The sequence below is a fragment of the Enterobacter sp. 50793107 genome, from assembly GCF_001463365.1.
Taxonomy (GTDB): domain Bacteria; phylum Pseudomonadota; class Gammaproteobacteria; order Enterobacterales; family Enterobacteriaceae; genus Enterobacter; species Enterobacter cloacae.
Window position 1 is genome coordinate 1 of the sequence record NZ_LNII01000014.1, and the last position, 57,130, is coordinate 57,130.

Consider the following 57,130-nt stretch of genomic DNA (forward strand, 5'->3'; position numbering starts at 1 on the left):
GCCCGCACTCCACGCTGAATTATCAGACACCGTCTGAATTTGCAGCGGGCTGGAGAAAGGGTCATTCTGAGAATGAAGATTCCGACGTTACTAACTGAGTGTTGTATCTAATCGTGGGGGCAGGTCATTCTGCGTATAGCTGCCACTTCTTAAGATTCGATGAATCAACACGGTATTCACGGCGGCGGCGTGGTTTATAGAAGACGTTATCCGAAGATGCTAAAACATCCTGCAATAGTTCAAACTCAGCCCCTACGGGCACCGTTGCAGGGTATTCTATTATTTCGGTGATCCATTCTCCTGGAATAGACTCTCGTGCGAGGTCTTGTAGAGAAGAGGTGTATTTACGTTTGCTGGCGCGTGTTGCTTGTTCTATCCGTTTAATTGGATTTCGTTCTTTTCGTCCCATTCATTCCTCGTAGAGGGGAAACTCCGTGTTTTCTCGTTAATGTCCATACTGCGTAAAATGCAAATAACCAATACATAGCGATGATCATAAAAGTTTCCCATTGATTGTTATTTAGTTTTCGCGTTGTTCATCAGTTGGTTGTAGTGATGAAAGAAACATTGTGGTTAACGTCAAAATCGTAGTGATTGCTGCGCCTGGTGATAGCGATCACTTTGGCATCGCGAAGAAGGGATAGCCAATATCTGATCCCGCTTTCCGAGTATCCCAGGGCAGATGCCAGAGTTTTGACGCTGGAACGGAATGTTCCATTCTCGCGGTGGAGGCTTGCAAGGTGGTTATAGATTCGTCTGCATACTTCGTTGCATCCGAGTTGAAACTTTGTATCTTCGTTCAGTAGATAAAGGTTGGTCATTGTTCCTCTTAGGTTTGTTGTTGTCGTGCGTATGAGTCACGCTTCATTTTCAAGTGTTGAATGGCGTATTCATTGGTTAATGTTCCCTGACTGTCGAACATCGCCAGATAGGGTAGATCAAACTCAGTGAATCCAGTAAACCGATCAGCATCGTTGTAACGTTGCAAATAAAACCAATCTCTGGTTTCATCTCGTGGCTTTCTGAACTCGAATGGGGAAACGATTTGCTGTTTGGTAGGTGCTTTCCTTGCCGCTGGTTTCTTGGTGGGCTTAGGTGTCGGCTTCACTTTTTCCGGCGCTGGCGCTTCCTCTTCCGGCGTATCGTCAAACTCGCACATCGGATCGGCTTCTGGAACAGACTGTTGCTTTTCTTCCTGCACCTCTGGCGCTACGTCTTCTTTAGCGTTGCCAAACACTGGATGTTTTAGACAATCCACCCAGACAGGCTTTTTTGCCGTCCCGGTGTTACGTTCGAGAAGAAATAATTCTGGAGTGAGATCGACAACTGACCATTCATAAGTTTTTCCAAATTTCTTTTTGGTTAGCAGTCCGGCGGCTTCCAGGCTGCCAATTGCACTTCTCACTGTACCAACGTCAGAAACACCGATTGCCGCAGCGATACTTTCGATGGTGTCGTAGTGCTTGCCCTTCGTAAAATATTTCTTATCTTTTGGCGGTTTGGTGAAGTGATAGAATCTCTTTCGCAAGATCATATATGCGAGTTTAGCGTTACCGATTAGCTTTACTGACTCGCCTGTTTTGAGATTTGTAATTCGGGTTGCTGATAATAATGCTTCTTCGATTGAGGCGTATTTGTATACTTTCCCGTCGATAAAGTTGTTCTTTGCCATTGTTGTATGCTCCTGTGTATGCTCAGTAAATTACGAATGCTCTTCATTTGGCTTTCTCCGCTTCTCATTCGTGGATTGTTGTTAATGCTGGAACGTGGTTATTACGCGCCAGCTTTCGAGTATTTGACCGCCAGAGTTTGGCATTCTTCAAGAAGAAGTGCGCTTACGCTCATTTTTCGGCGCTTCGCTTCTTTGTACAGAATCTGGAATGTGGCATCCGGGATCATTAACGATGTGGACGGCGGTAGTTTGGTTTTCTTCTCGATCATTCTGGTTTCCTCCTGGGTTAGCTGGCCACTGGTGTGAAGTTTGGCGTTGCTCGCCATTCGTCAAAGCGTCGGATCGCTTCCTCGAACATCTCCACTCTATCGGGCTGTTCACTCTTACGCGCCCGGACAAGTGAACTGTAGACAAGTGTTCGTGTTGTTCGGCCTGTAATCAAATCTGCGTAGATTTGGTCAACGTTGAAGTAACGCATGTTGTTTGCTCCTGTTTGGTTTTCTCCAGACGCAAAAAAGCCCCCGCACCAAAAACCTGGTGGAGGCTGCAATTCATGCGTATGGAATGTTGTTAGATGGGGATTAGATGATAATGATTATCACCATACTTTTAATAATACACTAAAAGCACACTTGTTGTCAAGTGTTATTTCAACAAGTTCGAAAAAGTCAAGTGCATTACGTGCTTTATACCAAAAAAACAATCCTATCAGTCAAGGTAAATTTGTGATATGATTCATTCCCAAGCAGATCACCTGTGATCACAAACAAAAAACTCCTGTAACGCTCTCTGCGACCTTCTGACGCTTTCAGGCTACCTTTGTATTCCCTACCCTGTTTAAATCGCTCTACGGGCTTCCTGTGAAGCCTGGCGGCATTTAGGCGCACCTCTGGCACTTACCGAAACCAATAGCACAACTACAGAGGGATAACGGTAGTTATCAGGATAGTAGGTGTTGGTATTGGATTGAGGCTGGATGAACCGTAGCACGGTGAAGCCTTAGCCGTGGGCTAACTTCGCATGGATGAAATGCGGAGCATGGAAGACAGGCAGAAGTTATGCCGAAAGACATTGCGCACACGGCGCATAGCTTCTGTGCCTCGTTTCACGAGGGCGAAGCCCTGGCACAATCACAGACAGATGCGCTGATCGCTGCGTCGTGAGCGGAACGGGGGTGTCCGGGAAGCCACCAAACGGCGTACCAGGACATTTCCCCTTGAGTGACGGCGATAGACGCCAGGCAAATGATCTTTGCGACAAGCGCAAAACACAGATCTTTTAGAAATCTCTTTCTTTTGAATCGATTTCTAAAATCTCTTTCTATTGGACGGGTTTTTCCCTGGTATCATTGCCGAATACTCGGGTTTTTCCCGTGTATCCGTTCTGAACAGTCGGGTTTTTCCCGTGTATGCTTCATCCCGCTAATTTCGATAGTCGGGTTTTTCCCGTATGTTCAAAAGTACTGTTTCGTTACTTTACCCAATGATAGATCGTCGCCCTGCTCACTACGAATCGCACATGCAACAATCCTAAGAACAGCCAGAGGAAAATATTAGGTTATCCCTATCAAAACCATACATTATTAACGTCAAAACCTATCTTAAATGACAGGTAAAGAATCGGTGTAGATGTAAGCCAAAGTAGATTGTTCACTTTCATTGTAAGAATGCCCCACTTAGCTAAACCGTTGTGTAGCGTGGGATACGCCGCTGTTTGTCATGAAAAACCACTTTGCACCCGTGCCGGATTCGTTGAACGAGTTTCTCATTTTATTGTTATAAAGTAACAATTCGCTTTTTTTCCATGCTGAAACCCGTCATTTGGTTAGCATTCTAATCGTTTCTTAATGCAATCAATTCAGATGAGAATCATTATCATCTATCGTGCAATTTCGCCCCGCTTCGATACACTTTAGTAAAGTGTATTTTGTAACTATTTGATTTTATTCAATCAGTACACTTTTCCATCACTTCGCCGTGCAAACAGGGGTAACTCCCCGTCATCGAAAATAAATTTCTTGACATAACCACCGTTTCATGAATCATTTATGAAATTACATTTATTGTTATTTTTCAATCAGTTACAGATATTCGGTGCTGACGGACAGCAGAATTGGGGCGGCCTTGATCACGCCGTTAAGCAACTCAAGCAACCGCGCATACCTTTTGATCATTTCGTGCTCTTCATAAACAAACGTATCGTGCAACATCTTGAAAATGATCAATTTATGATCAATGATGTTTTCAACGAAACGAACATGAGGAGGGTAAAGATGAAAGGCATTAGCCAGGCGCTAAAGAGTGCAGATGAAGTTAAGGCAGTGGCGGCAGAGCTACAGCGCAACACCACCACCAACCTGTTTTATTGCTTGTGGGTGTTTATGTATGAATCGGGCTTGCGTATCTCTGACGTCCTCAAACTTAAGTTTGAAGATGTAGAGGGGCAATCTCACCTCAAGGTGAAGCAGGAGAAAACGGGAAACGTAGTAAGGCCAAAGGTGACAGCCGCGATGCTGTCTGTGGTGGCGCAACGCAAGGCAGAGCAAGCGAAGATGCCTGTAGCTACAGATTACATTTTCAGTGCAGCCACATTACGTAGCAGAGGCAACGCCGTAACTCGTAACACGGTATTCACTGAATTTGGGAAGATGGGACGTAGAGCAGGATTCTCTAACGTGGGCTGCCATACACCACGTAAAAGCCGTGGCCGAATTTTATTCGAAAATGGGGTGGCTATAGAGACAATCGCCCATTTCCTGGGTCAGACAGATCCGCGCTCAACCATGTATTACATCGGGTATGGTCAGGATGTGCAGGACGATTTAACAGAGGAGTTTTCGTTAGAATGGTGATCAACATGGAACGCTTACTTGTGCTCTCACTGCTGACGCTGGCACTATTGCCAGCCCTGGCAACTGCTGGACAAATTACGATGACCAATCCACAGGAGGAACAGACAGAGAACGGAAAAACGCTATGCCCGTATGCAAAGACATTCAACACTGAGGATTCAGAAGAGTGAAAAAGGAAGAAGAGCCGATCACCAGCTTTCTATGGTGTGGGGCTACGGTGTGCGTTTATACGCAGGTAGTGAAGTTTGCAGGGACGACGATACAGCGTCACCTGTTACCAACCAATCTTAGAAAAGCTGTAAATGAAGAAGTGGCGAAGGCTGGCAACTTGCCGGAAGACAGCCCCCGCCGTATTCAACAATCCCAACGGAGAGTCAGAGATGCCGAATCAGCACATTATGGCGTTAGCGCTCGCGCTGTGCAACGTAAGCAACGGTAAAACCGTCCGAATTCCTGCCATGACAGGAAGCCAGCTTCATTTGCTTATGATGTGGCTACGGGCTTTACAGGAATGATACGAGGGGGCTGATGCCCCCTTTGTATTTATGGTATTAGGTGCGTTCGTTGCGTAAGGGCTTAAAGATTAGAAGTATCGCTTGCCACCCTACTGTTTGGAATGTAACGAACAACTGTTTGGGCCATGATCCCAGAAATGACCATCTTACTTAACTCAACCGTAGTGTCAGGAAGTTTCCAGGTTGCTTTATCTGAATCTGAAAACTCAGGTTTCCCATACTTCTGAGTTAACAATTGACTCAATGTGCCAAATTGACTCGCAGCGATACCTTCATTTTTTTTCTCATTACTGGCTACATTCGTTTGTACAAGACGATCTGCGCTATTAAAAAGGAATGTGACAGTATAAAGACCGCTACCGATCGATACATTATCAATCCGCACTTTCCCAAAATTATCCTTATACTTCTCTGGTGAGATCAAATGTGCGCCATTGCCCTGAGCCGCAACAACTTCTGACGGATTCATGTCCCATTTAGTATTTCCATAACCAATACCCTTAGCGAATGAGAGCAGAGGTAAAGTTAGAATCACGAAAGCCATTAGTAATTTTTTCATTCCATCCCCACGAATTGAGTTTATTAATTGTGAACCAGTTTACAATTATCCCATTGCTCAGTGCTTCTTGCGATGCGGTCACTAATTGCAAAGTTCATCAGCGACGAATCATAGGCATACACTTTGCTTTTATCATCTGCCATCATCAACTTACCGTTAGTTTTCAGCTTTGGTGAGAGCAGGTATGTACCGTTTAAACGGTTAGCTTTGAAGCTATCGACATACAACGTTACCTCTGCACTACCCAGCACACGTAAAGCACCTATTCTACCATTCTGTACTGCTGCAATAGCGTACTGACAGAGATAGGTTTTCGCAGTTGAAGCTGTGTTTTTTCCCTCAACCTTCGCTGATGGGGAATGTGAAGAGGAGTAAGGGGTTGAACTATGAAAAGAAGATGATGGGTAAGAGTAAGAATAATTTTTATACGCAGAAGAGGTGCTTGATCCAATCCTGCACGTTTTTCCAACCGCAATGCACGAATTACCGCATGGTATACCTTTCTTGCAGTTCTTCGCGTATGTAGAGAACGACAACCCAGCTAATAGAAATGTACCAATGGTTATCTTAACCAACGAAGACCAGCCCATAAACCACCCTTCTTTTAAGATTTTCCCTACATAGTACCATACTTAAATTAAGGGAATAGCAGCCAATAAGCCCGTTGGTGGTAAGACAACGCGCGGAGCCGTTAGGCGACAACATCAGGGTATGTCAGACAGTGAAGTTTATCAGGATGACCATGTACCCGAAGGAGCGAGGCCGAACCGCTGGCAGAGCCTGCATTTCGTGTGCAGGTACGAACACCACCATAAACCTGTTTATTCCCTGCAACGTCATCTCGACGTGTGGCATGTGGGAGCATCGGCAAAAAATGCGCTTCACTGTAAGGTTATGAGAAGTGCGATCCGTCGCTGCCTGGTGTAGGCTTTGCGTTCATTGTTGGACTATCGCGGTAAGAACTTGAAACCACCGCCGACGATTAGCTACACTCTCATTTCACCGAGTAACCATTCGTGACAAGTCTCAAAGTAGTGAACTATGGTAGAACGCCTAAGCATGTTAGTAAGCACTACTGCGTAACATGCTGAAAGAACCGGAGTTTTTCGAACGGTTCCACCTGGGGAGATTCTGGAGCGGGCGAAGGGAATCGAACCCTCGTATAGAGCTTGGGAAGCTCTCGTTCTACCATTGAACTACGCCCGCTTTGAGGTGCGTAAAGCATTATAGACCTTACGCCTCTTCATACAAGCCTCTTCGCAACTAAACGGCGATAAAATAATCACTTAGCACTTCGGCTTGCTGCCCTGTGCCGGAAGATAACGCTGCGGGTCGATGGCGGTGGCCTTATAACGGATCTGGAAGTGCAGCTTCACCGTATCCGTGCCCGTGCTGCCCATGGTGGCGATCTTCTGCCCCGCCTTCACGTTCTGGCCGTTATTAACCAGCATTGTGTCGTTATGCGCATAAGCCGTGATGTAGTCTTCACCATGCTTAATCATGATCAGATTACCGTAACCGCGCAGCTGGTTGCCCACGTACACGACCTTCCCTGCCCCGGAGGCATAAACCGGCGTACCGCGCGCGGCGGCAATATCGATGCCCTTATTGCCGCCTTCAGACAAGGAGTACGGCAGCACAACTTTACCGCTGGCCGGCCAAATCCAGCAGCGCTGTCCGACAGGCGGCCAGGAGGATTGCGGCACCGCATAGGATGGCGTCACTTTGGCGGTTTTGCCTTTCGACGACGATTTTTTGCCCGAGGATGAACCACCATTAACCTTCAGCTTCTGCCCCACTTCGATGGTATATGGCGGAGAGATATTATTCAGACGCGCCAGCTCCTTTACGCTGGTCCCCGTCGCGCGCGAAATCCGGTACAGTGTATCCCCGCGCTTCACGGTATAGACCGCACCGGAATAGCTGCCCATATCCGAAGATTTACTCCCTGAACAGCCTGCCAGTAATAGCGTCAGCATCAGGCAGAACACGGCAGTGATGGGGTTTCTCGTCAGGCTTCCTGCAAACAAAACAGATCCTCGGTCAGCGTGAATGGCGCCCTATAATACCAGCCCAAACAGATATGGGTCAGCCCTTTTCCGCTCTGTGGAACAAACCGTTCGTACCGGAATGCAGTATAATGACATCGCTGGTGGTGCTGAACCATCCGCATGGTTAGCACTGGAGCATCAATGAGTATTCAAGAACACGTTATTTTGGTAAATGACCAGGGAATGGTGATTGGCACTCAGGAAAAATACGCTGCACATACCTCCCATACCCCACTCCATCTGGCGTTCTCTTCCTGGCTCTTTAATGCCAAAGGGGAGTGTCTTATCACCCGTCGCGCATTAAGCAAAAAAGCCTGGCCGGGCGTCTGGACGAACTCAGTCTGCGGCCATCCGCAATCTGGTGAAGCGATTGATCAGGCTATTGTGCGCCGCTGCCGCTATGAAGTGGGAGCCGAAATTACCGGGATCACCCCTGTCGCCGCTGAGTTTCGCTACTGTGAAACCGATCCTTCCGGGATCGTCGAAAATGAGATTTGCCCGGTCTTTGCCGCCAGGATCACGAATGCGCTGACGATCAACAGTGATGAAGTGATGGCATACGAATGGGTTGATCTGGACGCGTTGTTCCAGGCTCTGGATGCCACACCGTGGGCCTTTAGCCCCTGGATGGTGATGGAAGCGACGGCGGCACGCGAAAAACTGCGGGCCTTCGCCGCCAAATAAAAAAGCCCCGGCGATTATCGCACGGGGCTTTTTACGATCTGCAGACGTTATTTAACCGGACGCATCGCCGGGAACAGGATCACGTCGCGGATGGTGTGGCTGTTGGTGAAGAGCATTACCATACGGTCGATACCAATACCCAGACCCGCCGTTGGTGGCAGGCCGTGCTCCAGCGCCGTCACGTAGTCTTCGTCGAAGAACATCGCTTCGTCGTCGCCTGCCGCTTTTGCGTCAACCTGATCCTGGAAGCGCTGCGCCTGATCTTCTGCATCGTTCAGCTCGCTAAAGCCGTTGCCGATTTCACGGCCACCGATGAAGAATTCAAAGCGGTCAGTGATCTCCGGGTTCTCGTCATTACGACGCGCCAGCGGGGACACTTCAGCCGGGTATTCAGTGATGAAGGTCGGCTGAATCAGGTGCGCTTCTGCCACTTCTTCGAAGATCTCGGTCACGATACGGCCCAGACCCCAGCTCTTCTCCACTTTAATACCGATGCTTTCAGCGATCGCTTTTGCAGAATCGAAGTTATCCAGATCCGCCATGTTGGTTTCCGGGCGGTATTTCTTGATGGCTTCGCGCATGGTCAGTTTTTCGAACGGCTTGCCGAAGTCGAACACTTCTTCACCGTAAGGTACCTGCGTTGTGCCCAGAATGTCCTGCGCCAGGGTGCGGAACAGGGATTCGGTCAGCTCGATCAGATCTTTGTAATCTGCATACGCCATATAGAGTTCCATCATGGTGAACTCTGGATTATGACGCACGGAGATGCCTTCGTTACGGAAGTTACGGTTGATTTCGAACACGCGATCGAACCCACCCACCACCAGACGCTTCAGGTACAGTTCCGGCGCGATACGCAGGTACATGTCCAGGTCCAGGGCGTTGTGATGGGTGATGAACGGACGTGCGGAAGCACCGCCTGGGATCACCTGCATCATTGGGGTTTCCACTTCCATAAAGTCGCGGTTAACCATGAACTGGCGGATACCGGCCATGATCTGGGAGCGAATTTTGAAAGTCTTGCGGGACTCATCGTTAGAGATGAGGTCCAGATAACGCTGGCGGTAGCGCGCTTCCTGATCCTGCAGGCCGTGGAATTTGTCCGGCAGCGGGCGCAGGGCTTTGGTCAACAGACGCAGTTCGGTGCAGTGGATAGACAGTTCACCGGTCTTGGTTTTGAACAGTTTACCTTTCGCGCCCAGGATATCGCCCAGGTCCCACTTCTTGAACTGCTCGTTGTAGATGCCTTCTGGCAGATCGTCACGGGAAACGTACAGCTGAATGCGGCCGCCCACATCCTGCAGGGTAACGAAAGAGGCTTTACCCATGATACGACGGGTCATCATACGGCCCGCAACGGCCACTTCGATGTTCAGCGCTTCCAGCTCTTCGTTTTCTTTAGCGTCGAAGTCAGCGTGCAGTTGGTCTGAGGTGTGGTCACGACGAAAATCGTTCGGGAACGGCACGCCCTGCTCGCGCAGCGCTGCCAGCTTCTCGCGGCGGGTTTTCAGTTCGTTGTTAAGATCGACTACCGCGTCAGCGCCCTGTGCTTGTTGTTCAGACATGTTGGTTCCTCATAACCCTGCTTTCAAACTTGCTTCGATAAATTGGTCCAGGCTGCCGTCCAGCACCGCCTGCGTGTTACGGGTTTCAACCCCGGTACGCAGGTCTTTGATGCGGGAGTCATCAAGGACGTAAGAACGGATCTGGCTGCCCCAGCCGATATCAGACTTGTTGTCTTCCATCGCCTGTTTCTCAGCATTTTTCTTCTGCATCTCCAGCTCATAAAGCTTCGCTTTCATCTGCTTCATGGCCTGGTCTTTGTTCTTATGCTGGGAACGGTCGTTCTGGCACTGTGTTACCAGCCCGGTTGGAATGTGGGTAATACGTACCGCCGATTCCGTACGGTTAACGTGCTGTCCGCCCGCGCCAGATGCGCGGTAAACGTCGATACGCAGATCTGCCGGGTTGATTTCGATATCGATATCTTCGTCAACTTCGGGGTAAACAAACGCGGAGCTGAATGAGGTATGACGACGACCACCGGAGTCGAACGGGCTCTTACGTACCAGGCGGTGAACGCCGGTTTCGGTACGCAGCCAGCCGTAGGCGTAGTCACCAATGATCTTGATGGTGACGGACTTAATGCCAGCCACTTCGCCTTCAGACTCTTCGATAATCTCGGTTTTAAAGCCACGCGCTTCAGCCCAGCGCAGATACATGCGCATCAGCATGCTGGCCCAGTCCTGCGCTTCAGTACCGCCAGAACCTGCCTGGATATCGAGATAGCAGTCAGCGCTATCGTATTCGCCGGAGAACATACGACGGAACTCAAGCTGCGCCAGCTTCTCTTCCAGCACGTCGAGCTCTGCCACGGCTTCGTTAAAGGTTTCTTCGTCGTCGGCTTCTACAGCCAGCTCCAGCAAACCGGAAACGTCTTCCAGCCCCTGAGCCATTTGATCCAGCGTATCTACGATAGCTTCGAGAGAGGAACGCTCTTTACCCAGCGCCTGCGCGCGTTCAGGCTCGTTCCAGACGTCCGGCTGTTCCAGCTCGGCGTTTACTTCTTCAAGACGCTCTTTCTTGGCATCGTAGTCAAAGATACCCCCTAAGAACGTCAGAGCGCTCCGTGAGGTCCTGAATACGGTTTTTTACCGGATTAATTTCAAACATGGTCTGTTTTCTTTTATGGACTTGTCAAAATGCGGTGATAAGAGCTGGATTGTACCGAATCCACGCCCTTTTTTATAGAGATTACTGCCGCTAAATTGGCCAGATATTGTCGATGATGATTTGAAGGGAGCGGTTACCGCGAAACTCGTTGATATCCAGTTTGTAGGCCAGTTCGACCTCGCGTACGCCATTGTCCGGCCAGACAGCGGTATCGACGTTAAAGGCAATACCATCCAACAGCGGGCCGCCGCCCACCGGTTCCACCATCACTTTCAAGTGACGTTCGCCCACGATGCGCTGTTGCAGCAGACGGAAGCGGCCATCGAACAGTGGCTCCGGGAACATCTGCCCCCACGGGCCTGCATCGCGTAGCATTTGCGCCACTTCCATGGTCATCTCCATCGGTGCGAGCTCACCGTCGGAAATCACTTCACCCTGCAGCAGAGCGGGGTCGATCCAGTCAGTCACCAGTTCGCCAAACAGACGCTGAAACTCGTCGAATTTCGCCTCTTCCAGCGACAAGCCTGCCGCCATCGCGTGACCACCGAATTTGAGCATCAGGCCCGGGTAGAGCGTATCCAGACGCTCCAGCGCATCGCGCATGTGCAGCCCCTGAATCGAACGACCGGAGCCCTTCAGCGTGCCATCGCCTGCGGGCGCAAATGCAATCACCGGACGGTGGAAACGTTCTTTAATGCGCGACGCCAGAATGCCCACCACCCCCTGATGCCATTCAGGGTGGTACATCGCCAGCCCGCCCGGCAATGTTTCACCGCTGCGTTCAAGCTTTTCACACAGGGTTAGTGCTTCAGCCTGCATTCCCTGTTCGATCTCTTTGCGGGTCTGGTTCAGCGCATCCAGTTCATTCGCCAGCACGCGCGCTTCACCAATGTTATCGCACAGCAGCAGCGCGACGCCGACGGACATATCGTCCAGCCTGCCAGCCGCATTCAGGCGCGGGCCGAGGGCAAAGCCCAAATCGCTGGCGGCGAGCTTGAGCGGATCGCGGTTCGCAATCTCCAGCAGCGCCTTAATACCCGGACGACACTTGCCCGCACGAATGCGGCTTAACCCTTGCCAGGTGAGGATACGGTTATTGGTATCGAGCGGTACCACGTCCGCCACGGTGCCGAGCGCAACAAGATCGAGATACTCGGCAAGATTGGGCACGGCGATCCCGCGGGACTCGAACCAGCCTTTATCCCGCAGCAGAGTACGCAGCGCCAGCATCAGATAAAACGCCACCCCCACGCCCGCCAGTGATTTCGATGGGAAATCGCAGTCGCGCAGGTTCGGGTTAATAATGGCCTCAGCGGCCGGCAGCGTTTCACCCGGCAGGTGGTGATCGGTAACCAGCACCGGGATCCCCAACTGATGCGCGTGATCGACACCCGCATGGGAGGAGATCCCGTTATCTACAGTCAGGATCATCTGCGCGCCGCGGGCATGTGCCTGATCGACCACTTCCGGGCTAAGGCCATAACCATCTTCAAAGCGGTTAGGCACCAGATAGGTGACGTTTTCGCAGCCCAGCGCGCGCAGGCTGAGCACGCTCAGCGCGGTGCTGGTGGCGCCGTCGGCATCGAAATCCCCCACCACCACAATGCGCGTGCCTTCACGAAGCGCGTTGTAGAGCATTTCAGTGGCTTTTTCGATGCCGTTCAGCTGCTGCCAGGGCAGCATCCCTTTGACGCTGCGCTCAAGATCGCCTGCACTCCGCACGCCGCGGCTGGCGTAGAGCCGCTTTAACAGCGGCGGAAGATCGGCTGGCAAATCAACCTGTTCAACCGCGTCGCGGCGGCGCAATTTTATTGGGGCTTTCACGCGGATTATTTACCACCAAACTGTTTCTGGTGCGCGTCGAGGAACTCTTTCATCTCTTTTGGCCCCTGATAGCCCGGGACAACGTAGCCGTTGCTTAAGACAATGGCTGGCGTACCGGTCACGCCAAACTGCACGCCCAGCGCGTAGTGGTTGGCAATATCAATATCACAGGAAGCCGGCTGCACACCCTTACCGTTCATCGCGTCATCAAACGCTTTGTTACGATCTTTTGCACACCAGATGGCCTTCATATCCTGCTCAGGCTGGCTCTGCACACCCGCGCGAGGGAAAGCCAGGTAACGCACGGTAATACCCAGTGCGTTGTAATCTTTCATCTCTTCATGCAGCTTGTGGCAGTAGCCACAGGTGATGTCGGTAAAGACGGTTATAACGTGTTTTTCCTGCGCCGCCTTATAAACGATCATCTCTTTTTCGAGCGCATTCAGGTTTTTCATCAGCAGCTGGTTGGTCACGTTCACCGGCTGCGCGCCGCTTACGTCGTACATCGGCCCCTGAATAATGTGTTTGCCATCTTCGGTCACGTACAGCACGCCGCTGTTGGTTAAAACGGTTTTCATCCCCGCCACCGGCGCAGGCTGAATATCGCTGCTGGTCACGCCGAGTTTCGTCAGCGACTGTTTGATAGCGGCGTCATCCGCGTGGGCAAAACCGGTAAAAGAGGCTGCCAGCAGGGTGAACAGCGCAAAAGACTTTTTCATATAAGATCCTGTAACAATTCGTCGGCACTCACGCGCGAGGGTGGTGCTGTTGGTGTAGCTGCCGCAGTCGTTCCGTCGCGACATGGGTGTAAATTTGCGTCGTGGAAAGATCGCTGTGTCCCAGCAGCATCTGCACCACGCGCAGATCGGCGCCGTGGTTCAGCAGATGTGTCGCAAAGGCATGCCGCAACACGTGCGGCGACAGCTTTTCACTGTCAATGCCCGCCAGTGTGGCGTAATGCTTGATGCGATGCCAGAACGTTTGCCGCGTCATCTGCTGCGCACGCTGGCTGGGGAACAAGACATCGATAGAAACGCCGTTCAGCAACCACGGACGACCGTGCTCCAGATACGTTTCCAGCCAGTACACCGCCTCTTCTCCCAGCGGGACCAGCCGTTCCTTGTTCCCTTTACCGATCACACGAACCACGCCCTGACGCAAGCTGATATCGCTCATCGTCAGGCCAACCAGTTCCGAAACGCGCAAGCCGGTAGCATACAATAGCTCAAGCATGGCTTTATCGCGTAACTCCAGCGGCAGGTCAACAGCCGGTGATTGTAATAATCTCTCAACTTGTGCTTCGCTGAGATCTTTCGGTAGCCGCTGCGGGAGTTTAGGCGATGCCAGGAGGGCGCTGGGATCGTCCGCGCGAATTTTCTCACGGTAGAGATGCTGGAACAGTCGACGCATTGCACTGAGCAGACGCGCGGAGCTGGTGGCTTTGTAGCCCCCCTCCATACGCTCGCCCAGCAGCGCCTGCAGGTCGTCGCTTTGTGCGCTCTCCAGCGACAGTCCCCGGTGTGCCAGCCACTCCACCAGCATGGTGAGGTCCCGCCGATAGGCGCTCAGCGTATTTTGGGCCAGGTTTTTCTCCAGCCACAGCGCGTCGAGAAACTGTTCGATGAGTGCGAGATCCTTTTCCACATCAGCCCCTTTGATTCTGCAATCCGGGCATTATGCCTGATTGCGAGCGGTTTCTGGTACACTACGCGCAAAGTCATAGCAAGAATTGAGATAGATACGCGATGAATATTGGTCTGTTTTATGGTTCCAGCACCTGCTACACCGAAATGGCGGCAGAGAAAATTCGCGACATCATTGGCCCGGAACTGGTGACGTTGCATAACCTGAAGGACGATGCGCTCACGCTGATGGAGCAGTACGACGTATTGATCCTCGGCATCCCGACCTGGGATTTCGGTGAGATACAGGAAGACTGGGAAGCCATCTGGGATCAGCTCGATACGCTCAACCTCGACGGCAAAATCATTGCCATGTACGGTATGGGCGACCAGTTCGGTTACGGGGAATGGTTCCTGGATGCTCTCGGCATGCTGCACGATAAGCTGGCACCGAAGGGCGTCACGTTTATCGGCTACTGGCCAACGGAAGGTTACGAATTCACCAGTAAAAAACCGATTATCGCAGACGGCCAGCTGTTTGTCGGGCTCGCGCTGGATGAAACCAACCAGTACGATCTGAGCGACGAGCGTCTGCAAACCTGGTGCGAACAGATTCTGGGCGAAATGGCCGAGAAGTTCAGTTAACGCGTATTATTCCTGCGTCGGTTGCTGCTGCAGTAGCATCCGGCGCAGTTCCCGCCACTCCGCAATATCCATACTGTCGGCGGCCAGCCACAGATGCTGGCACTTACCGCCGCCCACCTGGCGTAACCGTAGCATCATGCCGGAACTGAGCATCCAGGGCATACCGAGGATATCCCACTCTTTACCCTGCCAGCGCAGGCGGGAGTCCATCAGTAATTTGATCTCACCCTGGCGGGCATTGATCCGGCGCTGGCTGCGCACGCTGTCAAAAACGACGAACGACAGCAACAACAGCCACAGCGGCGTATAGCTAAGCGGCCACGGCATCAGTAAAACAAATGCCGCGACCAGGCCGTGGAGCAATAACGACATCCACTGCGAGCGCCACGAGACGCGAAGATCAGATTGCCACAGGACCACGTTCCCGATTCCGTGTTTGAATTAATTGCACCATCCGTTGCAACTCGGTGTCGGCGGGCTTGCCGTGGTTCATCAGCCAGTTGAATAAATCGGGATCGTCAGACTCAAGCAGGCGAACAAACAGACGCTTATCCTCATCGCTTAAGCTGTCATACTCATATTCGAAGAAAGGCATGATGGAGATATCAAGTTCACGCATGCCGCGTCGGCATGCCCAGTGAATACGGGCCTTGTTGTTAATATCCATGTTCTGTTTCCTGCATTACGTTTGGCACAGTCGGTACCCCGTTCAGTCTTCTTTATTTCTCTGCGGGGACACTCGCTAGTGTAACGTGTTTTTGACCGTTTCTTTACTGGAATATTGCGAAGCTGAAGTGGGCTTCCAGAATAACCCCTATAAAGACAGCGGATTACACTATTTTGCGTGGCGCTACGCATTGCTGCGTTATGGCACGAATGGCCTGCTGAAAGCGCTTGCAATGGCTGTAGTCTCTTTTACCATTAGGCATTATCAAAGCGTTAAGCAATTCAGGATACCGTTATGGCATTTACACCATTTTCTCCTCGCCAGCCCGCCGCCTCTGCGCGTCTGCCGCTGACGCTTATTTCTCTTGATGACTGGGCACTGGCCACACTCGTTGGTGCCGACGCCGAAAAATACCTTCAGGGCCAGGTCACGGCAGACGTGAGCCAGATGACCGAACATCAGCACCTGCTGGCTGCGCATTGCGATCCAAAAGGCAAAATGTGGAGCAACCTGCGTCTGTTCCGCCGTCAGGATGGCTTTGCCTTTATTGAGCGCCGCAGCCTGCGTGATGACCAGCTTAAAGAGCTAAAAAAATACGCGGTCTTTTCCAAAGTCACCATTGCGCCAGATGACGAGCACGTGCTGCTGGGCGTGGCCGGTTTCCAGGCGCGTGCCGCGCTGAAAAACCTGTTCAACGAACTGCCGGATGCAGAAAAACAGCTGGTTAGCGAAGGTGAGACCTCCATCCTGTGGTTTGAACACCCTGCAGAGCGTTTCCTGCTGGTGACCGACGCCGCGACCGCCGAGCGCGTTACTGAGGCCCTGCGCGGTGAAGCCCAGTTCAATAACAGCCAGCAGTGGCTGGCACTGAACATTGAAGCGGGTCTGCCGGTGATTGACGCGGCCAACAGCGCGCAGTTTATTCCGCAGGCGACCAACCTGCAGGCGCTGGGCGGCATCAGCTTTAAAAAAGGCTGTTACACCGGCCAGGAGATGGTCGCGCGGGCAAAATTCCGCGGCGCGAATAAGCGCGCGCTGTGGACACTGGCGGGTCACGCCAGCCGTGTACCGGAAGCGGGTGAAGATTTAGAACTGAAGATGGGTGAAAACTGGCGCCGTACCGGCACCGTGTTAGCCGCCGTTCAGCTGGATGATGGCCGTCTGCTGGTGCAGGCGGTGATGAACAACGACATGGAAGCCGACAGCGTGTTCCGCGTGCGTGATGATGCCAATACCTTGAGTATTGAGCCGCTGCCGTATTCACTGGAAGAGTGATGCTGTATCGCCCGGTGGCGCTGCGCTTACCGGGCCTACGGTTTTGGTGTTCTCCCTCTCCCTGTGGAAGAGGGTTAGGGTGAGGGCAACAGGCCGCAAGATGTAAAAACTACACCTGCCCCACATACAAATAAATTGCCAGGAAGTGACACACGCTGCCCCCAAGTACAAAGCCGTGCCAGATGGCATGGTTATAAGGGATGCGCTTGCAGACATAGAAAATGACGCCCAACGAGTAGACCACGCCGCCTACGGCAAGCAAGGTCACGCCCCCTACCGCCAGCTTAATCGCCAGCTGATAAACCACTATCAGCGACAGCCAGCCCATCGTCAGGTAGGTCACCAGCGACAGCACCTTAAACCGGTGCGCAATGGTCAGCTTAAAGAGGATCCCCAGCAGTGCCAGGCTCCAGATCACAATCATCAGGCCACGCGACAGCGGTGAGTTCAACCCCACCAGCAGGAATGGCGTGTAGGTGCCTGCAATAAGAAGATAGATAGCGCAGTGGTCAAATTTTTTGAGCCATATCTTTGCCCGCTGATGCGGAATGGCGTGATACAGCGTCGACGCCAGAAACAGCAGGATCATACTCCCGCCATACAGGCTGTAGCTGGTAATGGCCATGGCACTGGCGTTGGTGTCCACCGCCTGCACCAGTAATAACACTAAACCGACAATCCCAAACACCAGGCCAATGCCGTGGCTGATGCTGTTGGCTACTTCCTCAGCCAGTGAATATCCCTGTGCGATTAATGGTCTGCTCACCATACAAAACTCCGGGAAAACGAAAGATGATTATTCATCGCATGACTATGCTAACTGAGAATGATTCCAGTGAACACCTGTTAGCTAAAATAATTTCAATCCATAATTTATATATAAAAATCATATATATAAAAAACAGTTTCACCTTACATTTGTTCACATTAAAATTTAATCATTATGAATCAAAGGCATAAAAATGGATCCTGCCCTGTGGCTGCATGTTATGATGGGCCAATGAGGTCTGAATGAGAGTTATGCCACTGTGAGTATGTTCACCCACGCCGCCATTGCCAGTCTCAATAATCTGGAGATGATGGTCTACAACTATGTCATCAAAAATCGTGACAAAGTGATGTACATGACTATCCGCGAACTGGCGGACGCGGCGGGTGTCTCCACCACCACTATCCTGCGCTTTTGCCGCAAACTCAACTGCGAAGGCTACTCTGAATTCCGCGTACGCTTTAAGCTCTACCTGGAGCAGAACGAACCTCAGCAGATAAATTTTGGTGCCAGTGAAATTATCAGCTTCTTTAAAAGCGTTAATAATGAAGAGTTCGATACATTATTAGATGAAGCGGTGGAGATAATATTATCGTCCGAGCGAATTATCTTTGTCGGCGCAGGGACCTCAGGCTCGCTGGCAAAATATGGTGCACGCTTCTTTTCTAATATCGGTAAATTCAGCAACCATATCGACGATCCTTATTTCCCGGTGACCAATGATATGGCCAAAAATGCGCTGGCGATTGTACTGTCGGTATCCGGTGAAACGGAAGAGATCCTGCGCTTCGCCAGCCAGTTCAGCCTGCATCACTGCAAGGTACTTTCCATTACCAGCCATGAGCACTCGCGGCTGGCAAAACTGGCCGATTTTAATCTCTCCTGGCATGTTCCACAGACGCGTATTGCAGGCGTGTATGATATCACCACCCAAATCCCCGTTATTTATATTCTGGAGTCGCTCGGGCGTAAACTGGCGAAGAAATTAACAGAATAAAACATCCTGTTTTTTGCATGTAACAAATTACAATTCAGGCAAATTGTTATATCGTGACATTTAATGTCGCTTTGCTAGACTCGATTCCAATAAGTCATGAATTGAGAATAGCAACGATGAAAAAATTAACCTTACCAAAAGATTTTTTATGGGGCGGCGCGGTTGCTGCTCACCAGGTGGAAGGCGGCTGGAACAAAGGCGGCAAAGGGCCGAGCATCTGTGACGTGCTGACCGGTGGCGCGCATGGCGTTCCCCGTGAAATCACCCAGGAAGTGGTACCGGGTAAATACTACCCAAACCACGAGGCCATCGACTTCCACGGCCACTACAAAGAAGACATCAAGCTGTTTGCCGAGATGGGCTTCAAATGTTTCCGCACCTCTATCGCCTGGACGCGCATCTTCCCGAAAGGTGACGAAACGCAGCCCAATGAAGAAGGGCTGAAGTTTTACGACGATCTGTTCGATGAGTTGCTAAAGTACAACATCGAGCCGGTGATCACCCTCTCCCACTTCGAAATGCCGCTGCACCTGGTGCAGGAATATGGCGCCTGGACCAACCGTAAAGTGGTCGATTTCTTTGTCCGTTTCGCGGAAGTGGTCTTCGAGCGTTACAAAAACAAGGTCAAATACTGGATGACCTTCAACGAAATCAACAACCAGCGTAACTGGCGTGCCCCGCTGTTCGGTTACTGCTGCTCCGGTGTGGTCTATACCGAGCACGACAACCCGGAAGAGACCATGTACCAGGTGCTGCATCATCAGTTTGTGGCAAGCGCCCTGGCAGTGAAAGCTGCGCGTCGTATTAACCCGGAAATGAAGGTCGGTTGTATGCTGGCTATGGTGGCGCTCTATCCGTTCTCCTGTAAACCGGAGGACGTGATGTTTGCCCAGGAATCCATGCGTGAACGCTATGTCTTTACCGACGTTCAGCTGCGCGGTTATTATCCGTCTTATGTACTGAATGAGTGGGAGCGCCGTGGTTTTACCATTAACATGGAGCCGGGTGATGAGCAGATCCTGCGTGAAGGTACCTGCGACTACTTAGGTTTCAGCTATTACATGACTAACGCCGTCAAAGCAGAAGGCGGTACCGGCGATGCAATTTCAGGCTTTGAAGGCAGCGTGCCCAACCCGCATGTGAAAGCCTCTGACTGGGGCTGGCAGATTGACCCTGTGGGTCTGCGCTACTCTCTGTGTGAGCTATACGAGCGTTATCAGAAACCGCTGTTTATCGTCGAGAACGGTTTTGGCGCCTACGATAAAGTGGAAGAAGATGGCAGCATTAACGACGACTACCGCATCGACTATCTGCGCGCTCACGTGGAAGAGATGATCAAAGCCGTAACGCACGATGGCGTGGACCTGATGGGTTATACGCCGTGGGGCTGTATCGACTGCGTGTCGTTCACCACCGGCCAGTACAGCAAGCGCTATGGTTTTATCTACGTGAACAAGCACGACGACGGCACGGGCGACATGTCGCGCTCCCGTAAGAAAAGCTTCGAGTGGTATAAAGGTGTGATTGCCAGTAACGGTGAGACGCTTTAACTCTGTAACGCCGGGCGGCGCTACGCTTGCTCCCCTCTCCCTTTTGGGGAGAGGGTTAGGGTGAGGGGTTTACTTCCCGCCCGCTAACTCAATAAAACTGCCCGTCACGTACGACGCTTTCTCGCTCAGCAGCCAGACAATCGCCTGGGCTACCTCTTCAGGCTGGCCGCCGCGCTGCATCGGCAGCAACGACTTAACGCGATCCACACGTCCCGGCTCTCCACCGTCGGCATGGATGTCGGTATAGATAAGCCCAGGGCGCACGCAGTTAACGCGGATACCTTGCGCCGCCACTTCCAGCGCTAACCCGGTTGTCAGTGAATCCACCGCCCCTTTGGACGCCGCGTAATCCACATACTCACCCGGTGCGCCCAGTCGTGACGCCGCGGAGGAGACATTCACAATCGCCCCACCTTTGCCGCCATGTTTGTGCGACATACGCTTTACCGCTTCACGGCAGCAAAGGAAATATCCCGTGACGTTAGTTGCCAGCACGCGATTAATGCGTTCAGCCGAAAGATTTTCGATGGTGGATTGCTCAAACAGGATCCCGGCGTTATTCACCAGCGCGGTTAGCGGCTCAGCTTCTCGGTCAAGACTGTCGAACATCGCCAGTACCTGCGCTTCATCGCTAATATCTGCGCGCAGGGCAAAGGCTTTACCGCCCGCCCCGACGATCTGGTTGATAACGTCCGTCGCAGCCTTGATATTGTGGTGATAATTCACCGCCACGGTGTAGCCTTCGTTTGCCAGCTGCAGCGCGGTGGCTTTACCGATACCGCGGCTGGCGCCTGTTACAAGTGCAATACCCATTCTTTTCTCCCAATAAAAAAGCCGGGTATGGCGGCTTCGCCATACCCGGCCTACGTTACTACATCAACACGATTACTGGTATTCGCTCATTGGTACGCAGGAGCAGAACAAATTACGGTCACCGTAGACGTCATCAAGACGTTTCACGGTTGGCCAGTATTTGTTTGCCACACCGGCCGGGAAGACCGCCAGTTCACGGCTGTAACCGTGATTCCACTCCGCCACCATTTCATGCTGCGTGTGCGGCGCATTGACCAGCGGGTTGTCTTCCAGCGTCCATTCGCCGTCCTGCACGCGGTCGATCTCCATGCGGATGGCCAGCATCGCATCAATAAAGCGGTCCAGCTCGGCTTTGCTCTCGGACTCCGTTGGCTCCACCATCAGCGTACCCGCAACCGGGAACGACATGGTTGGCGCATGGAATCCATAGTCGATAAGACGTTTGGCAATATCCAGCTCGCTAATGCCGGTCTGCTCTTTCAGCGGACGAATATCCAGAATGCACTCGTGCGCCACGCGGCCATCACGACCGGTGTAGAGCACCGGGTAGGCCGACTTGAGGCGGGTCGCGATGTAGTTAGCGTTCAGGATCGCCACCTGGCTTGCCTTTTTCAGCCCTTCCGCGCCCATCATGCGGATGTACATCCAGCTGATTGGCAGGATAGAGGCGCTACCAAACGGTGCCGCTGACACCGCGCCCTGACGGGTCAGCATCCCTTCGATCTGCACCACGCTATGGCCTGGAACAAACGGTGCCAGGTGCGCTTTCACGCCGATTGGCCCCATACCCGGGCCGCCACCGCCGTGCGGAATGCAGAAGGTTTTATGCAGGTTCAGGTGCGAAACGTCCGCGCCGATGAAGCCCGGCGAGGTGATGCCCACCTGCGCATTCATGTTCGCACCGTCGAGATAGACCTGGCCGCCAAACTGATGCACCACTTCACACACTTCACGGATGGTCTCTTCGTACACGCCGTGAGTCGACGGGTAGGTCACCATGATGCAGGAGAGCTTATCGCCCGCCTGTTCGGCTTTCGCACGCAGGTCAGCGAGGTCAATGTTGCCGTTCTTATCGCACGCCACCACGACCACTTCCATCCCCGCCATCTGGGCGGAGGCCGGGTTGGTGCCGTGGGCAGAGCTTGGGATCAGGCAGATATCACGGTGGCCTTCGTTACGGCTCTCGTGATAGTGGCGGATCGCCAGCAGACCGGCGTACTCACCCTGCGCACCTGAGTTGGGCTGCATGCAGAGCGCATCGTAACCTGTAAGTTTCACCAGCCAGTCGGAGAGCTGGTTGATCATCAGGTGATACCCTTCCGCCTGATCGGCCGGGCAGAACGGGTGCAGCTCGGCAAACTCAGGCCAGGTGATAGGGATCATCTCCGCCGCCGCGTTCAGCTTCATGGTGCAGGAACCCAGCGGGATCATCGCCTGGTTCAGCGCCAGATCCTTGCGCTCCAGAGAATGCATGTAACGCATCATCTCGGTTTCGCTGTGGTAGCGGTTAAAGACCGGGTGCGTCAGGATCGCATCGTTACGCAGCATGCTTTCCTGAATTGAGCGGCTGTCGAGCGCGACCTCTTTGTCCAGCGTATCAATATCCAGACCGTGCGCGTCGCCCAGCAACACGTTAAACAGGTTGACGATATCTACACGGGTGGTGGATTCATCGAGGGTGATGCCGACCGCGTTATGGATGTCGCTGCGCAGGTTGATTTGCGCCGCATCAGCACGCGCCAGCACCGCCGCTTTGTCCGCCACTTCAACGCACAGGGTGTCGAAGTAGTGAGCGTGACGCAGTTTGAGGCCTTTCTGCTGCAGACCGCAGGCCAGAATATCGGCCAGACGGTGAATGCGGCTGGCGATGCGTTTCAGGCCAACCGGACCATGGAACACCGCATACAGGCTGGCAATGTTAGCCAGCAGAACCTGCGAGGTACAAATGTTGGAGTTCGCTTTCTCGCGGCGGATATGCTGCTCACGCGTCTGCATCGCCATGCGCAGCGCAGTGTTACCGGCAGCGTCTTTTGACACACCGATAATACGGCCAGGCATGGAGCGTTTGAATTCATCTTTTGCCGCAAAGAATGCCGCGTGCGGGCCGCCGTAACCCATCGGCACGCCGAAGCGCTGCGCAGAGCCGAAGACGATATCCGCACCCTGTTTGCCAGGCGCCGTCAACAGTACCAGTGCCATAAAATCAGCGGCGACGCTGACAACGACTTTGCGGGATTTGAGTTCGGTCATCAGCGCGCTGTAGTCATGCACTTCGCCGGTGGTGCCCACCTGCTGTAGCAGCACGCCAAAGACATCCTGGTGATCCAGTACTTTGTCGGCATCGTCGACAATCACGTCGAAGCCAAAGGTTTCCGCACGAGTGCGTACCACGTCCAGCGTCTGCGGATGAACATCCGCCGCCACGAAGAAGCGGTTGGCGTTTTTCAGCTTGCTCACGCGTTTCGCCATTGCCATGGCTTCTGCCGCGGCGGTCGCTTCATCCAGCAGAGACGCAGAGGCGATGTCGAGACCGGTCAGATCCAGGGTCACCTGCTGGAAGTTCAACAGCGCTTCCAGACGGCCCTGGGACACTTCCGGCTGATAGGGGGTATACGCGGTATACCAGCCCGGGTTTTCCAGCATGTTGCGCAGGATCACCGGCGGTAACTGCACGTTGGTATAACCCATGCCAATGTAAGACTTATAGCGCTTGTTAAGGGCTGCAATGGCCTTTAATTCTGCCAGCGCAGCAAATTCAGTCGTCGCCTCGCCCACCTGTGGTGGCGTGGCAAGCTGGATGTCTTTTGGCACGATCTGGCCGATCAGTGCGTCTAATGAATCCGCGCCAACTGTCTTCAGCATCTCCTGCTGTTGCTGAGCATCCGGCCCTATGTGACGTTCAATGAAGGCGCCACGGTTTTCAAGCTGGCTTAAAGTCTGTGTCATGAGCGATGGTTCCTGAAACGTGCAGTGAATATAAGTTCCCTCTCCCACCGGGAGAGGGTTAGGGTGAGGGGAAGATGGGCACCCTCACCCCTGTCCTCTCCCGAAGGGAGAGGGATAATGGCTTACTCGTCTTCTAACAGGGCTTCGTATGCGGTGGCATCCAGCAGCGCAGCAACCTGTGATTCGTCGCTGGCTTTGATCTTAAAGATCCAGCCGCCTTCATACGGTTCGCTGTTGACCAGTTCCGGGGAGTCGCTCAGCGCGTCGTTGACGGCAATGATTTCGCCGCTCACCGGTGCATAGATATCGGATGCCGCCTTAACAGATTCCGCGACAGCGCAGTCATCGCCTGCGCTAACGGTCGCGCCCACTTCCGGCAGGTCAACAAACACCATGTCGCCCAGCAGCTCTTGCGCGTGCTCGGTGATCCCAACGGTATAAGAGCCGTCCGCCTCTTTGCGCAGCCACTCGTGTTCTTTGCTGTATTTCAGTTCTGCTGGCACATTGCTCATTGAAGTTCTCCTGATAAAAATGATTAGGCGACCGGCTTACCGGCGCGAACAAAAATCGGTTTGGTCACGTGGACCGGCATTTCGCGGTTGCGGATCTGTACCACCGCCGTTTCGCCAATGCCGGCCGGCACGCGTGCCAGTGCAATACTGTAGCCCAGCGTCGGGGAGAAGGTACCGCTGGTGATCACGCCTTCACGCGGATTGCCGTCTGCATCGGTAAAACGTACCGGCAGTTCGCCGCGCAGCACGCCTTTTTCCTTCATCACCAGGCCAACCAGCTGTTCAGTGCCCTTTTCGCGCTGCATCTCCAGCGCTTCACGGCCAATAAATTCGCGGTCAGCCGGTTCCCACGCGATGGTCCAGCCCATGTTAGCGGCCAGTGGAGAGACGCTTTCGTCCATCTCCTGACCATAAAGGTTCATGCCCGCTTCCAGACGCAGCGTATCGCGCGCGCCCAGTCCTGCTGGCTTGACGCCCGCTTCCACCAGCGCACGCCAGAAGTCGGCGGCTTTTTCATTCGGCATGGCAATTTCATAGCCCGCTTCACCGGTATAGCCGGTGGTGGCGATAAACAGATCGCCCGCCTGCACGCCGAAGAACGGCTTCATGCCAGCGGTGGCTTCACGCTGCTCGTTGTTGAACAGCGTGGCGGCTTTCGCCTGCGCGTTCGGCCCCTGTACGGCGATCAGCGACAGATCATCACGGACGGTGATGTCGATGGCATACGGTTCAGCGTGTTGGGTAATCCAGGAGAGGTCTTTTTCGCGGGTGGCGGAGTTTACAACGAGGCGGAAGAAATCTTCAGTGAAGTAGTAGACGATAAGGTCGTCAATCACGCCGCCAGAGGCATTTAGCATGCCGGTATAGAGCGCTTTACCTGGCGTCTTCAGTTTTGCGACGTCGTTTGCCAGCAGATAACGCAAAAACTCCCGGGTGCGGCTACCGCGCAGGTCGACAATTGTCATGTGGGAGACGTCGAACATACCGGCATCGGTACGCACTGCGTGGTGTTCATCAATCTGGGAGCCGTAATGCAGCGGCATCATCCAGCCATGAAAGTCCACCATACGTGCACCGCATAACACGTGTTGTTCGTACAAAGGAGTCTGTTGAGCCATCTTTTCCTCGTTGAAAAATTCACCGTGAATCCCGGTATCGGCCCCGTCATTCGGCACCGACGCAAACGTTCTCTTTTACCTGAACTTACCACCGAAACCGACGGTTAACCATAAGGTAAAACAGGTCATCACATTAGCTTATGACCAAAAAACGCTGAAAAGCCTACAGAGTTATTCACTGGTAAAATGCGATTCAACCCGCATAAAATTAACAACGATCTAACAATATTTAGCACATGGTGATATTTCATGCGGAAAAACGGGCCAAATTTCCGTAACGTAAAAATAGCCAGATTAGATTATCTAATGCGAAAAATGGCGTGAAATTAGATTATTTCAAACGAGGATATTTACCCGGCGCAGAGGCCGGGTAAATAAAGTGTGACGGGGATCGAGATTAACGTAACCAGTCGGGCAGATCGTTAAGACCCATCGCCTGACGAAGGAGTTGAGGTTTTACGCCCGGAAGGGTGTCGGCCAGTTTCAGGCCGATGTCGCGCAGCAGTTTTTTCGCCGGATTTGCCCCGGCAAACAGCTCGCGGAAGCCCTGCATGCCTGCCAGCATCACCGCCGCGCTGTGCTTGCGGCTGCGTTCGTAGCGACGCAGGTAGAGATGCTGGCCAATGTCTTTACCTTCGCGGTGCAGACGGCGCAGCTCATTCACCAGCTCTGCCGCATCCATAAAGCCAAGGTTAACTCCCTGTCCGGCCAGCGGATGAATGGTATGCGCCGCGTCACCCACCAGCGCGAGACGGTGCGCCGCAAACTGGCGCGCGTAACGGCCGGTCAACGGGAATACCAGGCGTTCGCTCTCAAGGGTGCACAGACCAAGACGGTTATCAAACGCCATGCACAGCGCCTGATTAAACGCCTCTGGCGTCGCCTCGCACATCAGCTGTGCTTTTTCCGGCACCAGAGACCAGACGATCGAGCACAGGTGCGGATCGCTCAGCGGCAGAAATGCCAGAATACCGTCGTTATGGAAAATCTGGCGCGCAACGCCGCCGTGCGGCTCTTCAGTACGGATGGTTGCTACCAGCGCATGATGACGATAATCCCAGAAGGTCAGGGGAATATCCGCCTTGTTACGCAGCCACGAGTTTGCGCCATCCGCGCCCACCACCAGCCGCGCGGTAAGCATGTCGCCGCTCTGCAGGGTGAGAAACGCTTCGTTTTCGCCCCATGCCACCTGCTGGATTTGCGCGGGCGCCATCAGGGTGATATCGCTGCAGGATTGCGCTTTTTGCCATAACGCATGGTGAATGACGGCATTTTCGATGATATGACCCAGATGGCTATAGCCCATGCTTTCATCATCAAACGCGATATGGCCAAAGCTGTCTTTATCCCACACTTCCATTCCGTGATAGCAACTGGCACGCTGCGCCACGATATCTGACCAGACGCCAAGGCGCGTCAGTAGTTTTTCGCTGGCGGCATTGATTGCCGAGACGCGCAGTTCCGGCGGCGCATCGTGCGCAACGGGCTGAGGCAGATTTTGCTCCAGCACGGCCACGCGCAGACCGCTGCCCTCTAAACCACAGGCCAGCGCCAGCCCTACCATTCCGCCGCCCACAATGGCGACATCAACATTTTGCACGATGATAACTCCTTAACGCGCGACCCAACCAAGGGTCCGCTGCGCCAGCACGTCACGTGCCGGAATGAATAATTCCATCGCCATCAGCCCAAGGTTGCGGCCTGCAACCAGCGGTGCCCAGCGATTGGCAAACAGATGTACCAGGCCATCGGTGACGCCGATAGTCGCTTCTTTATCGGCCCGGCGTCGCTTCTGATAATGGCTGAGCACCGGATACGCACCGCAATCTTTTTGCTCATGCCACGCCTGAGACAGAGTCTCTGCCAGGCTCATCACGTCGCGTAGCCCAAGGTTGAAGCCTTGCCCGGCGATTGGGTGCAACGTCTGCGCGGCATTGCCGACCAGCGCCACGCGATGGGAGATGGACTGAGATGCCGTGGTCAGCGACAGCGGGTAAACAGCGCGTTTTCCCGCATGGGTAATACGCCCCAGCCGCCAGCCAAAGGCTTTTTGCAGTTCGGTACAGAAACGGTCGTCGGACCAGGCCTCAACGTCAGCCGCTTTATCCTGGGGATGACACCACACCAGCGAGCAGCGTCCGTTTGACATCGGCAGCATGGCCAGCGGGCCGTGCTGAGTGAAACGTTCAAACGCCCTGCCGTTGTGTTCTCCCGCCGTAGAAACGTTAGCAATAACGGCGACCTGTCCGTAAGGCTGGGCGCGCCATTCCACGCCGCACTGGGTGCCAAGCGCAGAACGTGAACCATCGGCGGCGACCAGAAGCTGGCCATCCAGAACCGTGCCGTTTTCCAGCGTCACGCTGACCGCCGCTTCGCTGCGGCTGAAGCTGGCGACGCGTGCCGGGCAATGGAGCGTCACGCCCGGGGCATCCTGCAATAAACGGAACAGACGCAGCCCGACGTCGTGAAGTTCAACCACCCGACCCAGGGCATCAATGCGGTAATCCTGCGCGTCCAGCGTCACAAACCCGGCATGGCCACGATCGCTGACGTGAACGGTGTTGATTGCCGTCGCACAATCCGCAATCGCCTGCCAGATGCCAATTCGAGCGAGCTGCTGGCAGGTCCCCTGAGCCAGGGCAATGGCGCGGGCATCAAAACCGGGATGGTCGGACGCCTCTGGCGCCACGGCCTCCACCAGATGGACCGGAAGTTGCCCTTTCGTCAAATGCGAGATGGCCAGCGCCAGCGTAGCTCCCGTCATCCCCCCACCAACGATAATCACGCTCATGGGCGTGCCGCTGCCATCAGCGCCTCAATGTCATCGGCGTTTTTCACCACGCCCGCGGTCAGGTTTTCGTTACCGGTTTCGGTGATGACAATGTCATCTTCGATGCGAATACCAATTCCACGGTACGCTTCCGGCACGTCGGCATCCGGCGCAATGTAGAGCCCCGGTTCAACGGTCAGCACCATACCCGGCTCCAGCACGCGAGAACGTTCTGAACCATACGCACCCACATCATGCACATCCAGCCCCAGCCAGTGGCTCAGGCCGTGCATAAAGTAGGGGCGATGCGCATTTTCAGCAATCAGGGTATCCACATCACCATTCAGAATCCCGAGCCTTACGAGGCCGGTAATCATGATGCGCACCACTTCGCCGGTCACTTCCTGGATGGAGGTGCCGGGGCGATAGAGCTTCAGCGCGGTTTCAAGAGATTCAAGAACGATGTCATAAATTTCGCGCTGCGCGGGAGTGAACTTACCGTTCACCGGGAACGTACGGGTGATGTCGCCCGCATAGCCCTGATATTCACAGCCTGCATCAATCAGCACCAGATCGCCGTCACGCAGTTCACTTTCATTTTCGGTGTAGTGCAGAATGCAGCCGTTTTCACCGCCGCCGACAATGGTGTTGTAAGAGGGATAACGCGCGCCGTGGCGGTTAAACTCGTGGTGAATCTCGCCTTCCAGCTGATATTCAAACAGGCCGGGATGGCACTTTTCCATCGCCCTTGTGTGAGCCAGCGCGCTGATTTCGCCTGCACGACGCATCACGTCCAGCTCTTCCTGCGATTTAAACAGGCGCATCTCGTGGACCACCGGGCGCCAGTCCGTCAGCGTGGCCGGGGCGGAGAGATTCTGCCGGGAGCCTTTACGCAGCTTATCCAGCGCGGTGAAGACTATCTCATCGGCGTACGCATACTCACCCTGCGCGTGGTAAAGCACATCCAGCCCGTTCAGCAACTGATAGAGCTGCTGGTTGATTTCGCTGAACGCCAGCGCACGGTCCACACCCAGTTTCGCGGGCGCGGCCTCTTGCCCCAGGCGGCGACCAAACCAGATCTCCGCGCTGAGATCCCGTATGCGGTTGAAAATCACGCTGTGGTTGTGGGTGTCATTGCTCTTGATCAGCACCAGTACCGCTTCCGGTTCATTGAACCCGGTGAAGTACCAGAAATCGCTGTTCTGGCGATAGGGGTATTCACTGTCAGCACTGCGCGTCACTTCGGGCGCGGCAAAAATCAGCGCAGCGCTTCCGGGCTGCATTTTTGCCAGCAGCGCCTGACGACGACGGGAATACTCTTGATGCGAGATAACCATGACACCCTCCTGTGCGTTATTTTTCTTAATGTAAGGTTGGCTTACGAACTTCCGGTGCGGTTGGCTGCGAGCGGGTGAAGTTATCGTGGCACAGCAGTGCCGCCACGCGAACGTACTCGATAATCTCTTCGAGAGACATCTCCAGCTCTTCCTGATCTTCTTCTTCGTCGTAACCCAGTTGCGCGATGTTACGCAGATCGTCGATCGCTTCACCCGCTTCGCCGGTCACTTTATCAAGCTTAGGCTGCGTTACGCCCAGCCCCAACAGATAGTGGTTTACCCAACCGGCCAGCGCATCGGCGCGATCGAACACGCTGACATCGTCGCCTTCAGGCAGATAAAGCTGAAAAAGGAAGCCATCGTCCTCCAGCGAATCGCTGATTGCCGAGTGCATTTTTCGCAGCGCTTCCGCCAGTTCATGACCAAACGCCAGCCCTTCGTTCGTCAGGTCGTGGATCAGCGGCTGCCATGAGCTGTCGCTGTTTCCGCCGCATAGCATGCCACTGATCAGACCGTGCATTTCGGCAGGGGTTAAACCCACACCCTGCTGGTTCAGTAACTGGTTTAAATCGTTGTAACCAGGCATTTCGTTCTGTATAGACATGAGCTTTCGTCATCAAAGGGAGGAATATTCATGATATGCTACCACTTTGGACCCTGGTGATACCAGAAAAGGGCTTGTATCTTCACATCAGGGTAGCTATAGTGTCGCCCCTTCGCAGCCCCTGGGGCAGTAAGCGAAGGCAGCGCAGTCAATCAGCAGGAAGGTGGCATGTCTGCACAACCCGTCGATCTCCAGATTTTTGGCCGTTCACTGCGAGTGAATTGTCCTCCTGAACAAAGGGATGCTTTGAATCAGGCTGCGGACGATTTGAATCAGCGGTTGCAAGATCTTAAAGAACGCACTAGAGTCACAAATACTGAGCAGCTGGTTTTTATCGCCGCGTTGAACATCAGCTATGAACTGACTCAGGAAAAAGCGAAGACCCGCGACTACGCGGCAAGCATGGAGCAGCGCATTAAAATGCTCCAGCAGACCATAGAACAGGCGTTGCTTGATCAAGGTCGCAATCCCGAAAGACCGGGACCAAAGTTTGAATAACACTTCTCAGTTGACTATGGTAGAGTAACTGTGAAGACAAAATTTCTCTGAGATGTTCGCAAGCGGGCCAGTCCCCTGAGCCGATATTTCATACCACAAGAATGTGGCGCTCCATGGTTGGTGAGCATGCTCGGTTCGTCCGAGAAGCCTTAAAACTATGACGACACATTCACCTTGAACCAAGGGTTCAAGGGTTACAGCCTGCGGCGGCATCTCGGAGATTCCCTCACTCTTCTTCTACCACTACCATGACTCAATTCCCTGAAGTTTCTGCCTCACGCCAGGATATTCGTCAACTCATTCGACAACGTCGCCGGGCGTTAACCCCTGAACAGCAAGCGCATTTTGCCCAGCAGGCCGCGGCACGCATGATGGCGTATCCGCCTGTAGTAATGGCGCATACCGTCGCGCTGTTTCTCTCTTTTGATGGTGAGCTGGATACGCAGCCACTCATCGAACAACTCTGGCGAGCCGGAAAGTGGGTCTATCTGCCGGTGCTGCATCCGTTTAGCGCAGGGAACCTGCTGTTTCTGCACTACCACCCGCACAGCGAACTGGTTGTGAATCGTCTGAAAATCACCGAGCCGAAGCTGGATGTGCGCGACGTGCTGCCGCTGTCACAGCTGGACGTGCTGATTACGCCGCTGGTGGCGTTTGATGAACAGGGCCAGCGTTTAGGAATGGGCGGGGGGTTCTATGACAGAACGTTGCAAAACTGGCAGCAGTACGGGTTGCAGCCGGTGGGTTATGCGCATGATTGCCAGGCGGTAGACGCCTTGCCGGTCGAGAAGTGGGATGTGCCGTTGCCGGCGGTGGTGACGCCATCGAAGTTGTGGGAATGGTAAAACAGGCGTGCGGCCTGATGCCCTCACCCCAGCCCTCTCCCGGTGGGAGAGGGAGAAAACATAAAAAACGGTAACTATCGTTACCGTTTTGCATTTACCTCACACCCTCAGTACAGCAGACGCGCGCGAATCGTCCCCGGAATGGCCTTCATGCTCTGCAGCGCTTTCTCGGCCACATCTTCATCTGCTTCGATATCAATAACCACATAGCCCATCTGCGAGTTGGTTTGCAGATACTGCGCGGCAATGTTGACGCTCTGCTCGGCAAAGATCTGGTTGATGGCGGTCAGCACACCCGGACGGTTTTCGTGAATGTGCAGCAGACGACGGCCACCGTGCAGCGGCAGCGACACTTCCGGGAAGTTAACGGCAGAGAGCGTTGAACCGTTATCGGAGTATTTGCTCAGTTTACCCGCCACTTCCAGGCCGATGTTCTCCTGCGCTTCCTGAGTAGAGCCACCGATGTGTGGCGTCAGGATCACGTTGTCGAACTCGCACAGCGGAGAGTTAAATGGATCGCTGTTGGTTGCAGGCTCCGTCGGGAAGACGTCGATAGCCGCCCCCGCCAGATGCTTACGCTTCAGGGCATCGCACAGCGCGGGAATGTCGACAACCGTACCGCGTGCGGCGTTGATCAGCAGGGAACCCGGCTTCATCAGCGCCAGCTCTTCCGCGCCCATCATGTTTTTGGTTGAGGCGTTTTCCGGCACATGCAGGCTCACCACGTCGCTCATGTTCAGCAGGTCAGAAAGATGTTGAACCTGAGTGGCGTTCCCCAGCGGCAGTTTGCTTTCAATGTCGTAGAAGTAAACATGCATGCCCAGGGATTCAGCCAGGATACCCAGTTGGGTACCAATGTGGCCGTAACCAATGATACCCAGCTTTTTACCGCGCGCTTCATAAGAGCCCGCGGCCAGTTTGTTCCACACGCCGCGGTGGGCTTTGGCGTTGGCTTCCGGAATACCACGCAGCAGCAGCAGCAGTTCGCCAATCACCAGCTCCGCCACGGAACGGGTGTTGGAGAATGGGGCGTTGAAGACCGGGATACCGCGTTTTGCGGCAGCATTCAGGTCAACCTGGTTGGTACCGATGCAGAAACAGCCGATAGCGACCAGCTTTTCCGCCGCAGCAATAACATCTTCAGTCAGGTGAGTACGGGATCGCAGGCCGATGAAATGGGCATCACGGATGGACGCTTTCAGCTCTTCAGTATCCAGCGCGCCTTTGTGAAATTCGATGTTGGTGTAACCTGCCGCGCGAAGGCTATCAAGTGCTTTTTGATGCACGCCTTCTACTAGCAGGAATTTAATCTTGTCTTTCTCCAGTGATACCTTTGCCATTTACCCGACCCTGTTTTTTTGTCTGAACTGATGTTGTGCTGGATTGAAATCCGCTTAGCCAACATATCAAAAAAAACTATTGCAGCAATATGAACGTTTGCGTCGGCACTCTGAAGAAAAGTCATACAGCGCAAAATAGCAGAGTAAAATGCTGTAAATATTTGTGAATGCGGAAGGTTCAGCAAGAGAGGGGCAAAAAACGTGACACAAGTCACCGAATTTAGCTTTTCAAAATTTTTTTAGCGGGGGGAGGACTCCCCCCGTCAGATCATTTTACGATGGTTTTCACGCCATCAGCCGTGCCGATCAGCGCAACATCTGCGCCACGGTTGGCGAATAACCCTACTGTTACCACGCCCGGAATGCCGTTGATGGCGTTTTCGAGCGCGATCGCGTCGAGAATTTCCAGGCCATGAACGTCGAGGATCACGTTGCCGTTATCGGTGACCACACCCTGACGGTATTCAGGACGTCCGCCGAGTTTTACCAGCTCACGTGCCACGGCGCTGCGCGCCATTGGGATCACTTCAACCGGCAGCGGGAATTTACCCAGAATATCAACCTGCTTGGATGCATCCGCGATACAGATGAATTTATCGGCCACGGAGGCGATGATCTTTTCACGCGTCAGCGCTGCGCCGCCGCCTTTGATCATCTGCATATGCCCGTTGATTTCATCCGCGCCATCAACGTAGATCCCCAGACGGTCCACTTCGTTCAGATCGAAAACGGTAATGCCGAGGCTTTTCAGCTTTTCCGTGGAAGCATCGGAGCTCGAAACCGCGCCCTCGATTTGCCCCTTCATCGTGCCCAGCGCATCGATAAAGTGTGCCGCCGTCGACCCCGTACCCACACCGACGATAGTACCCGGTTGCACGTACTGGAGCGCGGCCCATCCTACTGCTTTTTTCAGTTCATCCTGCGTCATGATCGTTTTGCCTGTGGTATGAAAACTTAGGGCGCATTATAGAACACGTGAGGTGGAATTCGTCTGCCACAAAGGGAAAATTGTGTCATAGTGCAGATTAAGCAAAATTAAGGAGTAAGCCAGAGCAATGAAACGTCCGGACTACAGAACACTACAGGCACTTGATGCAGTTATTCGTGAACGCGGTTTTGAGCGCGCAGCGCAAAAGCTGTGTATTACTCAGTCCGCCGTATCGCAGCGTATCAAACAGCTTGAAAACATGTTCGGGCAGCCACTGCTGGTGCGTACCGTGCCACCGCGTCCAACAGAGCAAGGACAAAAGCTCCTCGCCCTGCTGCGTCAGGTTGAACTGCTGGAAGACGAATGGCTGGGTGATGAACAAACGGGTTCTACGCCGTTGCTGCTGTCGCTGGCGGTGAACGCCGACAGTCTGGCAACCTGGCTGCTGCCCGCCCTCGCCCCGGTTCTGGCCGATTCCCCTATCCGTCTGAATCTTCAGGTTGAAGATGAAACCCGCACCCAGGAACGCCTGCGTCGCGGTGAAGTGGTCGGGGCGGTCAGTATTCAGCCTCAGGCACTGCCAAGCTGCCTGGTCGATCAACTGGGCGCGCTGGATTACCTGTTTGTCGGTTCAAAAGCCTTTGCGGAGCGCTACTTCCCCAATGGCGTCACCCGCGCCGCGCTGCTTAAGGCGCCTGCCGTGGCGTTCGACCATCTGGACGATATGCATCAGGCGTTCCTGCAACAAAACTTTGACCTGCCACCGGGCAGCGTGCCGTGCCACATCGTGAACTCGTCTGAAGCCTTCGTGCAGCTTGCGCGTCAGGGAACCACCTGCTGCATGATCCCGCACCTGCAGATTGAAAAGGAGTTGAAAAGCGGTGAGCTGATTGATTTGACGCCGGGGCTGTATCAGCGCCGGATGCTTTACTGGCACCGTTTTGCGCCGGAAAGCCGCATGATGCGCAACGTCACCGACGCGCTGCTGGCATACGGGCACAAGGTGTTGAGACAGGATTAATCGCTTGAATTCCCTCTCCCACAGGGAGAGGGTTAGGGTGAGGGCAAATTACTGCGCCTTAGCCGTCTCAGTTTGCTGAGTTTGCGTCGGCTCCAGCTGGAACACCACATCAACCTGATCGTCGAATTGAATGGTCGGCTGCTCATAACTTTCCTGAGCAGATACCGGCGCCGCATCGGCTTTCATCATCCGTACCATCGGGCTTGGCTGATAGTTAGAGACGTGGTAACGCACGCTATACACCGGGCCGAGCTTACTCTTAAAGCCAGCGGCCAGCTGCTGCGCCTGATGCATCGCATCGTCAATTGCCGCTTTACGCGCTTCGTCTTTGTATTTCTCCGGTTGCGCAACGCCCAGTGAGACGGAACGAATTTCGTTCAGACCCGCCTTCAGCGCGCCATCCAGAAGGGAGTTCAGCTTATCCAGCTGGCGGACGGTCACCTCAACGCTACGCACCGCGCGATAGCCTTTCAGGATACTTTTGCCGTTCTGGTAGTCGTAATCAGGCTGAGTACGCAGGTTCGCAGAGCTGATGTCTTTTTTGGCAACACCGTTCTGCTCCAGGAAAGAGAGATATTGCGCAACACGATCGTCAGCCTGCTTCTTGGCGGAAGCGGCATCCTTCGCGGCCACGTTGACTTCAATTGCCAGCGTCGCAACATCCGGTACCGCATCCACGCTGGCGGTGCCGGAAGTGACGATGTGCGGACCATTAGGCAATTCATTCGCCTGAACAGACACCGCACCCAAACTTACTAATGCCGCCAGGGCCATCACGTTAAACTTCACTGTCATTCCTCCATGTTGCGAAGAGTGCCCTAACAACAGGGCGCATGCCAGCAAGCTTAGCGGGTCCTGCTCAGTTGTCCATAAGACAACGCTTAGTTGAACAATCCCTGAACATGATGAATCCCCTCTTTCGCCAGTTGAAAGGCAATGACCCACATCACCACGCCCACCAGCGTGTTGATGATCCGCTGGGCTTTGGCGGTACGCAAACGGGGTGCCAGCCACGCCGCCAGAATGGCGAGGCCAAAGAACCAGAGAAAGGAGGCGCTCACCGTGCCCAGGGCAAACCAGCGCTTCGGCTCAACGTCCAGTTGCCCACCCAGGCTCCCGAGCACCACAAACGTGTCGAGATAGACGTGCGGGTTAAGCCACGTTACCGCCAGCATGGTGACGATAATCTTCCAGCGCCCCTGCTTCATCACTTCGGCGCTCGCCAGCTCCAGGTTACTGCTCATTGCCGTTTTTAACGCACCGAATCCGTACCACAGCAGGAAGGCGACCCCGCCCCAGGTCACCAGCGTCAGCAGCCAGGGTGACTGCATCAGCAGCGCACTCCCGCCAAAAATCCCGGCACAAATCAGCAGTAAGTCGCTTACCGCGCACAGCAGAGCAATCATCAGATGATACTGGCGGCGAATCCCCTGGTTCATGACAAACGCATTTTGCGGACCGAGGGGAAGGATCATGGCTGCGCCTAACGCAAGCCCCTGAAAATAATACGATAACATGACATTTATCTCGCAGAATTGTCTTTGGAGCAGACTATACTGCGAGAAGAACATTAGAGGAAATTGATAATATTAATTGGGTATTAGCATAGCTAATAAAATAAAAGCCCGGTGGCGCTAGCGCTTACCGGGCCTACGGGAGACGTTATTCGGCTTCTTTTACTTTTTTGACGTTTACGTCCATCTGCGGATACGGGAAGCTGATGCCGTTAGCGTCAAACTCGCGCTTAATGCGCTCCAGCACGTCCCAGTACACGTTTTGCAGATCGCTGCTTTTGCTCCAGATACGCACCACGAAGTTAATAGAGGAAGCACCCAGCTCGTGCAGGCGCACGGTCTGCTCTTTGTCCTTCAGAATGCGATCGTCGGAGGCGATGATGTTAGCAATCAGCGATTTCACCTGATCAATATCGGAATCATACGCCACGCTGATAATTAACTCGTTACGGCGCACCGGCTCGCGAGAAAAGTTAATAATGTTGCCCGCGATGATTTTCCCGTTCGGGACCACCACGATACGCCCGTCAACGGTACGCAGAGTGGTAGAGAAAATTTGTACCTGCAGTACGGTACCGGCAATGCCGCCCAGATCAACATACTCACCGGAACGGAATGGACGGAAGGTGACCAGCAGTACGCCTGCCGCCAGGTTCGAGAGCGAGCCCTGTAACGCCAGACCAATAGCCAGACCCGCGGCACCAAGCACGGCGATCACCGATGCCGTTTGTACCCCCACGCGCCCCAGTGCAGCAATCAGCGTAAACGCGATGATGCCATAGCGCACCAGCGCAGAGAGAAAGTCAGCCACCGTAGCGTCAATGTGTCGCGCTACCATCACCCGGTTGACCGCATTCGATACAATACGCGCCACGATCATCCCGACGATGATGATGGCAATCGCCGCGACGATATTCACGGCGTAGCTCAGCAGCAGCGCCTGGTTGCGCACCAGCCAGTTACCGGCGTTATTGATGCTGTCTACAACATCGAGTTGTTCCATTTATTCTTCCTTTTGTTAAACCAAAACACAAATCCATCCCCCATGGAGACAGGCAGGTCCGTAAAGGGTAAACAAAAAGCGCAAGTTTTGCCAAACAGATCACAAAAACCGCTCTGACAGGGTATTGAAAAAGCATAAAAAAAGGCCCGCGTTTGCGGGCCTCCTGATGCTGTCAGCAGCTCAAATTACAGAACGTCGATCGCGTTCAGCTCTTTGAATGCCTGCTCCAGACGGGTCACCATGGACGTCTGCGCTGCGCGCAGCCATACGCGTGGATCGTAGTATTTCTTGTTCGGCTGGTCTTCGCCTTTCGGGTTGCCCAGCTGGCCCTGCAGGTAAGCTTCGTTCGCTTTGTAGTACTGCAGGATACCGTCCCAGGTTGCCCACTGGGTGTCGGTATCGATGTTCATTTTCACTACGCCGTAGCTTACGGAGTCTTTGATTTCCTGAGCAGAAGAACCGGAACCGCCGTGGAAGACGAAGTTCAGGCTGTTGTGCGGCAGGTTGTGTTTCTTGGACACGTATTCCTGAGAGTCACGCAGGATGGTTGGGGTCAGAACCACGTTACCTGGTTTGTAAACGCCGTGTACGTTACCGAAGGACGCTGCAATGGTGAAGCGTGGGCTGATTTTGCTCAGCTCGGTGTAAGCGTAATCAACGTCTTCTGGCTGAGTGTACAGAGCAGAAGCGTCCATGTGGCTGTTGTCCACGCCGTCTTCTTCACCGCCGGTGCAACCCAGTTCGATTTCCAGGGTCATGCCCATTTTGGACATGCGCGCCAGGTATTTGGAGCAGATCTCGATGTTCTCTTCCAGAGACTCTTCAGACAGGTCGATCATGTGAGAAGAGAACAGTGGCTTACCGGTAGCCGCGAAATGTTTTTCACCCGCGTCCAGCAGACCGTCGATCCACGGCAGCAGTTTCTTCGCGCAGTGGTCAGTGTGCAGGATAACTGGAACACCGTAGTGTTCAGCCATCTGGTGTACGTGGTGCGCACCAGAGATAGCGCCCAGGATTGCAGCACCCTGAGGAATGTCAGTTTTCACGCCTTTACCTGCGATGAACGCAGCGCCGCCGTTAGAGAACTGTACGATAACCGGTGCTTTAACTTTTGCAGCGGTTTCCAGTACGGCGTTGATGGAGTCAGTACCCACGCAGTTAACTGCTGGCAGAGCAAAGTTGTTTTCTTTAGCTACCTGGAACACTTTCTGAACGTCATCACCAGTGATCACGCCAGGTTTTACGAAATCAAAAATTTTAGACATGTTGCTTAGTCCTGTATCTTCGGCCGTTAGAAAAGGTGCGAGCTCTTAAAGCGCGCTGAAAATTGGGCAGGTTTCCCTGCCCTTGAATGGCTTACTTCTTAGCGCGCTCTTCGAGCATTGCTACTGCTGGCAGAACTTTGCCTTCCACGAATTCGAGGAATGCGCCGCCACCAGTGGAGATGTAGGAGATTTTGTCAGCGATACCGAACAGGTCGATTGCTGCCAGGGTGTCACCACCGCCTGCGATAGAGAACGCTTCGCTGTCTGCGATAGCGTTAGCAACAATTTCAGTCCCTTTACGGAAGTTCGGGAATTCGAACACGCCAACAGGACCGTTCCACAGGATAGTTTTTGCGTTTTTCAGGATTTCAGCCAGTTTCTGTGCAGAAACGTCACCCAGGTCCAGAATCTGCTCTTCATCTTTGATGTCGTTTACAGATTTCAGCGTAGCAGTCGCCGTTTCGGAGAACTCAGTGGCAACGCGAACATCGGTCGGAACCGGGATATCACAGGTACCCAGCAGGCGTTTGGCTTCGTCAACCAGGTCTGCTTCATACAGGGATTTACCGACGTTGTGGCCCTGAGCGGCAACGAAGGTGTTCGCGATACCACCGCCAACGATCAGCTGGTCAGCGATTTTAGACAGGGAATCCAGAACGGTCAGTTTGGTAGAAACTTTAGAACCACCCACGATGGCAACCATTGGACGAGCAGGTTCTTTCAGTGCTTTACCCAGCGCATCCAGTTCCGCGGCCAGCAGAGGACCAGCGCACGCAACGTCTGCGAATTTACCGATACCGTGGGTAGACGCCTGCGCACGGTGCGCAGTACCGAATGCATCCATTACGAATACGTCGCACAGCGCCGCGTATTTTTTGGAGAGTGCTTCGTCGTCTTTCTTCTCGCCTTTGTTGAAGCGAACGTTTTCCAGCACCACCAGCTCACCGGCAGCCACTTCCACGCCATCCAGGTAATCTTTCACCAGGCGAACCGGGCTGGACAGTTTGTCTTTCAGGTAATTAACAACCGGCAGCAGAGAGAACTCTTCGTTGTACTCGCCTTCAGTTGGACGACCCAGGTGGGAGGTCACCATCACTTTCGCACCCTGCTTCAGAGCCAGTTCGATGGTTGGCAGAGATGCACGGATACGCGCGTCACTGGTCACTTTGCCATCTTTAACTGGCACGTTCAGATCCGCACGGATGAAAACGCGTTTACCAGCCAGATCCAGATCGGTCATCTTAATTACAGACATGGTGAATCCTCTCGTTGATTCTTAAAGTTTTGCAGACGCACGATGCGTCTTACCTGAAACCTTTGGCAGCCATTGCTAACGTGGTGTCGAGCATTCGGTTAGCAAAGCCCCATTCGTTATCACACCAGACCAGCGTCTTGATAAGGTGTGCGCCACTGACGCGCGTTTGCGTGCCATCAACAATGGCGCTGTGCGGGTCGTGGTTAAAATCCACTGAGACCAACGGTAATTCCGTATAGTCAACTATACCATGAAATGCCCCCTGTGCCGCTTTTTGCAGCAACAGGTTGACTTCACAGGCTTTTACCGGTTTTTTCACCGTCACGCTGAGGTCAATTGCGGTGACGTTTATCGTCGGTACACGCACGGCAATCGCTTCGAAACGGTCATTAAACTGCGGGAAAATTCGGGTGATCCCGGCAGCCAGTTTTGTGTCCACCGGGATGATTGACTGGCTCGCAGCACGCGTGCGTCGTAAATCCGGGTGGTAGGCGTCAATGACCTGCTGATCGTGCATGGCGGAGTGAATCGTGGTCACGGTGCCGGATTCAATGCCATATGCATCGTCTAACAGTTTAATGACCGGAATAATGCAGTTGGTGGTGCAGGAGGCGTTGGAGACAATACGGTGTTCGGCTTGCAGCTCATGCTGATTGACGCCGAAAACGACCGTTGCGTCGAGGTCGTTACTGCCGGGATGAGAGAACAGGACTTTTTTCGCGCCGGCGGTGAGATGCGCTTCGCCGTGTTCGCGGTTGCCATATACGCCGGTACAGTCAAGCACCACATCCACACCCAGTTCACGCCACGGTAGCGCGGCAATACTGCGCTCATGCAGTACGCGGATCGTATCGTCACCGACAAACAGCTGATCCCTTTCCTGGCGCACGTCCCAGGCAAAGCGTCCGTGGCTGGTGTCATATTTCAATAAATGCGCCATGCCCGCAGCATCCGCCAGTTCATTGATTGCCACCACGGTAATTTCCGCCCGACGCCCGGATTCATATAAAGCACGAACCACGTTGCGCCCGATGCGACCGAAGCCATTAATCGCTACGCGTACGGTCATAGATCTCCTGCAAAGCTATCCCTGAGTTCGAGGTGGCTGAAAGAGTAATCCAGCTACGCCCGAAGGGGAATCTTTGCTATCACAAACTGCGATTGATTGGTCAATTGTCGAACATTTAATCGACTGAAACGCTTCAGCAAGAATAAGCGAATCGGGGAATAAAAGGAATGTCTGTCCAGATGAATAAGCGAGCTATATGACTTGCGTCACATTTTAGGTGGAATAATGCTTACAAAAAAGCCGGGTGGCGCGCTAGCGCTTACCCGGCCTACTTTCGAGCCATTTGTAGGCCCGGTAAGCGTAAGCGCCACCGGGCAAAACGGCAATTACAGCAGTTCTTTAGCCTTAGCGACAACGTTCTCAACGGTGAAGCCGAACTCTTCGAACAGCTGCTCTGCCGGAGCAGATTCACCGAAGGTGGTCATACCGACGATAGCGCCGTTCAGGCCCACGTATTTGAACCAGTAGTCAGCGATACCCGCTTCAACCGCCACGCGTGCGGAAACGGCTTTAGGCAGTACGGATTCACGGTAAGCAGCATCCTGCTTGTCGAACGCATCGGTAGACGGCATGGAAACCACACGCGCTTTAACGCCTTCGGCAGTCAGTTTGTCCCAGGCTGCAACAGCCAGCTCAACTTCAGAACCGGTTGCGATGAAGATCAGCTCTGGCTGTCCCGCGCAATCCTTCAGCACGTAGCCACCGCGGGCGATGTTCGCCAGCTGCTCTTCGGTACGATCTTGCTGCGCCAGGTTCTGACGGGAGAGGATCAGCGCGGTTGGACCGTCCTGACGCTCAACGCCATATTTCCATGCCACTGCAGATTCCACCTGGTCACATGGACGCCATGTGCTCATGTTCGGGGTGACACGCAGAGAAGCAACCTGCTCTACCGGCTGGTGAGTTGGACCATCTTCGCCCAGACCAATGGAGTCGTGGGTATAAACCATCACCTGACGCTGTTTCATCAGCGCAGCCATACGCACGGCGTTACGGGCATATTCCACGAACATCAGGAAGGTAGAGGTGTACGGCAGGAAACCACCGTGCAGGGAGATACCGTTCGCGATAGCGGTCATACCGAATTCACGTACACCATAATGGATGTAGTTACCGGCCGCATCTTCGTTGATTGGCTTAGAGCCAGACCACAGGGTCAGGTTAGACGGTGCCAGGTCAGCGGAGCCGCCGAGGAATTCTGGAAGCCATGGACCGAACGCTTCGATCGCATTCTGAGACGCTTTACGGCTGGCGATTTTAGATGGGTTCGCCTGCAGTTTAGCGATGAACTCGTTCGCTTTCGCGTCGAAGTCAGACGGCATTTCACCTTTCATACGACGGGTGAATTCAGCCGCTTCCTGTGGGAAGGCTTTAGCGTAAGCCGCGAACTTCTCGTTCCAGGCCGCTTCTTTCGCCTGACCCGCTTCTTTGGCATCCCACTGGGCATAGATTTCAGATGGGATTTCGAATGCAGGGTGTTTCCAGCCCAACGCTTCACGGGTCAGCGCGATTTCCGCGTCGCCCAGTGGCGCACCGTGGGAATCGTGGGTGCCCGCTTTGTTCGGAGAACCGAAACCGATGATGGTTTTGCACATCAGCAGGGATGGTTTGTCAGTGACCGCACGCGCTTCTTCTACTGCACATTTAATCGAGTCAGCATCGTGGCCATCAACGCCACGCACAACGTGCCAGCCGTAGGCTTCGAAACGTGCCGCAGTGTCATCAGTGAACCAGCCTTCAACATGACCGTCGATGGAGATACCGTTGTCGTCGTAGAACGCAACCAGTTTGCCCAGCTTCAGGGTACCTGCCAGGGAGCACACTTCGTGAGAAATGCCTTCCATCATGCAGCCGTCGCCCATGAACGCGTAGGTGAAGTGGTCAACAATGTCGTGACCAGGACGGTTGAACTGCGCCGCCAGAGTCTTCTCAGCAATCGCCATACCCACCGCGTTCGCAATACCCTGACCCAGTGGGCCGGTCGTGGTTTCAACACCTGCGGTGTAACCCACTTCCGGGTGACCCGGGGTTTTGGAGTGCAGCTGACGGAAGTTTTTCAGCTCTTCGATAGGCAGATCGTAGCCAGTGAGGTGCAGCAGGCTGTAGATCAGCATTGAGCCGTGGCCGTTAGACAGCACGAAACGGTCGCGGTCAGCCCATGCCGGGTTCTGCGGGTTGTGGTTCAGGAAATCACGCCACAGGACTTCGGCGATATCAGCCATACCCATAGGGGCCCCTGGGTGGCCAGATTTGGCTTTCTGTACTGCGTCCATGCTCAGCGCACGAATAGCATTAGCAAGCTCTTTACGTGAGGACATTTTAACTCCAGATCGGACTGTTAAAGGCCATGCCCTTGACGACAGCGCGTTTTGGGCTACGCCGGAAAAAAGTGCCAACAATGTAACCCAAGCGGCATGCCATGTACATGGAGCATTCTTTTGCCGCTTAAGAAATCTCTGGATCATGCTCGCATGTTGCGCAATCTGCTCGCCCGGGCCCGTCGATATTCCTTATACTTAGCCCGACCCCGGCTTCGCTGTCGGTGTACTTTTCGGATTTTATTCAGATTAACGAGTACGGAAGCAACCTCATGAAAATGCGTGCATTAGTGCTGGCCCTGGGTACAACGTTCCTGCTGAGCGGTTGTCAGAATATGGATTCTAACGGCCTGATGTCCTCAGGCGCAGAAGCTTTTCAGGCCTATTCCCTGAGCGACGCGCAGGTTAAAGCCCTGAGCGACCAGGCCTGTAAAGATATGGATGGAAAGGCTACGATTGCCCCGGCCAACAGTCCCTACACGCAGCGTCTGAATAAAATTGCCTCTGCGCTTGGCGATAACATTAACGGTCAGCCGGTGAACTACAAAGTGTACGTCGCGAAAGACGTGAACGCCTTTGCCATGGCGAACGGCTGTATCCGCGTTTACAGCGGGTTAATGGACATGATGACCGACAACGAAGTGGAAGCGGTGATCGGCCATGAAATGGGCCACGTTGCCCTCGGCCACGTGAAGAAAGGGATGCAGGTCGCCTTAGGCACTAACGCCATCCGCGCGGCGGCGGCTTCTGCGGGCGGTATTGTGGGCAGCCTGTCCCAGTCACAGCTTGGCGATGTGGGCGAAAAGCTGGTTAACTCCCAGTTCTCTCAACGTCAGGAGTCCGAAGCGGATGACTACTCCTACGATCTGTTGCGCAAACGCGGTATCAATCCAGCAGGTTTAGCCACCAGTTTTGAAAAACTGGCTAAACTGGAAGCCGGACGTCAAAGCTCCATGTTTGATGATCACCCGGCCTCAGAAGCGCGTGCACAACATATTCGCGACCGTATGGCCGCAGACGGAATTAAATAATTTTGGAAGGAGGCAAATTTGCCTCCTTTTTATTTCGCATGAATTGCTAATTTAACCGCACATATCGGTAACACCCACAAAAGCCCCGTCACACCTGCCCTTCACCATTGAAATGTCTGGTCACATAATTATTGCAATCGGTTACTTTTCGGGTAATTATCGAATCCGCAGTAATTCAAATTAATATATTAAGACAGAGACGTTCCCTCCGTGAAAAAAGAATTATCGTTAGTTGCGTTAAGCATATTTGCCACATTACCTGCCGTTGCAAGCCAACAATCAGACAGCCAGGGTTTTATTAATGACAGCCATTTAGATCTGTTTTTACGCAATGCGTATATCAGCCGTGATTATCATCAGGGCCAGCAGGATAAAGCAGAATGGGGTCAGGGTATCATCGCCACCTTTGAATCAGGTTATACCGAAGGAGTGGTTGGCTTTGGCGTGGACGGCATTGCGCAGTATGGCGTGCGTCTGGACGGTGGCCGCGGTAAGAGCGGCGCAGGTGGCATTGACTTCTTTAAACAGGAAGACGACGGACGCGCAAAATCCGATCTGGCGAAATTTGGCGCGACCGCCAAAATGCGCATCTCGAATACCGTACTCAGCTACGGTAATCAGCGTCCCGAGCTGCCAATCATTAACGCCGACAGCTCCCGCCTGCTGTTTGAAAGCTACACCGGCACCATGCTGACTTCTAAAGAGATCGACGGTCTGGAAATCAACGCCGGTTATTTCACCGACGAGCAGCGTAAAAGTGACGATCGCCACGACAGCGGCCTCAAGGGCTTCTCCTTCGGCGGGGCGAGCTACCAGTTCAATGACCAGTTCAGCGGCGCGCTGTACGCCTCCCATAATGAAGAGGTGATGAACAAGCAATATCTGGGCATGAATTTCAAACAGCCGTTCAGCACTGGCCAGCAGCTGGTACTCGATTTTAACGGCTACAACTCGCGTCTGGATCAGGGCTACGCAGACAGCCTCGACACGGGCCGCAGCAACACCATCTGGAGCCTGGCGGCGAGCTACATCTGGGATATCCATACGTTCAAAGTGGCGTACCAGCAGAGCAGCGGAAGCACCGGCTACAACTATGGCGGCTACCGCGACCAGGGCGGTGTTGGTGACGGCGGCAACACCATCTGGCTGGCGAACTCCTACTGGTCTGATTTTAACGGTGAAGACGAACGTTCATGGCAGGCGTCTTACGGGCTGGACTTTGGCGGTCTCGGTTTGCCGGGTCTGAGCTGGACCACCGCCTACGTGCGTGGCGACAACATTAAAACCGCTGATACCAGTAACGGCAAAGAGCATGAATGGTTTAACCAGATCCAGTATCAGGTGCAGGACGGCCCGGCGAAAGATCTGAAGCTGAAACTGCGTTATTCCGTACTGCGCGTCTCCAGCAACGCCAGCGATTACAACGTGGGCGGGGATGAGATCCGCGCTTACGTGGAATACCCGTTTAACGTGTTCTGAGTTTGTCCCCTCACCCTAACCCTCTCCCAAAGGGAGAGGGCCGGGGTGAGGGAAAAACAGCTAGTAAAGCGTCTTCTGCGGCGGCCCGGCAAACTTCAGCGCGCCAATTTGTCCCATCCGCACTTCCACTACCGACGGTCCCGGCATCGCCAGCGCTTCCGTCATCACCGCATCAAAATCCTCTGCCCGCTCAACGCTCCATGCCTGCAGGCCAATCGCCTGTGACAGCAGGGTAAAGTCCGGCGTATGCAGCTCGTTATAGTACTGACGGCCACCGAAATACTTGTCCTGTATACCGCGCATCACGCCGTAGCCGCCGTCATTCATGATAAGCAACGTCACGTTGGCCTTCTCCTGCGCCAGTGTCGCCAGTTCGCCCAGATTCAGGCTCAGACCGCCGTCCCCCACCAGCCCCACCACTTTGCGTTGTGGGTTGGCAATCGCGGTGCCAATCGCCATCGGCAGGCCCATGCCAATTGCCCCGGCCAGAGAGTGAATATTCATCAGCGGCCCCCTGGCGCGGAACAGTCGGCTGCCCCACAGGCTGCCGGAAACGGTAATATCGCGCACCAGCAGGCCATCTTCAGGTAGCGCTTTCTCTATGGCATCGTTGAGTTGCGCATAGGCGCCGCACTGTTCACGCAGCCCACGTTCGGCCTGTGTCACCGCCTCCTGAACCAGACCATCCCACTGAGCATTCCCCCATTCACGCCCCTGTGCTTTTTCAGCCAGCGCGCTCAGCAACGCTGAGCAGTCGGCTACCAGCGTGTTATCCATCAGATAGTTACGGCTTGCCGCCGCCGGGTCGATATCGATCTGTACGCGCGGAGAAGGCAGCTCGAGCGTCCATGAACGGGTCTCATTGCTGCGCAGACGTGAACCGGCGATCAGCGTAAAGTCACACTGCGCGATCAGCGCTTCAACCGATGGCGAGTTGTGAAATGCCCGCAGGCTGGCGCGATGGCTGTCCGGCAGCACGCCGCGCGCGTGAGTGCTGGAGATCACGGTGATACATGCATCCGCCAGCTTTTTCACTGCGTCCGCGCAGCCCAGCGCACCGCCGCCCAGCCACAGCAGCGGCTGTTTCGCCTGCTTGAGTTGCGCCCAAAGCGCATTAACACTCCCGACATCTACCGGCGAAACCGACGCCGGTTTCACCGGAGCGGTCACCAGCGACAGCGGAATTTTCGCGCCCTGAATATCAATCGGGATCTCCACGGAGACCGGCCCGCACGGCGGCGTCTGCGCCTCCTGAATCGCTTTATGCAAAATCGCTATCGCCTGACTGGCATTGCTGATGCGATACGCCCGTTTTGAGCTGGCCTTCAGGAAAGTCAGCTGGTCGCGGGTTTCATGGATAAACCCGGTGTCGGCATCCAGCCAGGCTTTTTCTACCTGCCCGGTCAGGTGCAGCAGCGGCGTGCAGGCGTTCATCGCCTCCACCAGCGCGCCTACGGCGTTACCCGCGCCCGCGCCGGTGCTGGTCAGCGCCACGCCAAGGCCGGAAAAACGTCCGTGGGCATCAGCCATGGTGACAGACCCCGCTTCGCCGCGTGCCGGTACAAAGCGGATGTTGCCGCGCTGCCCTACTGCATCCGCGATGGGCAGGTTGTGAATAGAGATGACGCCGTAGATGGCCTCAACCTGATACTGCTCCAGCGTTCTGGCGATGGCGTCGCCGACGGTTATCATTTCGCTCATTGCTCACCCTTTCTCAGTCGCACCAGTGGTTGACGCTGTTACCCGTCGCCAGATAAATGCTCTTTTGCTGCATCCAGGCTTTCAGCCCCTGAATGCCCTTCTCGCGGCCCAGACCGCTCTCTTTAAAGCCCCCGAACGGGGTCGAAATCGCAAATACTTTGTAGGTGTTGATCCACACCGTGCCGGCCTCAAGCTGTTCGCTTAAGCGCAGCGCGCGCCCGGTATCGCGTGTCCAGATCCCGGCGGCCAGGCCGTAAACCGAGTCGTTGGCCTCGCGGATAAGCGAGGTTTCATCGCGAAACGGCATCGCCACCAGCACCGGGCCAAAGATCTCCTCCTGGCAGACACGGGCGCTGTTGCTCAGCCCTTCGATAATCGTTGGCAGGAAGAAGCTGCCGCTTGCCAGCGTGGGATCGGCCGGGATCTCTCCACCGCACAGCACGCGGCCCCCTTCACGCTTTGCCAGCTCAACGTACGCCTGTACGCTCTGACGATGTTTTTCATTGATCAGCGACCCTACGTGGACACCGTCGGTAAACGGATGTCCGACGCGCAGACCGCGGGTTAACTCCAGCAGCCGCGCCATCAGCGGGGCGTAAAGGCTCTCGTGGATAAACAGCCGTGAACCGGCGATGCACGCCTGCCCCGCCGAGCTGAAAATGCCGTAGCAGATCCCGCGCGCGGCCTGCTCGATATCCGCATCCTCCAGCACGATAGTCGGCGATTTTCCGCCCAGCTCCAGCGATGCCGGGATCAGTTTTTCCGCCGCCACGTGCGCCAGGTTACGGCCCGTAGTGGTACCGCCGGTAAAGGAAATTTTGCGTACCTTAGGGTGGCGTGCCAGCGCATCGCCAATCACCGAGCCTTTGCCCGGCAGCACGCTCAGCAGCCCGGCGGGCAGCCCGGCCTGTTCAAATATCCGCGCCAGCTCCAGCGCCATCAGCGGCGTGGCTTCGGCGGGCTTGAGGATCACCGCGTTACCCGCGGCAATGGCCGGAGCGACCTTCTGCATCTCGCTGGCAATCGGGGAGTTCCACGGCGTGATGGCCGCCACCACGCCGAGCGGCTCATAGCGGCTCAGGGTCAGTAAATCCGGCTGGCGCGGCGTCGGAAGTTCCCCTTCCAGCAGCTCGCAGGCGGCGGCAAAGTAGCGCGCCGTTCCCGCCGCGCTCATTACCAGCCCGCGGGCCTCCGCCAGCGGCTTGCCGTTATCGCGGCTCTGCATCTGCGCCAGCTCGTCGACGCGGGATTCAATGAGATCTGCCACCTTGTGCAGGATCTTCGCCCGTGTATGCGGCAGGCTGTGGCGCCAGGCGGGATCGCGCCACGCGCGCTCGCCGGCCTCGATCGCGTCATGCAGATCGTCGGGACTGGCCGCATTCAACGTCGCGTTGATCGACCCGTCTGCCGGGAAATAGCTCTGCATCGGGTTGCCGCCACCGTGTCGCCACTGGCCGCCGATAAATATCTTCAGATCGTCCATCGTCACTCCTCAGCTCATGGCCAGCTCGCGGCAGGCGCGTACCGCGCTGAGTGCCGCCAGGGTGGAGGTTTTCGGGTTAGAGGCAAGCGGCAGGCCGCTTAGCTCCAGATGGAATTCACCAAACGCGCCTTCAACGTGCAGCGTGTGGGTGTTACGTTTCGTTGACGGGTCGACCATCAGCTGTACGCGCGTGTCGTCCATTCCCACGCCGCCGAGTGCCACGGTGGCCGCCACGTTGGCGTTGGCCGGAAACAGTCGTGCCGCCTCGCGGGCGCTGCCTTCAAAAAAGACCTGCGCAGCAGTTACCGAATTAAGATCGATAAGCTGCTCGGCATAGCTGCCGCGCCAGCTGGCCGGGCTTTTACGCGACTGGTAGGTCACGCGCGCCAGCCCGCCCTCTTTTGCCGCCGCCAGCCCGTCGATACCGGCTACCGCCCCGGAGAGCAGCGTCAGTTTGCCGCCGGCGTTGAGCAGGCGCTGTTCGAGCGCGCTGTCCGCCAGTGCGCCGGTCGAAATAACCGCCAGATGCCAGCCGCGACGTAAAATGTCCTCACCGTACTGCGCTACCGCCTGCTGGCTGGCGCACTCCAGCACCAGGTCGGGCGTTTGCGCGCATTCCAGCGGTGAGGTCAATGCCACTACCGCATCACCAAGCTGCGCGTGAATCGCCGCATGATGGACCTCGCGCGCCACAATCCAGCCGATAGCCACGCCAGCGGGCAGGCGCTCAATCACCGCCTGCGCCATGGCGCCAAAACCAATCAACATAATCTTTTTCATGATGTGTCCTTACAGATGGCGGCAAAAGCCGCCGGAAACGTCCAGTGCCGCACCGGTGGTAAACGAAGCCAGCGGCGAGGCGAGGAACAGCAGCGCCTGCGCGGGCTCCTGCGGCTTGCCGAGGCGCGCCATCGGAATACCGCGTTTGCGGGCGATCTCCGCTGTCCACTCCGGCCAGCTCTGGCTTTTGTCTGTCCGGTTTTCAAAGCGACGCTGCCACTGCCCGGACTCCACCATGCCCAGCAATATCGAATTCACGCGGATGCCTTTGCCCACCAGCTCTTTTGAGAGCGTCAGCGTCATATTCAGCAGCGCGGCGCGGGCGGCAGAGGTGGCAATCATGTGCTCCTCCGGCTGCAGCGCCAGCAGGGAGTTCACGCAGGTGATGGAAGCGATGTCGGACTGCTCCAGCAAAGGCTGAAACGCCTGCACCGGGTTGATCACGCCAAACAGTTTGAGTTCAGCTTCATGCAGCCATGCCTCGCGCGGGGTGTCATGGAAGTGCGCCACGTATCCCTGCCCGGCGTTGTTGATCAGCATGTCCACGGCACCAAAGCGCACCTGAACGGCATCCGCGAAGGCCTGCATCTCGTCAGCGTTCAGCACGTCGCAGCGATAAGAGAAAACCTCCCCGTCGGGGTATTCGTTATGCAGCGCGGCATGGGCGCTGGCGAGGCGATCCGGATCGCGGCCACAGAAGGCCACTTTTGCCCCCTCGCCCAGCAGCAGGCGTAGCGTTTCAAAGCCAATACCAGAAGAACCGCCGGTGACGACCGCTACGCGTCCGTCAATTTGTGCATTCATCGCGCACCTCTTCGTTAATACGTAAAAGCTGTTGGTTAAAAAACGCGTCGTTATCGAGATAGCTGGCATGTCCCGCCTGGGCAATGGCGATAAACGGCATGCCGTAGCGCAGCGCCAGCCCCTGCACCAGCTCGGGTTGCGTGATCGCATCCTGCTCGCCGCACCACACTTCAAAGTTGCCTGAATAGCGCTTCAGCCAGCCATGAATATCGTCGTGCGCCAGCATCCACGCGGCGGCGAGGTAGCCCTCGGGGCGAAGCCTGCGCATGCCCGCTGCCACGGTGGCGATATCCGCTTCACGCGCGCCGGGACGCAGCAGTTTTGCGGCGCGGGTCTGCGCGAGGATTTCGCCGCCGAGTGCCATCTGCTGCTCGCGACTGCGCCAGACCTGCTCGCGCTGCTCCGGCGCGGCCTGGCCGTAACCTTGCGCGGCGTCCGCCAGCACCAGATGCAGCACACGATCCGGATATTTCGCCGCAAAGGCGCTGGCAACCAGTGCCCCGAGTGAATGGCCCACCAGCACCGCCTGCCACACGCCAGCCCGGTCAAGCATCGCCGCCAGCGCATCGGCGTAATCCCCCGCGTTCGCCCGTTCCGCGGCCAGCATCGGGCTTTCGCCATAACCGGGCATGTCCCACGCCAGCACGCGAAAACCGTTCAGCGCCATCTGCTTGTGCCAGGAGGCTGCGCCAGAGCTGATCCCGTGCAGCAGCATCAGCGGAATGCCGCTTCCCTGTTCACGAAAACCCGTCATCATGCCCCCTTAGTTCCGCTTCACTTTCGAGAGCGGATGGTCCGCCGGGTAGGTCGGAATTTCCGGCTTGTTAGTGCCCAGCATGACGCACATCAGCGCCTCTTCTTCGCCGTGGTTAAACAGCCCGCGATAGATCCCCGGCGGAACGGAGATCAGGTCACGCTCGCGCAGCACGGTTTCGGTGTAGTTATCGCCGTCCTGGATCATCAGCGTGATCTGCCCTTTGAGCATGAAGAACACCTCTTCCACATCGTCGTGCAGGTGCAGCGGCCCTTCGCACTTCGACGGCAGTACCATGGTGGAAAAGGTAAAATGCTCCGCCTGTACGGTGTTGGTGTCGCTCGCCACGCCGGTAGCGCCGGTGCCGATATAGCGCATCTGCGCGCGGCGGTATTTCGGGTCAAAATCGGCCTGGAACTTCAGCGCGTTCCAGTCGTATTTACGGCCCTCAAAGCGCGCAATACGGGACTCGACCCACTCTTCCATCGTCAGGTGGTCAGGTTTGATGCCAGATGGGTTGGTTACGGTTGAATCAGTCATGACACTCTCCTCAGTAACGTCTCAGCAGCGGCAGTAACAGGACGCAGCCCACCGCCGCCATCACCGCCAGAAAAATCAGCCCGGAATCCATGCTGTGGGTGAAGGCGATAAGCGCGCCCATCACCGCTGGCGACAGCGCGCCCGCAAAGTTTCCCAGCCCGTTGAAAATGCCGCCCGCCGTGGCGCTCACCCGTGGATGGGTGGCCTTTGCCAGCAGGGCGAAAATGTTGGGTGCCCCGGTGCCCCACATGAATGTGCTGAAGCTCATCGCCGCAATGATGGTCAGCGGGGTATCGAGGTGCATTACGGCCGTGAGCCCGACAGCGGCCCCCGCCATGGAGATAAAGCAGGCCGCCGCACGCTTATCGACCCGGTCAGAGAGCCATGCGCCAATCACTTCCCCCGCCAGCATGGCGATGAACGGCATCGACGACAGCCAGCCCGCATGTTCCAGGTGAATGCCCTTCCCCTTGATCAGGTAGCCCGGCAGCCAGCCGTTAATGCCCCACAGGTAGGTCAGGAAAGCGATGTTAAAGATGCAGATGATCCAGAAGTGCGGGCTGACAAACAGCTCGCGCCGTGCGGCACGCCGTTCGTCCCGGGAGGTCTGTGACGTACCGCTTTTCGCCTCCAGACGGATCCCGCGCAGACCGACGCGCACGAAGATCAGCACCGGTACGGTCAGCATCGCCATCACGAAGAAGGTGCTCTGCCAGCCGAAGGTGTTCAGCAGCCAGAGTGAGAGCGGGAAGCCAATCGCCGCCCCTACCGGCGTGCCCAGCAGCCAGAGCATGGTGGCGCGCGCCTGCAGATGCTGTGGGAAGTTGTGGCGCACAATGGCGAAGGCCAGCGGGAACAGCGGCCCCTCCGCCACGCCCAGCAGAATGCGCAGCACGATCATCAGCGTGTAGTTATGGGTAAAGCCCATCGCCACCATCAGCACGCACCACACCACCATCATCCCGGTGAGCAGGCGCAGCGGGGCGATTTTGTCCCCCAGCCCACTGAGAAAGACCGATGAAAAGCCGTAGCTCAACAGGAAGGCGCTCATCAGAATGCCGAGGCGCGTGGTGTCAAAATCGATGCCCATCGCCTGCTGGAAGTGGCCGTCAGAAAACAGCGCGGCAATGCTGATTTTGTCGAAAAACGCCAGCAGCACGCAGGCCAGCAGCGACAGCGGGATGGCCCAGCGCACCGCTTTTTCAGGCGTGCGGGTCCCCTCACCGCTCGCCTCAACGGGCGCGGTGTTGGTCTCTAATGTGGTCATGTCTCCCCCTACGGGTGCGGGTTAGCTATCGCAATGACATCAGTGAAAAAGTCGGGTCGGCGAGCGGCACATCTGATAAATCCCGCCCGGCCGCCATCCAGCGCTTCGCCAGCTTGACGGTGCGCGCATCGTTGAACGCCACCAGCTGCGTCAGGCGCCCGTTTTCGTCCAGCGAGAAGTACAGCGCGTCTTCACGCACTATGGTGCGGCTGCCCGGCTGCGGAATGCCGAGGATCTGGATGTTGTGCTGGTATTGATCCGACCACAGCCACGGCGCGTCGTCATAACCTGCCGCATCGGGGTTAAGCATCGCTTTTGCCGCCGCCACCGCCTGATTCAGGGCGAAGGCCCAGGACTGAATACACAAGCCGTAATGATGATGCTGTGCCACATCCCCGGCAGCGAAGATGGACGGATCCGACGTGCGGCCCTGCGCATCCACCACGATCCCGCGTTCGGTTTGCAGCCCCGCGTCGCGCGCCAGTTCCAGATTGAGATCGACGCCGATCCCTACCACCACCGCATCAAAGGTTTCACGTTTGCCATCACAGTGAATGACCGGCAGGCCGTTATCGTCCTCCAGCTCCAGCGCGCCGCAGCCGGTTCGGATCTCCACGCCCTGCTCACGGTGAATGGTCTCTAAGCGCTGCGATACCTCGCCGCTCACCGAGCGCATGCACAGCGCAGGCTGCTGCTCGAACAGGGTGACCGCGACGCCGCTTTTGCGCGCAGAAGCGGCAATCTCCAGGCCTATCCAGCCGCCGCCCACAATCGCCAGCTTTTGACTTTCCGCAAGCCGACGTTTCAGGCGCTGCGCGTCCTGCCAGTGGCGCAGGGTGTAGACCTGCGGATGCACAGACCATGCCTCGCCCGGCAGGCGCGCCCGCCCTCCGGTGGCAATTAATAGTATGTTGTAACTAAGATGTTCGCCGTTGCTCAAACGCACCGTTTTCGCATTGCGGTCAATCTGCTCCGCGCGCAGCGGACGGTACCAGGTCAGATTCAGCGCCTGCTGAGCCTCTTCAGTAAAGAGTCGCGGAAGCGTCGCGTCCGTCTCCAGCAGAGCCGCCTTCGACAGTGGCGGACGTTCATAGAAATCCCACGCCTCTTCCGCCACCACGCAGATCTCACCGTCAAAGCCCTCGTCGCGCAGGGTTTTCGCCGCCCAGCCTCCCGCCTGTCCGCCACCAATAATGACAATGCGCGACGTCATACGGCCTCCGGTTTTTTCTGCTGGCGGCGCGTGTCGTGATCGATCCCGCCTTCCACCGCCCACTCGGTAAAGGAGACCAGCGAATGCTCCAGCTCGCGCGGCTGCCAGTTTTCCGTCAGGTAGTCGTCATTGGTGTAATACTCGAACGCCCCGCCGGTCGGGCTGTTGACGTACCAGAAGTAGGCTGACGACACCGGATGGCGGCCGGGTCCGATAAACGTGCTCCAGGCGTTTTTGTTCATCGCAATCCCGCCGCCGATCACTTCGTGAATATCGCGCACGGTAAAGGCCACGTGGTTCAGGCCGCGCTTGCGGTTCGGCAGCTGCAGCAGGAACAGGTTGTGATGACCCCCGCGCACGCCGCAGCGCAGAAACACGGCGCGGTTGATGTAGCGGTCAGAGACCTGGAAGCCGAGCACCTCGCGGTAAAATGTCTCCACCGCCGCGAGCTCCTCCACGAAGAACACCACGTGCCCCACGTTAATGGGCTGGGCGCGATCGTAAACCGGGCTGGGGGTGTCGATACGGCGAGCGTCGCCCCACTGGTTGATCGGCTCAACATTCAGTTCCACGTCGGTCTGCTGGCTGACCTGCACACGCAGCGTCATGCCGTTCGGGTCAAGACACTCCAGGGCATCACCCACTTCGCGAAAGCCGGGCTGCTGCGCAAGCTTCGGACGCAGCGCATCCAGATCGGACTGTGCGGCAACCGCCCATGTCATGCGGCGCAGGGTGTTGCCCGCTTCAAACGCCGGGGGCAGGTCGGGGCTGTCGATCGGGTTAAGTTCCACGCGCGCGCCGCTCAGGGTGGTAAAACGCTGGCCGCTGGCATCGCCCGTCAGGCCAAAATCACGCATAAATTTGGCGCAGTGCGTCAGGTCTTCAACGCCAAATTCCAGCTTTTCAATTCCGGTTACACTCATCGTTCGTTGCCTCATCTGGCCCAAATTGGGCGTAAAACATGCCCGACGCAGCAAAGCGCCTGACGTTAACTCACTGATTTAACTGGCCTGTGATAAATACCCTAAGAAGCCAGAAATTTTGTCCGCCGCCAGACGAACCTCGTTTTGCAGTCGCTCGCGGTCGGCTTGTGGGATCTCTTCCGACGGCACCAGAATGCTCACTACCGCCGCCACGCGATGGCTTCGGTCAAACACCGGATAAACGATGGAGGAGATACCGTGGCGGAAGAAGGATTCACCGATCACGTACCCCCGGGCTTTGTCCTGCTGCACCATCTGCCACAGGGCTTCACGATCGTAAAGCTGACCCGGTGTGTTGCCCGGCAGGCGCTCCTGCGGGAACAGCTGTTCGAAATCGGCGCGGGAAATATCGGTCAACAGCATACGGCCAAGCGAGGTGCAGTGCACCGGCAAACGGGTACCAATGCTGACCTGGTTGATGCGTGATCCGGCGGCGCTGACGCGGGCGATGTAGATGATGTCGCGCCCATCGCGGATCGCCAGATGGCTGCTGCACTGGCTTACGTCGCGCAGTTGTTCAATCACCGGCTGACCCACCTGCGCCACATCCAGCGAGGCGATGTACTCAAAACCCAGACGCAGCACGTTCATGCCGAGCGAGAAGGTATTGGTACGGGTGTTGCGCTCCAGAAAGCCCATATACTCCAGGGTCTGCACCACGCGGTAGGCGGTGGCCTTCGGCATATCCACCAGCCGGTGCAGCTCGGCAAAGGTCAGTTCGCGATGCTGCTCGCCAAAGGCTAACAGCAGCTGCAGGCCACGCTCCAGCCCCGGTACCAGATACTTCACTTCCTGATCGTTTGCCATCATCGCCCTACCTTAGTTAAAGACAAAACCGCCGTTGACCGGGATCAGCTGCCCGGTGATAAAACGCGACAGATCGCTTAACAGCCAGACCACGCTGCCGGTGACATCTTCCGGCTGCTGTGCCCCTGTTAACGCCCGGCCGTTTTCGTAGAGTTGGTGTCGTTCGGCGGGAACATATTCCGTTGCCTCGACGCGGGTCAGCCCCGGCGCGATGGCGTTGATTCGAATACGCTTTTCACCAAGCTCGCGCGCCATTGAGCGGGTCATGGCAATCACGGCCCCTTTGCTGGCGACGTAGGCCATCAGGCGCGGCGCGCCCCAAAGTGCTGTGTCGGACGCCACGTTCACGATCCCTGCGCCATCGCGCAGCAGCGGCACGGCGGCGCGCGTCACCAGCCAGGTGCCTTTGACGTTGACGCGCATTACCCGGTCCCACAGATCCGGGTCGTAATCGAGCATGTTTTTGCCGCCCACGCCGGTCGCCATCGCCGCGTTATTTACCAGCCCGTCAATCTGCCCCTGCTCGCCAATCGCATTGAACACCTGCTCAATGGAGGCCGGATCGGCGAGATCGATAACGTGCGATTCGATCGTAAAACCCTGTGCCCGCAGAGCGTGTGCGCTTTCGGCCAGCTCGCCTTCAAGAATGTCGCACATCACCACCGCGGCGCCCTGCTCCGCGCAGGCGCTGGCGAAGTGATAGCCCAGCCCGCGCGCGGCGCCGGTCACCACAATGCGTTTTCCGCTCAGCAGCGCATTCATCAGGCCGCTCCCTGCT

57 protein-coding genes, 1 tRNA gene and 1 other RNA gene (1 of these 59 cut by a window edge) are annotated in these 57,130 nt (G+C 55.3%); 14 read left to right on the forward strand and 45 right to left on the reverse strand.

Annotated features, from left to right (window positions below):
- Positions 1-124: 124 nt before the first annotated feature.
- The 4 genes from APU11_RS28345 to APU11_RS26365 form a co-directional block, all read right to left on the reverse strand.
- Positions 125-409, reverse strand: coding sequence for a hypothetical protein (locus tag APU11_RS28345; RefSeq protein ID WP_131729151.1), 285 nt, complete (start codon positions 407-409; stop codon positions 125-127).
- A 420-nt stretch (positions 410-829) separates the two neighbouring features.
- Complete coding sequence (locus APU11_RS02395; RefSeq protein ID WP_057059864.1) at positions 830-1,672, reverse strand: hypothetical protein; 843 nt, start codon at positions 1,670-1,672, stop codon at positions 830-832.
- A gap of 101 nt (positions 1,673-1,773) precedes the next feature.
- Positions 1,774-1,941, reverse strand: coding sequence for a hypothetical protein (locus APU11_RS28550; RefSeq protein ID WP_162875872.1), 168 nt, complete (start codon positions 1,939-1,941; stop codon positions 1,774-1,776).
- Between the two features lie 17 nt (positions 1,942-1,958).
- Positions 1,959-2,150 (reverse strand): hypothetical protein, encoded by a 192-nt coding sequence (locus APU11_RS26365; protein ID WP_072200349.1) that lies wholly within the window; start codon positions 2,148-2,150, stop codon positions 1,959-1,961.
- Positions 2,151-3,944: 1,794 nt separating this feature from the next.
- Here APU11_RS26365 and APU11_RS02405 point away from each other — a divergent pair.
- Genes APU11_RS02405 through APU11_RS02410 form a run of 3 tightly spaced genes read left to right on the forward strand, consistent with a single transcriptional unit; the run spans position 3,945 to position 4,962 of the window.
- Positions 3,945-4,523 carry a tyrosine-type recombinase/integrase gene (locus tag APU11_RS02405; RefSeq protein WP_057059868.1) on the forward strand — a complete coding sequence of 193 codons (579 nt, stop codon included), beginning with the start codon at positions 3,945-3,947 and terminating at the stop codon, positions 4,521-4,523.
- Between the two features lie 5 nt (positions 4,524-4,528).
- Positions 4,529-4,693, forward strand: a complete 165-nt coding sequence (locus tag APU11_RS28555) for a hypothetical protein (RefSeq protein WP_162270935.1) — start codon at positions 4,529-4,531, stop codon at positions 4,691-4,693.
- Positions 4,690-4,962: a hypothetical protein gene (locus tag APU11_RS02410; protein WP_154819299.1), complete on the forward strand. Its 273-nt coding sequence runs from the start codon at positions 4,690-4,692 to the stop codon at positions 4,960-4,962. Before APU11_RS28555 ends, APU11_RS02410 begins: the two co-directional genes overlap by 4 nt.
- Before the next feature lie 137 nt (positions 4,963-5,099).
- Here the strand turns inward: APU11_RS02410 and APU11_RS02415 are convergent, their stop codons facing one another.
- The 4 genes from APU11_RS02415 to actS form a co-directional block, all read right to left on the reverse strand.
- Positions 5,100-5,597 carry a hypothetical protein gene (locus tag APU11_RS02415; RefSeq protein ID WP_057059866.1) on the reverse strand — a complete coding sequence of 166 codons (498 nt, stop codon included), beginning with the start codon at positions 5,595-5,597 and terminating at the stop codon, positions 5,100-5,102.
- Positions 5,598-5,620: 23 nt separating this feature from the next.
- Positions 5,621-6,187, reverse strand: a complete 567-nt coding sequence (locus APU11_RS27605; protein WP_080396957.1) for a hypothetical protein — start codon at positions 6,185-6,187, stop codon at positions 5,621-5,623.
- Between the two features lie 542 nt (positions 6,188-6,729).
- A tRNA-Gly gene (locus APU11_RS02425) sits at positions 6,730-6,803 on the reverse strand.
- Positions 6,804-6,883: 80 nt separating this feature from the next.
- Positions 6,884-7,627: an amidase activator ActS gene (gene actS, locus APU11_RS02430; protein ID WP_013098606.1), complete on the reverse strand. Its 744-nt coding sequence runs from the start codon at positions 7,625-7,627 to the stop codon at positions 6,884-6,886.
- 162 nt (positions 7,628-7,789) lie between these two features.
- Here actS and idi point away from each other — a divergent pair, with 162 nt between their 5' ends.
- Positions 7,790-8,332, forward strand: coding sequence for an isopentenyl-diphosphate Delta-isomerase (gene idi / locus APU11_RS02435; protein ID WP_013098607.1), 543 nt, complete (start codon positions 7,790-7,792; stop codon positions 8,330-8,332).
- A gap of 47 nt (positions 8,333-8,379) precedes the next feature.
- On the opposite strand, the gene lysS is transcribed toward idi, so the two are convergent.
- From lysS to xerD, 5 genes are all read right to left on the reverse strand, one after another.
- Positions 8,380-9,897: a lysine--tRNA ligase gene (lysS, locus tag APU11_RS02440; RefSeq protein WP_013098608.1), complete on the reverse strand. Its 1,518-nt coding sequence runs from the start codon at positions 9,895-9,897 to the stop codon at positions 8,380-8,382.
- A gap of 9 nt (positions 9,898-9,906) precedes the next feature.
- Positions 9,907-11,005 (reverse strand): peptide chain release factor 2 gene (gene prfB / locus APU11_RS02445; protein WP_095908218.1). Its coding sequence is split into 2 segments (ribosomal slippage): positions 9,907-10,929 and positions 10,931-11,005, totalling 1,098 coding nucleotides; the frame shifts between segments, so codons are not numbered across the junction.
- A 90-nt stretch (positions 11,006-11,095) separates the two neighbouring features.
- Entirely contained in the window at positions 11,096-12,829 is a 1,734-nt protein-coding gene (recJ, locus tag APU11_RS02450; protein ID WP_029883158.1) for a single-stranded-DNA-specific exonuclease RecJ, read from the reverse strand.
- Positions 12,830-12,834: 5 nt separating this feature from the next.
- Positions 12,835-13,548: a bifunctional protein-disulfide isomerase/oxidoreductase DsbC gene (dsbC, locus tag APU11_RS02455; RefSeq protein ID WP_013098611.1), complete on the reverse strand. Its 714-nt coding sequence runs from the start codon at positions 13,546-13,548 to the stop codon at positions 12,835-12,837.
- Positions 13,549-13,576: 28 nt separating this feature from the next.
- A complete protein-coding gene (gene xerD, locus APU11_RS02460) occupies positions 13,577-14,473 on the reverse strand; it encodes a site-specific tyrosine recombinase XerD (RefSeq protein ID WP_013098612.1) in 897 nt (298 codons plus the stop codon).
- Between the two features lie 101 nt (positions 14,474-14,574).
- Between xerD and fldB the strand changes: the two genes are divergently transcribed.
- Complete coding sequence (gene fldB, locus APU11_RS02465; RefSeq protein WP_013098613.1) at positions 14,575-15,096, forward strand: flavodoxin FldB; 522 nt, start codon at positions 14,575-14,577, stop codon at positions 15,094-15,096.
- Positions 15,097-15,102: 6 nt separating this feature from the next.
- Here fldB and APU11_RS02470 read toward each other — a convergent pair whose 3' ends face one another.
- The gene (locus APU11_RS02470) at positions 15,103-15,516 is read right to left on the reverse strand and encodes a protein YgfX (protein WP_023620447.1); all 414 of its coding nucleotides are present in this window, start codon (positions 15,514-15,516) and stop codon (positions 15,103-15,105) included.
- The gene (sdhE, locus tag APU11_RS02475) at positions 15,497-15,763 is read right to left on the reverse strand and encodes an FAD assembly factor SdhE (RefSeq protein ID WP_013098615.1); all 267 of its coding nucleotides are present in this window, start codon (positions 15,761-15,763) and stop codon (positions 15,497-15,499) included. Before sdhE ends, APU11_RS02470 begins: the two co-directional genes overlap by 20 nt.
- Before the next feature lie 294 nt (positions 15,764-16,057).
- Here sdhE and ygfZ point away from each other — a divergent pair, with 294 nt between their 5' ends.
- Complete coding sequence (gene ygfZ, locus APU11_RS02480; protein ID WP_023620448.1) at positions 16,058-17,038, forward strand: tRNA-modifying protein YgfZ; 981 nt, start codon at positions 16,058-16,060, stop codon at positions 17,036-17,038.
- 109 nt (positions 17,039-17,147) lie between these two features.
- Here ygfZ and APU11_RS02485 read toward each other — a convergent pair whose 3' ends face one another.
- Entirely contained in the window at positions 17,148-17,807 is a 660-nt protein-coding gene (locus APU11_RS02485; RefSeq protein WP_003863433.1) for a hemolysin III family protein, read from the reverse strand.
- Positions 17,808-18,072: 265 nt separating this feature from the next.
- Here APU11_RS02485 and APU11_RS02495 point away from each other — a divergent pair, with 265 nt between their 5' ends.
- A complete protein-coding gene (locus tag APU11_RS02495; protein WP_020687085.1) occupies positions 18,073-18,804 on the forward strand; it encodes a MurR/RpiR family transcriptional regulator in 732 nt (243 codons plus the stop codon).
- 116 nt (positions 18,805-18,920) lie between these two features.
- Positions 18,921-20,354 carry a 6-phospho-beta-glucosidase gene (locus APU11_RS02500; RefSeq protein ID WP_020687084.1) on the forward strand — a complete coding sequence of 478 codons (1,434 nt, stop codon included), beginning with the start codon at positions 18,921-18,923 and terminating at the stop codon, positions 20,352-20,354.
- A gap of 69 nt (positions 20,355-20,423) precedes the next feature.
- Here the strand turns inward: APU11_RS02500 and APU11_RS02505 are convergent, their stop codons facing one another.
- The 8 genes from APU11_RS02505 to APU11_RS02540 all read right to left on the reverse strand — a co-directional run bounded on the left by APU11_RS02505 (position 20,424) and on the right by APU11_RS02540 (position 30,454).
- Complete coding sequence (locus APU11_RS02505; RefSeq protein ID WP_013098620.1) at positions 20,424-21,167, reverse strand: SDR family oxidoreductase; 744 nt, start codon at positions 21,165-21,167, stop codon at positions 20,424-20,426.
- A 72-nt stretch (positions 21,168-21,239) separates the two neighbouring features.
- Positions 21,240-24,113 (reverse strand): aminomethyl-transferring glycine dehydrogenase, encoded by a 2,874-nt coding sequence (gcvP, locus tag APU11_RS02510; protein WP_058650433.1) that lies wholly within the window; start codon positions 24,111-24,113, stop codon positions 21,240-21,242.
- 122 nt (positions 24,114-24,235) lie between these two features.
- Positions 24,236-24,625 carry a glycine cleavage system protein GcvH gene (gcvH, locus tag APU11_RS02515; RefSeq protein WP_013098622.1) on the reverse strand — a complete coding sequence of 130 codons (390 nt, stop codon included), beginning with the start codon at positions 24,623-24,625 and terminating at the stop codon, positions 24,236-24,238.
- A 23-nt stretch (positions 24,626-24,648) separates the two neighbouring features.
- A complete protein-coding gene (gene gcvT, locus APU11_RS02520; RefSeq protein WP_028028158.1) occupies positions 24,649-25,743 on the reverse strand; it encodes a glycine cleavage system aminomethyltransferase GcvT in 1,095 nt (364 codons plus the stop codon).
- Positions 25,744-26,140: 397 nt separating this feature from the next.
- Positions 26,141-27,343: an FAD-dependent 2-octaprenylphenol hydroxylase gene (gene ubiI, locus APU11_RS02525; RefSeq protein WP_058650432.1), complete on the reverse strand. Its 1,203-nt coding sequence runs from the start codon at positions 27,341-27,343 to the stop codon at positions 26,141-26,143.
- A 12-nt stretch (positions 27,344-27,355) separates the two neighbouring features.
- Positions 27,356-28,534: a 2-octaprenyl-6-methoxyphenyl hydroxylase gene (ubiH, locus tag APU11_RS02530; RefSeq protein ID WP_020687080.1), complete on the reverse strand. Its 1,179-nt coding sequence runs from the start codon at positions 28,532-28,534 to the stop codon at positions 27,356-27,358.
- Positions 28,531-29,844, reverse strand: a complete 1,314-nt coding sequence (gene pepP, locus APU11_RS02535) for a Xaa-Pro aminopeptidase (protein WP_096897022.1) — start codon at positions 29,842-29,844, stop codon at positions 28,531-28,533. Before pepP ends, ubiH begins: the two co-directional genes overlap by 4 nt.
- 31 nt (positions 29,845-29,875) lie before the next feature.
- Positions 29,876-30,454, reverse strand: coding sequence for a YecA family protein (locus tag APU11_RS02540; protein ID WP_013098627.1), 579 nt, complete (start codon positions 30,452-30,454; stop codon positions 29,876-29,878).
- 168 nt (positions 30,455-30,622) lie between these two features.
- Here APU11_RS02540 and zapA point away from each other — a divergent pair, with 168 nt between their 5' ends.
- The 3 genes from zapA to APU11_RS02555 all read left to right on the forward strand — a co-directional run bounded on the left by zapA (position 30,623) and on the right by APU11_RS02555 (position 31,797).
- The gene (gene zapA, locus APU11_RS02545; protein ID WP_006811891.1) at positions 30,623-30,952 is read left to right on the forward strand and encodes a cell division protein ZapA; all 330 of its coding nucleotides are present in this window, start codon (positions 30,623-30,625) and stop codon (positions 30,950-30,952) included.
- Positions 30,953-30,993: 41 nt separating this feature from the next.
- Positions 30,994-31,177: non-coding RNA, 6S RNA (ssrS, locus tag APU11_RS02550), on the forward strand.
- Between the two features lie 23 nt (positions 31,178-31,200).
- Positions 31,201-31,797, forward strand: a complete 597-nt coding sequence (locus tag APU11_RS02555; RefSeq protein ID WP_058650430.1) for a 5-formyltetrahydrofolate cyclo-ligase — start codon at positions 31,201-31,203, stop codon at positions 31,795-31,797.
- Positions 31,798-31,904: 107 nt separating this feature from the next.
- Here the strand turns inward: APU11_RS02555 and serA are convergent, their stop codons facing one another.
- Together serA and rpiA are read right to left on the reverse strand one after the other, a co-directional pair.
- Entirely contained in the window at positions 31,905-33,137 is a 1,233-nt protein-coding gene (gene serA / locus APU11_RS02560) for a phosphoglycerate dehydrogenase (RefSeq protein WP_013098629.1), read from the reverse strand.
- A 268-nt stretch (positions 33,138-33,405) separates the two neighbouring features.
- Positions 33,406-34,065 (reverse strand): ribose-5-phosphate isomerase RpiA, encoded by a 660-nt coding sequence (rpiA, locus tag APU11_RS02565; protein WP_013098630.1) that lies wholly within the window; start codon positions 34,063-34,065, stop codon positions 33,406-33,408.
- A gap of 127 nt (positions 34,066-34,192) precedes the next feature.
- Between rpiA and argP the strand changes: the two genes are divergently transcribed.
- Entirely contained in the window at positions 34,193-35,086 is an 894-nt protein-coding gene (argP, locus tag APU11_RS02570; RefSeq protein ID WP_008499727.1) for a DNA-binding transcriptional regulator ArgP, read from the forward strand.
- Positions 35,087-35,134: 48 nt separating this feature from the next.
- On the opposite strand, the gene APU11_RS02575 is transcribed toward argP, so the two are convergent.
- From APU11_RS02575 to tkt, 7 genes are all read right to left on the reverse strand, one after another.
- Complete coding sequence (locus tag APU11_RS02575) at positions 35,135-35,875, reverse strand: oxidative stress defense protein (RefSeq protein ID WP_013098631.1); 741 nt, start codon at positions 35,873-35,875, stop codon at positions 35,135-35,137.
- A 92-nt stretch (positions 35,876-35,967) separates the two neighbouring features.
- A complete protein-coding gene (gene argO, locus APU11_RS02580; RefSeq protein WP_045902713.1) occupies positions 35,968-36,603 on the reverse strand; it encodes an arginine exporter ArgO in 636 nt (211 codons plus the stop codon).
- A gap of 145 nt (positions 36,604-36,748) precedes the next feature.
- A complete protein-coding gene (locus tag APU11_RS02585; RefSeq protein ID WP_013098633.1) occupies positions 36,749-37,603 on the reverse strand; it encodes a small-conductance mechanosensitive channel MscS in 855 nt (284 codons plus the stop codon).
- Positions 37,604-37,788: 185 nt separating this feature from the next.
- Positions 37,789-38,868 (reverse strand): class II fructose-bisphosphate aldolase, encoded by a 1,080-nt coding sequence (gene fbaA / locus APU11_RS02590; protein ID WP_013098634.1) that lies wholly within the window; start codon positions 38,866-38,868, stop codon positions 37,789-37,791.
- A 91-nt stretch (positions 38,869-38,959) separates the two neighbouring features.
- Positions 38,960-40,123 (reverse strand): phosphoglycerate kinase, encoded by a 1,164-nt coding sequence (gene pgk, locus APU11_RS02595; RefSeq protein WP_013098635.1) that lies wholly within the window; start codon positions 40,121-40,123, stop codon positions 38,960-38,962.
- Positions 40,124-40,172: 49 nt separating this feature from the next.
- Positions 40,173-41,192 carry an erythrose-4-phosphate dehydrogenase gene (gene epd, locus APU11_RS02600; RefSeq protein ID WP_014833195.1) on the reverse strand — a complete coding sequence of 340 codons (1,020 nt, stop codon included), beginning with the start codon at positions 41,190-41,192 and terminating at the stop codon, positions 40,173-40,175.
- A 326-nt stretch (positions 41,193-41,518) separates the two neighbouring features.
- Positions 41,519-43,510 (reverse strand): transketolase, encoded by a 1,992-nt coding sequence (gene tkt / locus APU11_RS02605; protein ID WP_058650429.1) that lies wholly within the window; start codon positions 43,508-43,510, stop codon positions 41,519-41,521.
- A 272-nt stretch (positions 43,511-43,782) separates the two neighbouring features.
- On the opposite strand from tkt, the gene APU11_RS02610 reads away from it, so the two are divergent.
- The gene (locus tag APU11_RS02610; protein WP_013098638.1) at positions 43,783-44,541 is read left to right on the forward strand and encodes a M48 family metallopeptidase; all 759 of its coding nucleotides are present in this window, start codon (positions 43,783-43,785) and stop codon (positions 44,539-44,541) included.
- Between the two features lie 210 nt (positions 44,542-44,751).
- Positions 44,752-46,020 carry an OprD family outer membrane porin gene (locus tag APU11_RS02615; protein WP_058650428.1) on the forward strand — a complete coding sequence of 423 codons (1,269 nt, stop codon included), beginning with the start codon at positions 44,752-44,754 and terminating at the stop codon, positions 46,018-46,020.
- Positions 46,021-46,080: 60 nt separating this feature from the next.
- Here the strand turns inward: APU11_RS02615 and APU11_RS02620 are convergent, their stop codons facing one another.
- The 12 genes from APU11_RS02620 to APU11_RS02675 all read right to left on the reverse strand — a co-directional run.
- Positions 46,081-47,721: a thiamine pyrophosphate-binding protein gene (locus APU11_RS02620; protein ID WP_060578313.1), complete on the reverse strand. Its 1,641-nt coding sequence runs from the start codon at positions 47,719-47,721 to the stop codon at positions 46,081-46,083.
- Between the two features lie 13 nt (positions 47,722-47,734).
- On the reverse strand, positions 47,735-49,204 hold the full coding sequence (locus tag APU11_RS02625) for an aldehyde dehydrogenase (RefSeq protein WP_058650426.1): 1,470 nt from the start codon (positions 49,202-49,204) through the stop codon (positions 47,735-47,737).
- 9 nt (positions 49,205-49,213) lie between these two features.
- Positions 49,214-49,984 (reverse strand): aspartate dehydrogenase, encoded by a 771-nt coding sequence (locus APU11_RS02630; RefSeq protein WP_058650425.1) that lies wholly within the window; start codon positions 49,982-49,984, stop codon positions 49,214-49,216.
- A 9-nt stretch (positions 49,985-49,993) separates the two neighbouring features.
- Positions 49,994-50,788 carry an SDR family oxidoreductase gene (locus tag APU11_RS02635; protein WP_020687070.1) on the reverse strand — a complete coding sequence of 265 codons (795 nt, stop codon included), beginning with the start codon at positions 50,786-50,788 and terminating at the stop codon, positions 49,994-49,996.
- On the reverse strand, positions 50,772-51,542 hold the full coding sequence (locus tag APU11_RS02640; RefSeq protein ID WP_013098645.1) for an alpha/beta hydrolase: 771 nt from the start codon (positions 51,540-51,542) through the stop codon (positions 50,772-50,774). The genes APU11_RS02635 and APU11_RS02640 overlap by 17 nt, the downstream gene beginning before the upstream one ends.
- A 9-nt stretch (positions 51,543-51,551) precedes the next feature.
- Complete coding sequence (locus tag APU11_RS02645; protein ID WP_013098646.1) at positions 51,552-52,082, reverse strand: cupin domain-containing protein; 531 nt, start codon at positions 52,080-52,082, stop codon at positions 51,552-51,554.
- A 10-nt stretch (positions 52,083-52,092) separates the two neighbouring features.
- Positions 52,093-53,349 carry an MFS transporter gene (locus APU11_RS02650; RefSeq protein ID WP_014833205.1) on the reverse strand — a complete coding sequence of 419 codons (1,257 nt, stop codon included), beginning with the start codon at positions 53,347-53,349 and terminating at the stop codon, positions 52,093-52,095.
- Between the two features lie 25 nt (positions 53,350-53,374).
- Entirely contained in the window at positions 53,375-54,562 is a 1,188-nt protein-coding gene (locus APU11_RS02655; protein ID WP_058650424.1) for an FAD-dependent oxidoreductase, read from the reverse strand.
- Positions 54,559-55,485, reverse strand: a complete 927-nt coding sequence (locus APU11_RS02660; RefSeq protein ID WP_058650423.1) for a VOC family protein — start codon at positions 55,483-55,485, stop codon at positions 54,559-54,561. The genes APU11_RS02655 and APU11_RS02660 overlap by 4 nt, the downstream gene beginning before the upstream one ends.
- Positions 55,486-55,563: 78 nt before the next feature.
- The gene (locus APU11_RS02665; RefSeq protein WP_058650473.1) at positions 55,564-56,352 is read right to left on the reverse strand and encodes an IclR family transcriptional regulator; all 789 of its coding nucleotides are present in this window, start codon (positions 56,350-56,352) and stop codon (positions 55,564-55,566) included.
- Positions 56,353-56,364: 12 nt separating this feature from the next.
- Complete coding sequence (locus tag APU11_RS02670; protein ID WP_013098651.1) at positions 56,365-57,114, reverse strand: SDR family oxidoreductase; 750 nt, start codon at positions 57,112-57,114, stop codon at positions 56,365-56,367.
- Positions 57,114-57,130, reverse strand: the 3' end of a protein-coding gene (locus APU11_RS02675) for an aromatic ring-hydroxylating dioxygenase subunit alpha (RefSeq protein WP_013098652.1). Its footprint extends 1,006 nt past the window's final position; only the last 17 of its 1,023 coding nucleotides appear in the window; its start codon lies off the right edge, out of view; its stop codon occupies positions 57,114-57,116. Before APU11_RS02675 ends, APU11_RS02670 begins: the two co-directional genes overlap by 1 nt.

Coding starts and splice junctions, on each gene's coding strand:
- APU11_RS02485 (WP_003863433.1), bottom strand. CDS start 17,807: ATGGTGAGCAGACCATTAATCGCACAGGGATATTCACTGGCTGAGGAA.
- APU11_RS02500 (WP_020687084.1), top strand. CDS start 18,921: ATGAAAAAATTAACCTTACCAAAAGATTTTTTATGGGGCGGCGCGGTT.
- epd (WP_014833195.1), bottom strand. CDS start 41,192: ATGACCGTACGCGTAGCGATTAATGGCTTCGGTCGCATCGGGCGCAAC.
- sdhE (WP_013098615.1), bottom strand. CDS start 15,763: ATGGATATTAACAACAAGGCCCGTATTCACTGGGCATGCCGACGCGGC.
- APU11_RS02635 (WP_020687070.1), bottom strand. CDS start 50,788: ATGAATGCACAAATTGACGGACGCGTAGCGGTCGTCACCGGCGGTTCT.
- argO (WP_045902713.1), bottom strand. CDS start 36,603: ATGTTATCGTATTATTTTCAGGGGCTTGCGTTAGGCGCAGCCATGATC.
- zapA (WP_006811891.1), top strand. CDS start 30,623: ATGTCTGCACAACCCGTCGATCTCCAGATTTTTGGCCGTTCACTGCGA.
- ubiH (WP_020687080.1), bottom strand. CDS start 28,534: ATGAGCGTGATTATCGTTGGTGGGGGGATGACGGGAGCTACGCTGGCG.
- APU11_RS02610 (WP_013098638.1), top strand. CDS start 43,783: ATGAAAATGCGTGCATTAGTGCTGGCCCTGGGTACAACGTTCCTGCTG.
- APU11_RS02645 (WP_013098646.1), bottom strand. CDS start 52,082: ATGACTGATTCAACCGTAACCAACCCATCTGGCATCAAACCTGACCAC.
- lysS (WP_013098608.1), bottom strand. CDS start 9,897: ATGTCTGAACAACAAGCACAGGGCGCTGACGCGGTAGTCGATCTTAAC.
- APU11_RS02395 (WP_057059864.1), bottom strand. CDS start 1,672: ATGGCAAAGAACAACTTTATCGACGGGAAAGTATACAAATACGCCTCA.
- APU11_RS02625 (WP_058650426.1), bottom strand. CDS start 49,204: ATGGACGATCTGAAGATATTTATCGGCGGCCAGTGGCGACACGGTGGC.
- APU11_RS02630 (WP_058650425.1), bottom strand. CDS start 49,984: ATGAAAAAGATTATGTTGATTGGTTTTGGCGCCATGGCGCAGGCGGTG.
- serA (WP_013098629.1), bottom strand. CDS start 33,137: ATGGCAAAGGTATCACTGGAGAAAGACAAGATTAAATTCCTGCTAGTA.
- idi (WP_013098607.1), top strand. CDS start 7,790: ATGAGTATTCAAGAACACGTTATTTTGGTAAATGACCAGGGAATGGTG.
- tkt (WP_058650429.1), bottom strand. CDS start 43,510: ATGTCCTCACGTAAAGAGCTTGCTAATGCTATTCGTGCGCTGAGCATG.
- argP (WP_008499727.1), top strand. CDS start 34,193: ATGAAACGTCCGGACTACAGAACACTACAGGCACTTGATGCAGTTATT.
- APU11_RS02650 (WP_014833205.1), bottom strand. CDS start 53,349: ATGACCACATTAGAGACCAACACCGCGCCCGTTGAGGCGAGCGGTGAG.
- APU11_RS02655 (WP_058650424.1), bottom strand. CDS start 54,562: ATGACGTCGCGCATTGTCATTATTGGTGGCGGACAGGCGGGAGGCTGG.
- APU11_RS02640 (WP_013098645.1), bottom strand. CDS start 51,542: ATGACGGGTTTTCGTGAACAGGGAAGCGGCATTCCGCTGATGCTGCTG.
- APU11_RS02495 (WP_020687085.1), top strand. CDS start 18,073: ATGTTCACCCACGCCGCCATTGCCAGTCTCAATAATCTGGAGATGATG.
- ygfZ (WP_023620448.1), top strand. CDS start 16,058: ATGGCATTTACACCATTTTCTCCTCGCCAGCCCGCCGCCTCTGCGCGT.
- APU11_RS28345 (WP_131729151.1), bottom strand. CDS start 409: ATGGGACGAAAAGAACGAAATCCAATTAAACGGATAGAACAAGCAACA.
- gcvT (WP_028028158.1), bottom strand. CDS start 25,743: ATGGCTCAACAGACTCCTTTGTACGAACAACACGTGTTATGCGGTGCA.
- rpiA (WP_013098630.1), bottom strand. CDS start 34,065: ATGACGCAGGATGAACTGAAAAAAGCAGTAGGATGGGCCGCGCTCCAG.
- dsbC (WP_013098611.1), bottom strand. CDS start 13,548: ATGAAAAAGTCTTTTGCGCTGTTCACCCTGCTGGCAGCCTCTTTTACC.
- APU11_RS02585 (WP_013098633.1), bottom strand. CDS start 37,603: ATGGAACAACTCGATGTTGTAGACAGCATCAATAACGCCGGTAACTGG.
- APU11_RS02540 (WP_013098627.1), bottom strand. CDS start 30,454: ATGTCTATACAGAACGAAATGCCTGGTTACAACGATTTAAACCAGTTA.
- fbaA (WP_013098634.1), bottom strand. CDS start 38,868: ATGTCTAAAATTTTTGATTTCGTAAAACCTGGCGTGATCACTGGTGAT.
- APU11_RS02405 (WP_057059868.1), top strand. CDS start 3,945: ATGAAAGGCATTAGCCAGGCGCTAAAGAGTGCAGATGAAGTTAAGGCA.
- APU11_RS28550 (WP_162875872.1), bottom strand. CDS start 1,941: ATGATCGAGAAGAAAACCAAACTACCGCCGTCCACATCGTTAATGATC.
- pgk (WP_013098635.1), bottom strand. CDS start 40,123: ATGTCTGTAATTAAGATGACCGATCTGGATCTGGCTGGTAAACGCGTT.
- APU11_RS27605 (WP_080396957.1), bottom strand. CDS start 6,187: ATGGGCTGGTCTTCGTTGGTTAAGATAACCATTGGTACATTTCTATTA.
- gcvH (WP_013098622.1), bottom strand. CDS start 24,625: ATGAGCAATGTGCCAGCAGAACTGAAATACAGCAAAGAACACGAGTGG.
- APU11_RS02665 (WP_058650473.1), bottom strand. CDS start 56,352: ATGGCAAACGATCAGGAAGTGAAGTATCTGGTACCGGGGCTGGAGCGT.
- APU11_RS02415 (WP_057059866.1), bottom strand. CDS start 5,597: ATGAAAAAATTACTAATGGCTTTCGTGATTCTAACTTTACCTCTGCTC.
- gcvP (WP_058650433.1), bottom strand. CDS start 24,113: ATGACACAGACTTTAAGCCAGCTTGAAAACCGTGGCGCCTTCATTGAA.
- APU11_RS02505 (WP_013098620.1), bottom strand. CDS start 21,167: ATGGGTATTGCACTTGTAACAGGCGCCAGCCGCGGTATCGGTAAAGCC.
- fldB (WP_013098613.1), top strand. CDS start 14,575: ATGAATATTGGTCTGTTTTATGGTTCCAGCACCTGCTACACCGAAATG.
- APU11_RS02660 (WP_058650423.1), bottom strand. CDS start 55,485: ATGAGTGTAACCGGAATTGAAAAGCTGGAATTTGGCGTTGAAGACCTG.
- APU11_RS26365 (WP_072200349.1), bottom strand. CDS start 2,150: ATGCGTTACTTCAACGTTGACCAAATCTACGCAGATTTGATTACAGGC.
- APU11_RS02670 (WP_013098651.1), bottom strand. CDS start 57,114: ATGAATGCGCTGCTGAGCGGAAAACGCATTGTGGTGACCGGCGCCGCG.
- APU11_RS28555 (WP_162270935.1), top strand. CDS start 4,529: ATGGAACGCTTACTTGTGCTCTCACTGCTGACGCTGGCACTATTGCCA.
- APU11_RS02555 (WP_058650430.1), top strand. CDS start 31,201: ATGACTCAATTCCCTGAAGTTTCTGCCTCACGCCAGGATATTCGTCAA.
- APU11_RS02620 (WP_060578313.1), bottom strand. CDS start 47,721: ATGAGCGAAATGATAACCGTCGGCGACGCCATCGCCAGAACGCTGGAG.